We start from the raw sequence: 57,671 nt of genomic DNA on the forward strand, positions 1-57,671 counted from the left end.
GCGAGGACGGCCTTCTGGCGGGAGTTGATGTCACCGTCCGCGGTGGCCACGCGCTCCGCCGCGTCGAAGACGTCGCCCGGCGCGGGCATCCACGCGCTTCGACACCTCGGCCCGCATCCTCTGCCGGGCGCGGGGTCCGGGGCTCAGGCTCATCCCGTGAGTGCTCCAGCGTCTCGCGGGTGACTTCAGGACTGTCGTTCTCCGCGCCGGCATGGTGCGGGCGCCGGTGTCTGGTCAAGCCCTCTGGCTGCCCCGGCCCTGATGCTGACTAGGGTGATGATCGTATGACTGAACCGATGTAACGGCTCTGGCGCCACGGAGGGTAACGGGGGATGGGCTACGTACTGCCCAACTGGCTGGACGAAATACTCGACTTCATTGGGATCAATTTCCCCAATGTGGACGAGGACGACTACCGGGAAATGGCGGACTCCATGAGGGAGTTCGCGGAGAAGTTCGAGGATCACGGCGTCGAGGCGCACAAGGCGTTCTCCCGGGTTCTGTCCTCCTCCGAGGGGTGGGCCGTCGACGCCATGGAGAAGCACTGGCACCGGGTCAAGGCAGGCCACCTGGAAAAACTCCCCGAGCTCGCCCGCCTGTTCGCGGATGCCTGCGACGTGCTCGCGGAAGTCATCTTCTGGATGAAGACCAAGGCCGAGGCTGAATTGGCCGTCATGGCTGGATCGGTGGGCCTGTCCATCGGGCTCGCCTGGGTGACTGGTGGCTTGTCGGCGGTTCTTGGCGCGGCCGAGATCGCGGCGATGCGCCAGGCGGTCAAGCGCATCCTCGACGAGGCCGTGGACCGGATCGTCGACGAGGTGATCGCCAAGGTCACCGAGCCGGTCAACGCCAAATTGGAGGCAATGGTCGAGGACATGGTCCTCGACCTGGCCGAGGGCGCGTTCTCCATGCCACCCGGGAACGGGGGCGGTGGCGGCAGGCCCGGGGAAGGCCGCCACGGAGGGATGCAGCTCGCCTCGGCCAGTGGTTCCGGTTCGTCTGTTGACGGAAAAATAACCAAGATCGACCACGACGAGTTCGAGGACGGCGCCGGCAAGGTCTCCCGGCACGGCGGCGACATGCACACCGCGGCATCGTCGCCGCTGGGGCGGGCCAGGGGAGCGTTCGGCCGGAGCAAGGGCCGTGACCCCTTCACCCAGGTCTTCGACAGTGTGCTGCACGGCGCGATCGAGGGCTCGGAAAAGGCCCTCAAGAAGATCGCCAAGCACGTCACGGAGACCGTCCCGGACCGCGTCAGGGCGACCTCACGCCTGCACAAGGCCACGGACCTCGACATCCGCAGCAGGCTCGACGCCATCGACGGTGGCAGGAAAGGCGGCGGTGACGGTGGCGGGCGCACTCGCCTGGACGGCACGGGCAAGCGCCGTCCAGAATCCCTCAAGGACGCACTGGCCGACGCGCGCGCGAAATCCGTCGCCCTGACCCGGCGACGCTGCAAGACCGATCCGGTCGATGTCGCGAGCGGCGAGATGGTGATGTCCCAGACGGACATCGTCCTGCCGGGAGTCCTGCCCCTGATCCTGCGGCGCACCCATGTATCCGGCTACGGCTACGGTCACTGCTTCGGGCCGAGCTGGGCATCGACGCTCGACGAACGGCTGGAACTGACAGGCAGCGGCGCGGTCTGGGCACGGGAGGACGGCTCACTGCTCATCTACCCGCGTGTGCCCGTGTCCGCGGACGACTCCGTCGAGCCGGTCGAAGGCGAGCGCGTTCCGCTCACTCACGTCGACCGGAACGCGCTGGGCGAGGTCACCTACGCCACCACGGACCCGTACTCCGGCCACGTCCGCCGGTTCGTCGGCAGCCCCTACACCTCCGGTGGCCTGTACTGGCTCAGTGAGATCGAAGACCGCAACGGAAACACCGTACAGATCGTCCGCGACGACGAGGGCCTGCCCGGCGCCGTCCTCCACCACGGCGGCTACGACGTGCGCGTCACCTGTGACGGGGCGGCAGGCCGGGTCTCGGCCCTGGAGTTGCGCACCGCGGACGGCCCCATCAGGATCGCGTCGTTCGGCTATGACGACGGCGACCTGAGCGAGGTCACGTCCTTCTCCGACACCGTCCCGCTGCGCCTCACCTACGACGGCGAGCACCGGGTGACGTCGTGGACCGACCGCAATGACCACACCTACGCCTACCGGTACGACGCGGAAGGCCGGGTCGTGGAGACGATCGGTCCCGACGGCGCGCTGTCCTCGCGCTTCCTGTACGACACCGCCGAGCGCGTCACCCGGTTCACCGACTCGACCGGCGCTGTCACCATCACCCGGTTCAACGCACTGGGGCAGACCGTCTCCGAGACCGACCCCCTCGGCCATACCGTCCACTTCCTTTGGGACCGCTACGACAACCTGCTCGAGCGCACCGACCAGTTGGGCAACACCGCCCGCTTCACCTGGGACGAGCGGGGGAACCTGACCGGGATCGCGTTCCCGGACGGCACCGAGTCGACGACCCGCTACAACGCACTCAACCTCCCGGAAGAGATCAACGAGGCCGACGGAGCGACCTGGCGCCAGATCTATGACGAGCGCGGCAACCGCACGAGGGTCACGGCACCGGACGGCACCGAGACCCACTTCACCTACGACACACGGGGCGCGCTGCTCACACTGACCGATCCGACCGGCGCGACGGAGCACCTCACCCACGACGCGGCAGGTCTCGTACTGTCCCGCACCGACGCCCTCGGCCACACCGCGTCGGTGGAGCGCGACGCCTTCGGCAGGCCCGTCCGCGCCACCGCCCCCGGTGGCGCCACCACTGTGCTGCAGTGGCTTCCCCAGGGGTGGCTGGCCCGGCGTGTGGCACCGGACGACACCGAGGAGTGCTGGACCTGGGACGCGGAGGGCAACTGCACGTCGCACACCGGCCCCACCGGCGCCGTCACCCGTTTCGAATACACCCACTTCGACCGGCTCGCCGCCCGCACCGGCGCGGACGGTGCCCGGTACCGCTTCGTGTACGACACCGAACTCCGTCTGACGGAAGTCCTCAATCCGCAGGGGCTGAGCTGGAACTACACCTACGACGCGAACGGCAACCTGACATCCGAGTCCGACTTCGACGGACGCACGGTCACCTACGACCATGACCCGATGGGTCGGCCCGTCGCGCGCACGACGCCCCTCGGTGCACGGGTCACGAATGAGTACGACGCCATGAGCCGTGTCATCGCCAAGGACGTGGCGGGCCGGCGCACCGTCTACACGTATGACGTCGCCGGTCGCGTCAGTTCGGTGACCTCGCCGACCTCCACGGTGACCCTGGAGCGAGACGCGGTCGGCAGGGTCGTCGCCGAGGCCGTCGATGGACGCACCACCCGGTTCGCCTACGACGCCGCCGGACGGCGCACCATGCGCGCCACACCCACCGGCGCCGTGACACGGTCCGCGTACGACGTGGTGGGCAACCGTACGGCGCTCCTCAGCGACGGCCATGCCCTGACCTTCACCCACGACGCCTGGGGCAAGGAGCTGGCCCGTGTCTTCGGACCCGTCGAGGCACCTGTCACCCTCACGTCTGGGTGGGACGACATGGGCCGGCTCACCTCGCAACGGCTGTCCGCGGGCGGTCGGACCCTGCGCGCCCGCGGCTATGGCTACCGGTCCGACGGCTTCCTGGAGCGGATCACCGACGAACTGCGCGGCACGAGCAGGTATGTCGACCTCGACCCGGTCGGACGCCCCGTGCGCGTCACGGCCGAGAACTGGTCGGAGTCCTATGCGTACGACAGCGCCGGGAACGAGACCAGCGCCGAGTGGCCCGACCAGGCCGGGCGAGCGGCGGGCCGGGGGGAGCGCACCTACGAGGGCACCCGGGTCCTGACCGCCGGACGGATCCGCTATGAGTACGACGCGGCGGGCCGCACCATCCTCCGCCAGAAGAGGCGACTGTCGAAGAAGCCGGACACCTGGCGCTACACCTGGGACGAGGAGAACCGCCTCGTCGCTTGCGTCACCCCCGACGGCACCCGGTGGACGTACTCCTACGACCCATTGGGACGGCGGACGGGCAAGCACCGCCTCGCGGACGACGGTACCGTCGTGCAGTCCGTCCACTTCACCTGGGACGGCACCCGCCTGGCGGAGCAGACGGACACCGCCCATCGTGTCACCACCACCTGGGACTACGAAGGCCACCGACCCCTGAACCAGCTCGAACGCCGCCTCGACCGCGCGCGAGAACCGCAGGCCGATGTCGACGCGCGCTTCTTCGCGATCGTCACCGACCTGGTCGGAGCGCCCAGCGAACTCGTCGACGAGCGGGGCGAGATCGCCTGGCGCGGCCGATCCACCGCCTGGGGCGTCATGGGCTGGGCACGGGACGCCGAGGCGTACACCCCCTTGCGTCTGCCTGGGCAGTACGACGACCCCGAGACCGGCTTCTACTACAACTACCAGCGTCACTACGACCCGGACACGGCGCGCTACACCAGTCCCGACCCACTCGGCCTGGGGCCGGCGCCCAACCCGGTCGCGTACGTCACCAACCCGCACACCCGGATGGACCCCGAGGGCCTGATCGCCAAGGGGTGCACCGAGAACGGCGGCTGGTACAGCGGCCTGAAGCCCGCGAACCTCCTGAACGACAAGAAAGAGCGGGTCAATCCCGTCGACCAGGAAATCAACCACATCCCGGCCAAGGCGTCCTACTCCCACCTGGACATGCCTGGCTTCCGTACGAACCAGAACGGCGGCGGCGCCGGCATGGGACCCGCGATCCGAATGGACGCGGCGGACCACAGAGAGCTGTCCAGCACGGGTTCCAGCAAGGAGAGCGACGAATGGCGGGCGAAGCAGCGGGAGCTGATCGACGCCGGGCACTGGGACCAGGCCATGAAGATGGACATCGACGAGATCCGCGAGCTGTACGGCGACAAGTACGACACTCACATCAAGGACATGATCGACAGCCTGAAGAACAATAGGAAGTTCCAGGCCATGCTGGAGGAGAAGAGCTGGACGATAAACTACGACATCCTGAAATGACGCCGTCGTGAGGGAGTGAGAGTAGGCAATGGATCTGGTACTCGATCCGCCGCGCGGAGTCGCGCCGATCCTGCTGGGCATGACCCTCGACGAGGCCCTCGCCGCGGCGTCCGACTGGGGCGAGCCGCGCGTGCTGCGCCGCCCGAGCCGGAACTCGGCGAAGGCGTCCTGGACCCTCGACCACGTCGGTGTGCAGGCCCTGGCTGAGGGCGGAGACCAGGTCACCGCGATCGAGTTGTGGTGGCCCGGCGAAGGACGTACGTCCAGCACCCGCGTCCTGCTCGACGGGGACGAGGTGTTCACCACCCCCGCCGAGGAACTCTTCCGGCGCGCGACCGAGCGGGGCTGGACGGTCGATACGTCGCAGCCCGAGTACCCGGTGATCCCCGGCGTGTCCCTGGGCTTCACCCGGCAGACCTCCCAGGAGATCGAGCGGGACGCCGACGGCCTTCCGAGGTACGTCACGTCGGTGCTGGTGGGCGGTAAGGACTATTACAACTACCGGTACGAAGGACGCGGCTGACCGCGGCTCGACCTTCGGGAGGTGAGGGCCGTTCGACGTGGTCACCCGGCAGTGGCCCGAGGTGCGCTCACGGACGCCCACACGGTCTTGCCGGGGCCGGCGCGGCGGTCGGTGACGCCCCAGTCGTGGGCCAGGGCGGTGACGAGGAGCAGCCCGCGGCCCGATTCGGCGTAGGGGTCCGCGGGCTGGAAGACGGCGGGCCGGCGCTCGCCGCGGGTGTCCGAGACCTCCAGTAGGACTACATCTCCTGCCTCGGTGGTCAGCCGCACGTGGAAGTCCCGCCCCGGTACCCGCCCGTGCCGTACGGCGTTGGCGCACAGTTCGGCGGTGATCAGCGTCAGCGTCTCGTTGACGTCGCTGTCGTACGGGTGACCCCAGGAGTCCAGGCAGTGCGAGACGAACAGCCGGGCCAGGCGGGCCCCTCGCGGGGTCGAGGTGAAGGACATCGCGAACTCGCTGGTCCCCGTGGGGTCGGGGAGAGGGAAGAGCGTCGTGTGCATGCGGCCAGCGTTGCGGCCGTATCGGGCGTGTCACCAGGAGCGACGCCTGTACGGCCGCGGGCTGTACAGGCGTCGGGCCGCGCGGCGGGGGAGTGGCGTACGGGCGCCGCCGTACGGCGGCGTCAGCCCCGGCGGCACCGCTCCCGAAGCTCTTTGAGGACCGCCTTCTCGCGGGAGTTGACGTCACCGTCCACGGTGGCCACGCGTTCCGCCGCGTCGAGGACATCGCCGAGATCGCCCGGCTCGGCGTCCACGCGCTTCCACACCTCGACGGGGTCGATGTCGACGACGCTCGCGAGCCCCTCGTCGACCACGTCGTGCCGTTCCCGGACCAGCCGCACCAGATGCCGCATCAGCAGCGCCTCGTCGTCCGCGATCTTGGCCTTCGCGTTCGCCCTGAGCACGAGCCACGCGACCCACAGCATCAACTGAGGGTGCCGACTGCGCTCGCTGATTCCCCTGGCGATCTCGATCACCCGCGCCTCGTTCCGGAACACGGCCCGCGCGTGCCGGCCGGCGAGGAGCGTGGTGTAGCGGTTCAGCAGGACGGCGAGGGGGACGCCGACCAGGGGGATGCCGATCTTGATGACGTTGCGCTGCAGGAGGTGCTTCCCGACGACGGGGAGCGCCTTCCCAGCGGTGATCGCCGATCCTGAGTAGAAGCGCTTGACCAACGGCCGCACCAGGGCCGGGACCGCCTTGGCGACACCTTCGCGGGCAGCTTCCCCGCTCTTGATCGTGAAGGCCACGCGGATGAGCTTCCACAGGTCCTCGGGGTCGTGCACGTCGAGCGGGATCCGGTAGAGGACGGAGATGTCGTAGGCCAGGCGGAGCTGGAGCTGGGTGGTGAACGCGACGTCGACCATCATGGTCGCCACGGCGGCGGGGACGGTCGCCGGTGAGGCACCGCCGAGGCTCCCGATGGTGGCGGCGACGGTCGCCGTGTAGGCCCCGGCGGAGAGCCCGCCTTCGAGCGCGGCGTACCGGGCCGCCATCTTGATCCGCTGATCCACGATGGCGTCCGCGGGCACGCCCGCGTACCGGTCCTGGAAATACTGCCAGTCGACCTTCTGCGTGTACGAGTTCATGGCGTGGGCGGCGAGCTTGGTGAACCAGTTGCCCGACTTGATGTCGTCAGCGCTCAGACCCTTGACGAAGCCCCTGATCTCGGCCTGTTCCTGTTCGACGGCCTTCCGGTCGGCAGCGTCGTCGGCTTCGTCCGTGTCGGTGTCGGCAGCGTGCGTCGGAGCGTCTGTCATGGCGCGTTCCCCCCCAGGCTGTTTCGCGGTCGGCCGGCCTACGGGGTGCGGGCACCCGGCTGCCGTCTCCGCGCGTTGATGCGGCGAGCGGTACAACATCGCCGCTTCGTCCTCCCCTTGAGGCGGAACCTTAGCGTGTCGGCGGGCGACCGGTGCCGTGCCGCGTCACGGGGGTGAGGGTGTACAGGGGGGCCGCTGTACATGGGGGACGGGCGCTCGTACGCGGTACGGGGGGACTTGGCTGCGGGCGGCGGGACAGGCGTGCGGCGTATCCCTACAGTGAGCGACAGGTGACGGTGGGTGTGGTGCTTGCGGCGGGATGCGATGCGGGCGCCTGTGTACGGGGTGAGGTGAGAGGTCTCCGGTGACTGCTCATGGTGGTGAGAGCGAGGCGGGCATCCTCCGGTGCTTCGGGCAGCAGTTGCGGTTGCTGAGAACGAGCCGGGGGCTGACGCGGGCGGAGTTGGGTGCCAAGCTCGGGTACGGCGAGGACATGGTCACGTCGGTGGAACTCGGACGGCGCATCCCGAGACCGGAGTTCATCGACCGGGCGGATGCTGTGCTGGAGGCCGGCGGGCTGCTGACGGTGATGAAGGAGGAGGTGGCGAGGGCTCGGTACCCGGCGTTCTTCCGGGATGCGGCGAAGTTGGAGGCGGAGGCGGTTGAGCTGCACGTGTATGCCAACCAAGCCGTGCCGGGGTTGTTGCAGACGGAGGAGTATGCGCGGGCGGTGTTCAACGCGCGGCGCCCCCTGCTGGACGAGGCGATCATCTCCGAGCGTGTGGCGGCCCGCCTTACACGACAGGAGATCTTCGACCGCAGGCCGTTGCCGACGATCAGCTTCGTGATCGAGGAGACGGTGCTGCGGCGACCAATCGGTGGATGGAACGTCTGGCGCGGGCAGTTGGAACAGATCTACCTTCGTGGGCAGAGCCGGAACGTCGAAGTCCAGGTCATGCCGACAGAGGTTCTTGAGCATGCCGCACTGGCCGGACCGTTCACCTTGATCGAAACGGTCAAAGGCCAGAGGATCGCCTACGTGGAGGTGCAGAAGGAAAGTCGTCTCCTCCACGAGCGAGGTTCGGTGCGTGAGCACGAGGAGCAGTACGGCATCCTCCGGGCGCAGGCGCTGACGCCCCGCGAGTCGTTGCAACTCGTCGAGAAGCTACTGGGAGAGCAATGAACGCCGCAGACGAAGCGCAGACGAACGGTGAACTGGCCTGGCACAAGAGCACCTACAGCAGCGGCGAGGGCGGCGAGTGCGTGGAGGTTGCTGTGGCCGGTGGTGCGGTTCACGTCCGGGATTCGAAGCAGGCGGCGGATGGCGGACCGGTATTGACGGTCTGCTCGGCGGCGTGGTCGGCGATGCTTGAAGTGATGTGAGCTTGTTGCCGTCGTGAGTCAGCCGTCCCGTGGCTGATCGAGCGGAGGCGTACGAAGGCTCGCGAGGTGGGCGCTTCCCTCAAGGAAGCGCCCACCTCCACTACGGGAAGCGGTACTCAGGCATCCCGGTTCGCGGGCGGAGTCCAGCGGCCAGAAGCAATTTCCTTGTCCAAGCGAGTTTGGAAATGAGCGTGCGCGGCACGCATTTCGGCCTCGCGGTCTGCTTTGTAGAAGGGAGCGATGTAGCCGGCAGGGGGCGGGGTGGTTTGTGGCTTCTCCAGGTGTGTCTGCAGGTCGATGTAGTCCTGCTTGGTCTGGCCGTGGCCGTAAGCGTAGGGGTCGGCGGAAATTCGACGCCCCATCGCATCAAAATACATTGCCGCTTCACGGTCGGCGAGTACTGCATAGCGGGATTTATAGATAGCCACTAGTTGGTCGGCGGTGATGCCTAGCCATACGGACACCAGAGCATCAATTTCCACAAGGGCAGCCCGGCGTTCGTGCTCTGTTCGTAGAGGAGTGTCATATTCCCAGGTCGGTCGCAGGTGGGCGGCGAGCGGCGCGAGGCTTGACCAACCCGGATTGGCCCAGTCTTCATAGCCTGGCCATGTGGGGTGGTACAGCTCTTCCCAGAGTGCGGCGTAGGAATACGTCAAACTATTGAGGCGTAGAATTCTGAGTAGAAGTCCGGAGGCCAGAGGATGATCGGGGGTGGCGGCGGGCATCTTGTAAGCCTCGGCGACGCGGAGATGAGACCTGCCGGTGATGCGAAGGATGTAGTCCAAGGGGATCGAGGACCAGAAACCCGCATTGAGGGCGGTGAGCTTGTTGTTTGCGAGTGCTAGGGAATTCACGGCATCTACGTGTGCCGGGCCTGGAGGGATGACGGCTGCGAAAAGACTCCGTTCTGTATTCTTGGGGTCAATCATTGTTCGCCAAGCAAGACGGTAGTACTCCGTGTACCGGCGTCCTGACCACTCATCCTGCTCCGCTTCATAGATGGCGGAACTCGTTGCTCGTGTGTATGTGGTCCGAGGGATAGGATCGGAAGGGATTTCCTTAAGACTCCAAGGAGTCCAATCTTTTCCATTCCGCATGGGAAGGTTCGGCTGTTTAGCGAAGGGTGTGCCGATGGAAAAGTGGGAGCCCTGAAGGATGACTTCCTTCCAGGAGGATGGAAGGCCGACTTCGTATCGAATGATTCCAGCCTTCTTCGCCGTAGATTCGTCGTAGCCGCGGCTAATTCGCGGGGAATGATTGGCCAGCCGATGAGAAGCCATGGCGAGAGCGGAGATAGCTCCCTGTTCTGCTGATGTGATTGGGTGGAGCAACTGTGCCTGCTCTGGGGGTGCAGCACTCTCGCCGCCAAGTCGGTTCCACTCGGTCAACAAAGGAAGTTGCACGCGGATAATGCGGGCCTGGTGTGGTCTTACGTCCCAGTCTCCGTTGTGCTTTTGAGTGGGAGACTCGCCGCTGCCATCATGGTTAAGAGACTGCGGTAGAACCTGTGCATTATGCAGCTGACTGAGGGAGAGAAAATCGACCTCCTTTTGTTCGCCATAGATATGCAAACCAAAGGAAACGGTTCGACCGATTTCGAAGGCCCAGTTCCCAGAATTGACGAACGTTGCGTGCAGTCTCAGATGGCGATAGGTGGCGGCGCGAAGGGTTCCCTCCTTAACTCCTTCGAGATGTGTGTCTGGATGGATGAGTCCCGCTGTCCCCCGTGGCGCTGTATGGGACCACACCTGACTCATGAATGACCGATAGAGGTTAGGCTGCGTTCCTACCAGTAGAGGGTAAGTCGCAAGGCTCGCCAGCATGGAAACTGTGCTGGCAGTCTTAGAAAGCTCGTTCAGGAAATAGGTACGGGAGTCCCTGTCGGAGATCAAAAGCTCGCTCTTTCGGAGTCGCCACTCCTCCATGCTCGGCTTCTCCGCGAGCATGAACCAAGGCTCCGACTCCGCTAGAACTCCATCTTCCTGCCATCGTGGCCGAACCCAAGGCGGATTCCCTACCTGTAGATCAAACCCGTTCTGCGTGCCAAAGATGTGCCCGAACTCCAACTCCCAGTGGAAGAAACCCTGCTGCTCAGCCACATCCCGAGCAACCGCCGCCCACGGATAACGCGACTCCAGCGAGTAGAACCGCTCCATTCCCATCCACTCGGGCAACTCGTCCTCGTACCCCTCCAGTTCAGCGAGCGTGTCGAAGTGGGCCACCAGGGAGTCCGCCGGCACGTCATCCGTCCCCAACAACGACTCGGCGAAGTCCAGCCAGTCGTCCAGCGACGCCAGCGCGATCACCGGGCGTCGCTCACCACGGATCTGCCCCTTGCGGCTGCCGCCCCGCGCGCCCTTGGACTTGACCTCGACGACCTTGACCTCGCCGAACAGGTCCTCCGACTCGTACGTCTCCCGCGCGGGCGCGCCCGACTGGGCCGGAACCGGAGCGGCAGCCGGAGCCGACGACACGACCCACTCGCCCGACTGCGAAGCAACCTCCGCCGCCCGCGTATACGCCTCGTGTGAACCGTCCAGCAGCGCAGCCTCCTGCACAGGCCAGAACCACAGCGCGCACCACGCGTCCATCAGCGTCTTCAGGCGCCAGTAGGGAGTGTCGACCGCTTCCAGGTCGGCCTTGACCTTCTCCCTAGGTACCGCGACCTCGGGCGACCGCAGCCACCCGTCCTCCGCCCCCCACACATCGATCCGCCGCGAGATCTCCCGCTCGGAGATCTCCAGCCGGCGCACGACCAGCCCCCACAGGTACTCCGCCCGCCGAGCCAGCCCCTGAAGCCGCTTGGTCTGCGTGGCACTCGGAGACTTGGTGATCGCCTTGCGCCAGGCGGCCAGCGCCTTCGACTCCGCCGGAGCCAGGGCCTTGGCCTCCTTCTCGGCCGCGACCGCGCCCCACTCCTTCGCCGGAAGCAGGAAGTGGTGCACCGCGCCCTCAGGCAGCGACGCGCCCGCCAGCGCCTCCGACAGCGGGAACCGCTCCGGAGTCGTACCCAGCCAGCCGCCCTTCTTCAGGCGCTCCGCGGAGTACACCTCCCGGCGCCCACCGATCAGCGAGTTGCCGCGCCGCAGGTGCAGGCCGAACCAGGGCGCCTCCATCCCCGGATGCATCGTGTTCAGCCACAGCGACACCTCCGCCAGCTCCACCGCCGTGTCGTTCAAGTCGACGCCGTAGGAGTTGTGCAGCGCGATGTACGCCTTGGCCTTCTGCAGCTCGACCGCGTACTTCTCCGTGTCGATCGCGACGCCCAGCTCGTCCTGGCGGCGCCGCAGGTACTCCGCCGCGACCTGGTTGATCGCCTCGTTGAGGAACGCGCCCGAGCCGAGCGCCGGCTCGCAGATCTTCCAGTCCAGCAGCTCCCGCGCCTCGGTCACCGTGTCGTCCTGGTCCAGGCGATGCTGCAACGCGAGCTGGACCGTCACGCGGGTCAGCGATTCCGGCGTGTAGTACGACGCCGACGTCTGGCGGTCGCGCCCCGACAGGCGGTACACGAACGCGCCCGGCGCGTACCGGACGCGCTCCTCTACGCCCGTGTCCTCGTCCTTCTGCCGGACGAACACCTCGTCGGGGTACTCGTCGGCCTTGGTCGCAGGGATCAGCCAGGAGCCGTCCTTCGGGTCGCCGTTCTTCGCGACCTCGTACAGCTCCTCGCCCGCCACGAAGCCCGAGTAGGACATCAGACCCTCGTACACCGCGCCGAGCTGGTTGATGCCGAGCTGGGCGTAGGAGATGAAGCCGCCGCGCTCGCGCCTCTTGCCGCGCGTCAGCATCAGCAGGCGCAGCACCCGGTACAGCGTCTCGTTGCGCAGGCGGGTGTCGACGAAGCGCTCCCCGCTGTCGGTACCGGCCTCGGCCTCGGTGTCGACACGGGGGTCGGGGACGGCGTCCCGCCCGATCAGCCGGATCGCGTCCGGCTCGAACAGCTTGGAGTGCAGGGGCTCGAACCGCAGGCCCAGGTCCTCGGACGTCTTCGCGGTCACGGCCTCCGCCGACTCCGCGTCGACGCCGTGGGTGCGGCGCGGGCGGTAACCCTCCTGGACCTTCCGGAAGAGCAGGTCCAGCGACTCGTACAGGTAGAAGCCCTTGCGGGACTTCTCGTCCACGAGGTCCCGCTCGGCGATCAGCTCGCCGAGGCGGCCCAGGCCGTAGCCCATCTGGTACTCGGGGTAGTCCGAGGGCAGGATGCCCAGCTCGGGGCGGGCCTCCGCGTACAGCAGGAACAGGATGCGGTACAGGTAGCGCAGCGACTCGCGGGTCAACTGGCGTCCCAGCTCCGGAAGTTCCATCACCTGCTCCGGGCGGACGCCGGCCTCGCGCAGCCGGTCCAGGACCTCGTTCGCGATCAGTTCGACGCTCAGCCGCAGGCCGTCCCGCAGCTCACTCGAGACGCCCACCGCGTGCTTCGTCGACTTGTCGAGCAGAGCGGCGAGCGGGTTCTCGCCGCCCTCCTCCGGCGTGCGCAGCGAGTCCGCGCCGAACAGCGCGGCCACCGTGTCGAGTTCGCCGCCCACCTTGGTGTCGTTGCGCTCCAGCGCCATGTCCAGTGACACCGCCAGGTAGCGCCCCTCGCCCCACGCGGCCCGGTCGGCGAGCACCACGACGCCGCCGACCAGCAGCAGGACGTAGCGCGGGGCGTCCTCGCAGGCGAACAGGAAGGACGCCAGCTTGGAGCCCGTGCTGATCGTGTGCTGGCCGTCGAGGCGCAGCTCCGCCAGGAGGCGTCCCGCGCCGTCCGGGTCCAGCGCGTCGTCCGGCTCGGCCGACCAGCCGCAGTCCAGCGCGACGAGGTCCTTCTCCGCGTGCGCGACCGTCACCTCGTACGACTGCTCGGCGCGGACGACGGTGATCGTGCCCGGCTTGGCGTCGAAGCCGAGGGCGTGCAGCACCTCCGCGTTCAGCGCGTGCACGCGGTCGCACCAGTCGGGGGCGTCGTAGGTCACGGCGTCGTCGCCGGTCGCCGCGCGCTCCTCGTCCATCGTGAAGTAGGAGCGGGCCGCGAAGTAGGGGCGGCGCAGCGCCCGCAGGCCCGCGCGCGGGGTGACCGGCAGCGCGCCCTCGGGGCGCTCGGCGCCGGCCGCGTCCTCCTCGCGCTGCTTCCACTCGGCGAGCAGGCCGGACTTGAGATCCTTGGGGAGGACCTCGGCGAGGTAGTGCGCGGAGAAGTAGTCGCCGCGGTTGACCAGGCTGTCGTACGTCATCTTCGAAGAACCTCTGCGAGATCGGTCAGGCGGCGTGGGCCGGGGCGAGGACGGCGAGCAGGCGCAGCATCGGGCGGCCGGTGGTGAGGAGGGAGTCCGCGAGGGAGGCGAGGCGTTCGCGGGTGCCCGTCACCGTCCCCGTGGGCGTGGAGCCGCCGCTCGTCAGTGTCGGCTGCTCCCACGTGCCCAGGCGGGTCTTGTACTCCTCGATGGGGGCCCGCAGCGGTTCGTCCCATGCCTCGCGGTGCTGCTCCAGGAACGCCTCCGCGGTGTCCAGGACGCCGGGGATCGCCTCGGCCAGGTCGGTCGTGTCGTGGGCGAGGCCCGGGTTCGCCATCGTCGGGCCGACCTTCGCGCCGCGCAGGACCGCCACCATGTCGTCGTCGACCTCGCCGTCCGCGGTGACCGCCATCCACTTGACGACGGTCGGGCGGCCGAGCGCGTTGGAGTAGATGCCCTGGACGAGGTACGTGGGCCACGGCACGTCGGCCGTGAGCACCGGGGCCTCCTGGCGGTCCAGGCGGACCAGCACCTTGTCCGTGAGCCACTCCATGACCGGGTGCAGGTCGGTCAGCAGGGAGATGTCCGGCCAGCTCGACGTCGCCGAGGCGCGGGCGCGGGTGAGGCTGCTGTCGGCGAGCCGCCGGTTGAAGGTGACCTTCAGACGGTCGCGCAGGCCCTGCTCGCGCACGTAGTCCGGGGGCAGCGCCTTCAGGCGGTGGACCAGGTCGGAGGGCGGGACGAAGGAGAGCAGGCCGGTCTCCGGGTCGACGGACAGGTCCAGCCGGTCGTGGGCGTCCGGGTAGACCTCGCGCAGCGCCTCGTCCAGGAACTCGCGGGCGGAGGCGAACAGCCGGGGCACGTCCGCCCTGGGCACCGAACCGGTGCCGTCGCCCCCGTCGCTCGCGGTGTCCTCCTCCGGCTCCTCGTTGACGGGGCCGAAGAAGTCGGCGAGGAAGTCGTCCACGGCGTCGTCGTCGCTGCTGTCGGCGGCGCGGTCGGTGTCCAGGGACTCGTCCACGGTGCGGCCCCGCAGCAGGTCCTGGATGAGGGACTTCTCCTCGGCCTCCGCCCGGTAGAGGCCGGAGACCGCCTCCGCCGTGCCCAGCGACTGGTGGGCCTGCGCCTCGCGCTCCAGCAGGCGCTCGGCGACGAGGGTGTCGTCCTTGGCGCCGTCCACGGAGCTGGTGAGGATGAGCGCCCGGAACTGCGGCTGGTGCGCCTGCCCGTAGCGGTCGATGCGGCCGTTGCGCTGCTCGATGCGGATGAGCGACCAGGGCACGTCGTAGTGGATGAGCTGGTGGCACTGGCGGTGCAGGTTGACGCCCTCGGAGGCGACGTCGCCGGTGAACAGGATCCGTACGGGCGTGTCCGCGAGGCCGAAGTCCTCCACGCACTGCATCTGCTGCTCGTCCGACAGGCCGCCGTGCATCACGCGGGCCGCCTCCTGGGCGGCCTTGCCCTTGAAGCCGAGGGCCTGCGGCACGGTCCGGGCCAGCCACTCCAGGGTCTGCACGCGCTCGGAGAAGACGACGACCCGGGCGTCCGACTTCGGGCCGACCCCGATCTCGCGGAGCTGCTCCAGCAGCGCCCGGAACTTGCCCGAGTCCGCCTCCGTCATGTCCGACGCCAGTTCCTGGAGCCGGTGCAGGGCCGCGCGTTCGGCGGCCGTCGACGCCGGGGCGTTCTTCTTCTCCAGCGTCTTGATGCGCGTGCCGACCGTGGCCTTCAGCGCCGCGTGGGAGGAGAGGAAGGACTTCAGCAGCGTGTACGGGAACAGGGGCACGTCGCTGACCGAGTTCGAGCCGTCGGACGGCAGCCACACCGCGGCCAGCTCCTCGAAGATCCGCTCCTCGGCGGGGGTGGCCGTGATCCGGATCGAGCGGGAGGGGCCGCGGTCCGCCCACTGGCCCTTCATCTGCTCGCGCACCTCGGGGCTGACCTTGGTGCGGCGGATGAACAGGTGCTTGATGTCCTCGGCGCGGTAGTGCTCGGGGTCGCGGATCGCCGCCGGGTCGAGCAGGGAGATCAGCTCGGCGAAGGAGCGGGCGTCACCGTTGTGCGGGGTGGCGGAGGCCAGCAGCAGGGCGTCCGTGTGCGGGGCCAGCGTGCGGGCCAGCTGATTGCGCAGGGAGCCCTTGTTGATGAGGTTGTGCGACTCGTCGATGACGACCGCGTCCCAGGTGATCCGCTCCAGGTGGTGCTTGTACTGGTCGGTGTTCTTCAGGGTGTCGATGGAGACGATGACCCGCTTGAAGTACGTGAACGGGTTGCGGCCCGCCGGGATCTCCCGCTGGATCCGCTCGATGCCCACCGAGTCCAGGCGCACCAGCGGGATCGCGAACCGCGTCCACAGCTCGTGCTGGAACTGCTCCAGGACGTGCTGCGGAGTGACGACGAGGATGCGCTCGCCCCGGCCGCGGCGGATCAGCTCGGCGAGCGTGAGGCCGATCTCCAGAGTCTTGCCGAGGCCGACGACGTCTGCGATGAGCAGGCGGGGGCGCAGGTTGCGGCCCGAGAGGGCGAGTTGCGCGGGACGCTGCTGGTAGGGGAGCGAGTCCAGGAGGAAGGAGTCCGCGAGCGCCAGGCCGCGCTCGGCCTGCGGCAGCGGCGTCTTACGCAGGACCGCTTCCAGGAAGAGACGGGAGCGGCGGAAGTTCGGCGAGTCGTCCCGCACCAGGCGGGTCCGCCTCGGGTCGAGCAGCTCGATCCGGTCGAGGCCGGTGAAGAACACCGCCTCCTGGTCGCGTACGAAGTCCGACGCGCCGACGGCCTCGACACGGGCACCGTCGTGCTCGGTCCGCGTCGCGTTGCGGACCAGCCACACCTCGTCCCGTACGAGGATCTGGGCGCCGGGGGGGAACAGGGCGTCCTCGGCGCTCGTCGCAGGGGTGGTGCTCACGTCGGCGGTCACGCGGGTGCCTCCTGGGCGTTTGTGGTCATGCGGTGGACGTGTCCCGCCGCGGTGGCCGGGCGGCGGGCACGCTCGAACCGGTGGGACGTGGGGTCGGGGGCGGGGGACCGGCGCGGGTCTCAGAACGGGGCTTTCGCCGCGTACGCCGCCCGGAGACGTTCTGCCGTCTTACGGGCCTGCGCGGAGTGACGCAGCGTGGGCACTCCCTCCTTGGGCCGCCTGGCCGGCGTGGATGGGCGGCCGGGCGAGGGCTGTTCACGGCGGGGATCGTCGGCGTGCTCGCGCGAGGCGGGCGGCACCGTGCCGGGGGAGTCATGGGCCGGAGCGCCAGGGGGCTCGACCAGGGTGGGGGCGGGCGCCGGGGCGTCGGCCGGGATGATCTCCGTGCCCGGGGTGTCGCTTGCGGGGGCGGGCCAGGAAAGGGTGGGAGCGTTGCCGTCGGGCGTCGCCTTGTGCCGTTGCTCCGCCGTGTGCGCGGTGAGCCTGCGCCGCGCCTGGGCGATCTTCATGCCCTGGGCCTCGATCACCGAGCGGCACTGCTGTACCACATCGGTCAGTGACGGCCGGTTCTCGGCGCTCTTGGCGAGCATGCCGGTGAGGAGCGGCAGCAGTTCGTCCGGCGCACCGGACAGATCCGGAGCCGTACCGGGGTCTGTGACGAGGTGGAACACCATGTAGGGGGTGGCCGCCTCATGCGGATAGTGCCCCGTCACCGCAAAGAGCAGCAGCGCGCCCAGTGCGTACACGTCCACGGCTGCCGTCAGCGGCTTGACGCCCGCGGCCTGCTCCGGAGCCATGCAGATCGGGGTGCCGACGACCTGATGGGGAGCGGTGAGGGAGATCGTCGACTCGGTGAACGCGGCCAGGCCGAAGTCGATGATCTTCGGGCCGTTCGGGCCGAGCAGGACATTGGCCGGCTTGAGGTCACGGTGGAGCAGGCCCTGGGTGTGCACGGCCGACAGCGCCTCGGCGAGGATCGCACCGAGCGCCGCGGTGAGGGCGGACGGCAGCGGTCCGTGCGTACGGACGTGCCGCGCGAGGTCCGGGCCGTCCACATATTCCGTGGCCAGCCATGGTTGTTCCGCCTCCGCGTCGGCCCCCAGGAACGCCGCGATGCGGGGACCCCAGATGGTCTTGAGCACCTCGATCTCCTGCGCGAACCGCTGCCGGGACTCGGAGTCCACGACCGACGGTTTGATCACCTTCACCGCGGCGGGCTCGCCGCCGGGCGACTCACCCAGGAAGACCTGGCCCATGCCGCCTTGGCCGATCCGGCCGAGGAGCTCGAAGTCGCCCAGTGAGAGCGGGTCCTCGGGGTTCAGGGGCGTGATCTGCACGTGTGTCCTCGACATTCGGTCATGGGCGGGCGTGTGACCAGCCGCGACGCGCGCCTGGAGACACGGTAGTGGATCTGGCCAAGGTCAGAAACGGGGATGGCGTGATGGAGATGTCAACCACTAAGCGTGAAGAACTCGTGGAAGGCCCCGGTTCGGCGGTGGTGTGCTGCCTACGGGGTCGCGTCTCGGGGCGGGAGCAACGCCCCCCCGGTCAGGCCGCCCACCAGTAGCTGTGCCGTCTCCTCCGCCAGCAGCGTCGCCCGCCGGGCCTTGGCTCGGAGGTCGTACACCTGCCGGAATGCCTCCCCGTACTGCCGCTGCTCCTCCAGGGGCAGTAGCGGCACGCGCAGCCGGCCGGGGCTGACCGTCAGGGCCGTACTGCCCGTCGACGCGGCTGCGATGTTCTCCTCCGCGCCCAGGAAACCGGCGAGGAACCATGCGTCCAGGCGTGCCGGATCCGGCCGGAAGAGGTGGACGTGAAGGCCGAGCAGGGCACCCGCTTCCTCCTCGCCCGCGACTCGGATCGTCGAACCGTCGCCGCCCACGACTGCCCGGACGAGGACGTCCCCGACGGCGACCACAGGCGCCGTTTCGCTGCGCAACTCCGCTGGATCGCCTGTGGGCCCCGACCCGCGCGCGATGTCCGATGCCGTGAGCACCGTGCGGGCGCTCGTCCGTTCCCCGCTATCGCTTTCCGCGCGCCCACGCGCGCTCTCGGGTACCGTCCGCAGCAGCGTGAGCGCCCCACCGCGAGCGAGGTCTGACGCGGTCGCCGTACGCCACTCACGTGCCGCCGTGCCCGCGGCGCTCCACCCTTCCCGCCCGGCCATCCGCGCGAGCGACGTCGCGGCCTCGACGAGATCCCGGCGCGTGGCGTCGGCCTCGGCCGACAGCTCCGCCGGATCGACGTCGGCGCGTGACGCCCGCACGAGCCGTGCGGGGGTCAGGTCGACCACGTCGTCCAGCAGGTCGACCACGCCGGCGGCGTGTGCGACACCGGGTTGGTCTTCGAACGCGTCGGGATTATCGGTGAAGGCCCGCCATGCGCCCAAGGCACGCGCCGTGACCGCCTCCCAGTCCACGGACGCGGACCGGCTCCCGCCTCTCGTCCGCGCGGTCGCCGCCGCCCCACCGTGTCCGGCCTGCGCCGACGTGTCTGTGGCCGTGTCCACGAACAGCACCGACTTGCGCTCGGGGCCACCCGGCTCGGGCCGTTGCAGCACCCACACCTGAAGTCCGACGTGCAGGGGCACCGACGCGCCCGCCGGTAGTGCGATCACCGCGCGCAGTGCCCCGCCGCGGACCAGCTCCGCCCGTACTCGGCGTCCCGACGCGCGGCTTGCTGTGGCCGGAGGCAGGAGCAGGGCCGCGTAGCCGCCCGGCCTCAGGTGGGCGAGGGCGTGCTGCACCCACGCCAGCTCCGATTCGGCGCGTGCCGGTACGCCGTAGGCCCAGCGGGGGTCGTACGCCAGCTCGTCGTGGCCCCAGTCGCGGACGCCGTACGGCGGGTTGCACAGCACCGCGTCGACGAGCAGGTCCGGGAACGCGTCCGCGCGGAGGCTGTCGGCGGCGCGCACGGTGACCTCTGCCTCCGGGGCCGTCAGCATCAGGCTCACGGCGCTGCGCCGGGCCTGAACCGGGAGCGTGTCCTGGCCGTACAGCTCACGCGCGCCCCGGCGGGCGGCGGCCGCCAGGAGGGTGCCACTGCCGCAGGCCGGGTCGAGTACGCGGTCCGGCGAGCCGGGGATCAGGCCGACGATGAGGCCGGCGAGCGGCGCGGGAGTGCGGTAGGCGCCGGACGCCGCACTCTCCTCCAACTCCCGCTCGGCGAGCACGCCCAGCGCGGCCTGGCCGCCGTCGTCGCGTACGCACGCGTACAGCGCGCGCAGCACCGCCGCGTCGCCCGCCTCGAAACGGACTGTCTCCGCGCCCGGCACCGCGTCGGTCACGGAGGCGGCGTCGCGCTGTGCGCGGGCGGCGAGGTCCGCCTCGGGCAGCTCGGTGGCGGCCGTCAGTTCCACCGGCGAGCGGCCTGCCGTCGCGAGCACGAGGAGCAGCAGGTCCTCCGCCTCCCCGCCCGCGCTCTGTGCGCGCAGACGGAGTGTGGTGCGCAGTTCCTCCGACGGGTTCGCCGCCGAAGCATGACCGCGCGAAGCGAGCCAGGAGCGCACCCGGTCCAGGTCGTACAGCGGACTGCTGTCGGTGCCACCCGACGGCGCGGGAAAGTCCTCGTGCCGACGGCGCCAGTTGCTGACCGTGGCACGGGTGACCCCCGCGATGCGGGAGATCTCTGCGGCGGTGACCTGGGCGGATGGCTGCGGCATGGGGGAGTCCTGTGCTTCTCGGCAGTGAACAGCTAACAACTTACAACACTCGTCAATTCAGCCTGACTGTTTGACAGTGCTTTCAGTGTCATGCTTCTCTGGTGTTGCTTCCGGCTGGAAGCGCCTGATCTCCGGGGGGAATTCCATGCGCCTGACCATGCCGACCGCTGTCGTCGAGGGCACCCAGCTCACCGTCATGCCCTTCCGTGACGACGCCGTCGTCGGGACGATGTCCGTGCCCGCGCTCGTCCAGCTCGTGCCGTCTCCGCGCGCAGAGGAGGACCCGCGCAGGCTGAAGGCCGCCTCGGGCCTGGTCCGTCGGCACGCCGAACTGCGGGCCACCGTGCAGCGAACGCTCAAGTCCTCGCAGAAGGGCAAGAACGTCGGCCCGTACGCCGAGTACATCGCCGCGGGCCTCAAGGGCGAACTCGGTGCCGCCTGGTCCACGCCGCCGGTCACTCTGTGGCACGCCGGACCGCTCGCCGCGCTCAGCGACGAACTCGTTCCCGGCAGTGGGCTGCGCACCATCACCATCGCCCCGGGCACCATGGTCGTCGCCATCGACGGCGAGACCCAGACCACTGCCTGGCACGATCTTTACGACAACCCCGAGGAGTACGGCCTGACGTACCCGGAACTCGCCCAGGTGCGCCTTCCGTTCGAGCTGTACGTCGACCTGTCCCCGGCCGACGCGCGGCAGATCTTCTACGACCGAAATGTCGAAGGCGTGGCCGTCGCCAAGAACCTCGCCATGTCCATGGATCAGCGCGACTTCGGCACGCGCCTCGCGCACATGGTCGCCGACTCGGTGCGGGTGGAGGTCGACGGGCAGCGGGTTCCCTTCGCACGGCTGGTGAACACCAGCAAGCGGCAGGTGTCCGCGAGCGACCGCGAGGTCGTCACCCTCTCCGCGCTGCGCGCCCTCGTCGTCACCGCGATCTATGGCCGGAACGGCCTCCAGCGGTCCGCGGAGTCGTTGCACGAGGACGAGCTGCCCACGGGGTACGGGTCTGAGCAGGTCGAATCCGCCGTCGTACCGGTCCTCGGGCAGGTGATCGCCCGCCACGCCCGCGACTTCACCGGGCGCAGCGCCATCACCGCGCCCGCCGTCCTCGCCGGCATCGGCATCGCCGTCCACTGCACCATGCCGTGGAGCGATCCGGCGTCAGCCTTCCGCACGGACGACCTGGTGCGCCTCCTCGACGGTGTCCACTGGGAGCGGGAGCCGAAGTACTGGGACGGGGTCGCCGCGAAGACCGGCACCTCCGGGCGGCTCAACTTCAGCGGAGGCGTCAAGGACTCCGGCGGCCGGGTCGCCGAGGCGATCCTCTACCCGGCGACGGAGGCGGGCCGCAGGATTCGCGGCCTCTGAACTTCGCTGAGATCAAGGCTGGTTCGGCCACAGGTGAGCGCGCTGTCCTGAGGCGGCCGTCACGGTCGCCGGAGCCATCACAGTCACGAAGTACTGAGCGGCCGTCCCGACGGGCGGGGACGCGATGTTGCCCCGGGACGCTACCCGGCCGGACCCCGGGCGCGGCGGCACTCCGCTTCCGTCAGCGCGCGCCCTCCGCACCCCACCACCACTCTCCGCATCCACACAAGGAATGGCCTCATGAGCTACCTGCAGATCCCCGGCACGCCGTCCGCTTCCTCCCGCCGTGCCGCCGTGTCCCACCCGCGCCGGATCGCCCTCGCCCTGGCCGCGACGGCCATGGGCTGCTCCCTGTGCGCCTGCTCCTCAATCGGTGGCACCCAGACCGACACCACGCCGCCGGCGGCCACTGTCAGCGCCTCGCAGGACACCCACGGCGCCGAGGACACCCAGGACGACTCCGACAGCGACACCTTCACCGTCGCACTGGACAAGACCGCCACGTGGAAGAACGGAGTCAAGGCGCACCTGAGCGGCTTCAGCCGCGGCACCTCCGGCGAGTACGCCAGCCCGTCCGGCAAGCCCTACCTGGCCTTCTCCGTCACCATGCAGAACGGTTCGAAGTCCTCGCTCGACCTGAGCATGGTCAGCCTGTCCTGCCCGGACGGAGCCGACGAGATTTTCGACTCGGAGGCCGGCCTCGACGGCACGCCGGACACGCATCTGCTGCCGGGCAAGTCGCAGACCTGGAAGGAGGCCTGCGCGTTCCCCAGGACGGCCAAGAGTGTCCAGATCGAGATCATGCCGACCGACACCTCCGACTCCGGCTGGTACCGCACGGCCATCTTCACCGGCCAGGTGAAGTAGCCCGCACCGTCGCCCGCATGCATCCCCTGTGCGGCCCGTTCACCACCACCCGCGACCTGGAAGGCCAACGTGACGATCACCAAGCGCACGGAGCTGGTCCGTCGCTTCACGGACGACTTCACCGCACTGCAGGAGGCCGTCCTCGCGCACATGAACGGGGTCTGCGCTCCGGAGACCGCTGCGGCTCTGGAGCACCCATCACTCGCCGGTCCCATCACCGTCGCTCTCGCTCATGCCGACGTCCTCGCCCGCGGGGCGGTCCGGCGCGCGGAACTCTCGGCTCAGCCCGCCGAGCGGCTGCGCCGGCTGCGAGGCCACGCACACAGGGTGCGGCGGGCACGGTCGCAGGCGGAAGCCCAGGACAAGGAGCAGCGCGCCAGCCGCACCACCGGCCACTCCCGGCCGGTGGACGCGCTGGAGCTGCGGGTGGCGCGCAGGGCGTTCCCGGCGGCCTTCGCAGATGTCCTACGCCAGGAGCTTCGCGACAGGGGGCTGCCGGACGGCACACCGCGGGCCCCGGAGAGGGATCTCGCCCGATGGGCCTGGGACCGGAAGACGGCAGGCGGCGAACTGCCCGCACCGGTGCGTGAACTGCTGAACTGCGACGACGACGCCTTCATCCAGGCCCTCCTGCGTGATGCCCAGGAGGAAGAGAACCCATACCTCCCGCACGATGCGGTGGTCGAACGGTGGAACCGCCACGCCCGTACTGCGCTGGCCTGGGGCCGCTACGCGATCGGCCGAGCCGAACGGGACGTACTGGCTTGCTCTCCCTCCGCACGGTGCGCGCGACTCGAGGCCCTGGACGACGCCTACCAGGACACCGCGGTTCTTGCTGCCCGCTCCCGTGAAGCCTTGCTCCGGGCTACGGACCTCCACGGCCGGATGCGAGCCGGCGTTACCAGGGGGTACTTCGCGGAGCTCATCGCGCAGTGTCGCGCCGCGGCTCTGGCACGTTTCGCCGACGCAGAGCCCGAGTTCTGGCACAGCGTGCGCGAACTGACGGTGAGCCACCAGGCGCGCTGTCCCGAACAGGAAGACAACTGCCCCCACTGCCACCGCGCTCTCGTCTCCATCCTCGCCGACACCTACCCTGTCGGCACGGGCGACGGCGGGGACAACGAACGTCCGACGCCAACGGTCCCGGCCGACGGGGACCGTTACGCTCTGCTCGCAGACCTTTGCGACACTGCCGTCGTGGCAGTCGCCGACGCCGCCATCGGCGACGAGTCGGCACTGTGCGGCTACGGCTGGGCTGCCGAAGACGGGACCATCGGATGCGGTGACTCGCTGGCCTCGAGCAGCGGTGAAGCCGAAGTCATCGGCATCTGTGCGGCTGCCCTCAGCCTGCTAGAGCGCCACGAGGACGCGCCGGTGGTTGTTCTGTGCGACAGCGCCCAGGCGGTCGAGGCAGTCGATATGGCCCTGCGTTCCGCCGATCCGGCGACCGCCCATCGCAGCCTCCTCTTCCCGGAGAGCAGGCAACTGATGGGCCGTCTGGTACGCCACCACCATCGCGTACAGGTCCGCTGGCTGAAAGGCCATATCGGACACGACCTCAACGAAACCGCCGACGCCTTCGCCGGCCTGGCCCTGCGCCGCGCCACCGGCCGAATCACCTCCTCTGTCGCGCGCAAGGAGGAAATGCGAATCCTGCGCTCGCTCGGCTCCGTGGCCGGCCCACTGTCGGTCGCTGCCTGACCGCACGGCTCGGTGCGTCTCAGCGCGGAGTCCTTTCCGTCATCCGGGCGTCCTGCCGATGCCTCGCACGGGGCCGCAGGTCCTTGTCGCGCTGCGCAGATGGCGGTCAGGCGTCACTGCTCTCCCTGGTGCATCCAGGCGATGACGTCGAACACACGCAGGACGCCGATGTCCTCGCCGATTCCCGCCTTCTGCCGGAGATGGACCAGCCGGTCGTAGAAGGCGCCGTTGTCCGCGCGGAGAGCCGTCGCCAGCGCGGCCCAGAAGGTGTGGTCGGTCCTGGGGCGCCGGAAGAGCCGCTTGATGCGCTTGTCGTAGACCGGGATCAGGTGGGGGCGCTTGCGGGCCAGTAGTTTGCCCGCGATGACCGGGCCGCTGCCGTCGGGCTTCTTCGCGTACTTCTCCGTCCGGTGGCTCAGGCGCTCCCACAACTCCCACGCGGGACCGTCCCTCGCCATGAGCCGTTCGCTGGCGGGATCCTCCAGGCGGGCGTCGCGAGGGATCAGCGACAGCAGGCGCGTCCAGTGACCCTCGCAATCGGTCAGCAGGTCGATCGCCCCGTGCGGCTTGAGCGAGACGCTGAGCATCGTGATGGCGACGAGGTCGTCGCTGTCGAAGCGGTTCGCCACGGCCGGCGCGTCCCCGCCGCCACCCAGGCGCTCGAAGTGTGCGCCGGAGTAGAAGAGATCGTCGCGGTCGCAGCGTTTCCTGGTGAAGTACGTGGACAGCAGCCGTACGGCGTTCTCGTCGTCCCCGTAGACGTCCGGGATCTTCAGCGCGGTCACCGTCCGCCATCCCAGCGCACCGGCAGGCTACGCGGTCCCCTGATCAGCATTCCCTCGCGCCAGGTGAGGGCGGCGGGGTGGGTGTCGAGGGTGAGGGTGGGGAAGCGGTCGAGGAGGGAGGTGAGGGCGAGGCGGGCTTCGAGGCGGGCGAGGGGGGCGCCGAGGCAGTAGTGGATGCCGTGGCCGAAGGCGACGTGGCCGCCGGTCGGGCGGCGGATGTCGAAGTCGTCGGGGGCGGGGAAGCGGGCGGGGTCATGGTTGGCGTCGGCCATGGCCACGAGGACCAGTTGGCCGTCGCCGGGGATGACCGTGCCGCCGATCTCGATCGGTTCGGTGGTGAACCGGAAGGTCGGGGTCTCCACCGGGCCGTCGTAACGGAGCATCTCCTCCACCGCGTTGGGCATGAGCGTCATGTCCTTGCGGAGGGCGGCCAGTTGGTCGGGGTGGGTGAGCAGGGCAAGGGCGCCGTTGGAGATCAGGTTGACCGTGGTCTCGTGGCCGGCGACCAGCAACAGCCAGGCGGTGCCGAGCAGTTCCTCGTGGGAGAGCCGGTCGCCGTCCTCGTCGGTGGTGCGGACCAGGTCGCTCATCAGGTCCTGGCCGGGTTCGCGACGCTTGCGTTCCATCAACTCGGCCAGGTACGCGGCCGTTTCGCGCGTCGCCGCCTGTCGTATCGCGGGGTCGGCGGCGGACAGGACCGTGTTCGTCCAGTCCCGGAAGGCGGCCCGGTCCAGGGCCGGTACGCCGAGCAGCTCGCAGATCACCGAGATCGGCAGCGGGAACGAGAGCGCCTCGACCAGATCGGCCCGGCCTTCCGGCGCCGCGATCATCGCGTCGAGCAGCTCGTCGGTGATCTCCTGGACGCGCGGGGCGAGTTGCTCGATACGGCGCGGGGTGAACTCGCGGACCACCAGCTTGCGCAGCCGCCCGTGGTCCGGCGGGTCCTGGTTGAGCATGTGGGGTCCGGCGGCCGGGCTGGAGATCGGGAACGTGGCCGCGGCGTTCTCCCACCGCTTCGACAGCCGCGGGTCCGCGAGCGCCGCCCGCCCGGCCTCGTAGCCCACTACGAGCCACGCCTCCGCTCCCTCCGGAATCCGCACCCGGTGCACGGGGCCGCGCTCGCGCAGCGCCGCGTACACCGGATAGGGATCGCGGACGAAGTCCTCACCCATCGCCACCAGGTCGATCACGTCGGTCGTGGTCATCGTCCGCCCCCGTCGCTCGGTCTCGATTCGACGCTAGCAGCGAGTGGCAGCGGGGCGAAGGCCGAAATCGGCGCGATCACCTGGCTGAAAACCATGGGGAGAAGAGGGGGATTGTAGAGCGGACACCCACTTGTTATCGTCACTTCGACATTAACGGGAGGGGTGGGACTGCATGACTGTTCCGGACATGCTCAGCGGCCTGATCGCGCCGCTGAACCAGCAGGTGTTCCAGTTGGGCCAGGACGCGGTCACCTGGTCCGAACTGCTCGGCTTCGCCACCGGCGCGGTGTGCGTGTGGCTGTGCGTACGGGCCAGCGTGTGGAACTTCCCCGTGGGCATCGCGAACAACCTCTTCTTCCTCGCCCTGTTCTGGAGCGCCCGCCTGTACGCGGACGCCTCGCTCCAGGTCGTCTACCTGCTCCTCGCGGCCCACGGCTGGCTGCTCTGGCTGCGCGGCGGCGAACGGCGCTCCCGGCGCCGCGTGGGCCACGCGCCCCGGTCCACCCTGCTCGTCCTGCTCGCGCTGCTCGTCCCCGCCACCTGGGGGCTGACCGTCCTGCTGACCCGCGCCCACGACGTCGCGCCCTTCTGGGACGCGCTGACCACGGCGCTCTCCCTGGCCGCACAGTGGCTGCTCAACGCCAAGCAGATCGAGAACTGGTACTTCTGGATCGCCGCCGACCTCGTCTACATCCCGCTGTACTTCACCAAGGGTCTCGATCTCACCGGCATCGTCTATGTGCTGTTCCTGGCCATGTGCCTGACGGGATTGCGGTCCTGGCGCGGCGAGTTGGCGGCCGCCGGGTCCGCAACCGGGGCAGGTGACGGGACCGGCGCCGGCGGCCCCGGCGGCACCGGCGGCACCGGCGACAGCGGCGGTCCGGGCGACACCGGCGCCACCGACCGGACGGTGACCGCATGAGCACGCCCTTCGCGCACGGCCTGGTCATCGGCAAGTTCTACCCGCCCCACTCCGGCCACCACTTCCTCATCCGCTCCGCCGCCGACTCCTGCGCGCGCGTCACGGTCGTCGTGATGGCGGCCCGGCACGAGTCGATCCCGCTCGCGGAACGCGTCGCCTGGATACGCGAACACTGGGCCGACCGGCCCCAGGTGGCGGTCGTCGGCATCGTCGACGACCTGCCGGTCGACTACGACAGCCCCGAACTCTGGGACGGTCACGTCATGTTGATGCGCCAGGCCCTCGCCACCGGCCCGCACGCGGCGGCCGTGGACGCGGTCTTCAGCTCCGAGCCCTACGGCACGGAACTCGCCCACCGCTTCGGCGCCGCACCCGTGTTGCTGGACCTCGGCCGTACGACCTTCGCCGTCTCCGGCACCAAGGTACGCGCCGACCCCGTCGCCCACTGGGACGAGATCGAACCGCCGGTACGCGCCTGGCTCGCCCGCCGGGTCGTCGTCCTCGGCGCGGAGTCCACCGGAACCACCACACTCTCCCGCGACCTCGCCACCGCCCTGCGCGCCCGGGGCGGCGCCCACGCGCTCACCCGCTGGGTTCCCGAGTACGGCCGCGAACTGACCGTCCTCAAACTCGCCCGCGCCCGAGCCCTCGCCGCCCCGGGGCGCCCGGCGCCCGGCGTGGCCGAACTGGACTGGGACGACGGCGACTTCGAGACGGTCGTGCACCGCCAGAACCGCCTCGAACAGGACGCCGCCCGCGCCGGCGGCCCCGTGCTCGTCTGCGACACCGACGCCCTGGCCACCACCGTCTGGCAGGAACGCTACCGAGGCCGCACCACCGCCCCGGTCCACGACCTCGCCGCCGCCATGCCACCCCGCGCGCTCTACCTCCTCACCACCCACCACGACGTCCCCTTCGACGACGACGGCCTCCGCGACGGCGAACACCTGCGCCCCTGGATGACCGACCGCTTCCGTGAAGTCCTCGCCGGGTCCGGTGTGGAGTGGCTGGAGGTCTCGGGCGACCGGGAGACGCGACTTGGGCGCGCTCTCGCCGCGGTGGACCGGGTGTTGGGGGAGGGGTGGGGGCTGGCGGATCCGTTGGGGTGAGGTGGAGCCGGACCGGAGCCGGAGCCGGAGCCGAACCGAGCGGGCCGGGCCGGACATGTCGTAAACCGGTCGTTGAGGCGACCGACGAACGCAGGGCCGTCGCCTTCCCAGGGTGGCCGTGGCCGTCGGGACGTGCTCCCGCCGCCGAGCGGGACGCCGGGCCCTGATCGACTTGTTCCGCCCGGCCCGGTGGGATCAGAACGATCCACCGCTGGTCTGCCCGCACCCATGCGCCGGGGGCATGACAGCGTCAAGCGGGGAAGTGAAAGTGGAGCAGTTCGCTCCGGGCAAAATTCTGCGCGGCCGGTTCCGGCTGGAAGGCATCCTGGGCGCGAGTGGCGCTCGCTCCTGGACGAGCTCGGCGAGGACGGCTGGGACGCGGGCGGGCCGTACCCGCCAGCCGGCCGCCGCGAACGCCCGGTCCCGGTCGGCGGCCTCGGGGTCGTCGTCCGTGCCGTCGGCCCGACGCGGCGCGAGGACGACGCCGGTACGCGCGTCGGGCCATGCCAGTTCGGCCATCCAGCCCCGGTCGTCGAGTTCGTGACCCGTCATCGGGAACGGGCACACCGAGCGCGAGCAGCCCCGGTTCGTCCGGGTCCAGGTACTCGATCACCCGTCCCCGCGCGGCGTCTCGGCGGTCGGGCCCGCCGGAGACAGGCGCCTCGACCTCCGCAGTGGACGTGGGTTCCGGGACAGCGGACGTCGCCGGTTCGGAGCCGGCCGGCGCGGCGTGGCCGAACGCCGTCCGGACTGGTCGGCGGTCCTCTTCTCGACAATGGCCCGCGCGAACCAGGCGTCCTGGAGTTCCTCCGCGTCCTGTGCGACCGGCAGCCGGTAGGTGCCTTGCGCCCCGTCCAGCACCACCACGGACTGGGGGTCCGCCCCGGCCGCCCGCTTCGGCGCCGACCCCGTCAGCGCGGCCAGCGCGTCCCGCACCTCCGCGGGGGTCGCCGCGATGAAGTACCGCAGCCGCCGCTTGTCACGCCCGACACCTGCCTGCCAGATCCTGAGCGGGCTCGTCTCCAGCTTCTGGGGATCGGTCTCGGGGGAGAGTGCGGCCCACCCCGAACGACCGCAGGTACGGCAGTAGACCGCGGGAAGGTGGCCTGGGCCGGACGCTGGACGGTGTCGGAACCGGGGAGCGCCAGGGGCTGTCGGGAATCCGAGGCCGGCCACTCCTCGTCGTCCGAAGCGTCTTCGGACGACGGCGCCGCGAGGAGCGCCGACTTGCGCGCGGCCGCGCGCTCGTCCTCGTACCACTGGAACTCCGGCCGCGCGCCGACCCCGCTGAGCGCCCGGCCCACCGGCCGCACCCACAGATGCGCCTCGATATGCAGCAACGGACGGCGCTCGTCCGACTCCGGGTCCCGCGCCGACGACAGCAGCGCCACGAACCGCGAGAGCGCTTCCAGGGCGAGCCGCGGGTTCTCCCGCGCGGTACGCGCCCACGCGTACCCGAAGCGGGCCGTGCGGTCGCGCAGCCTCCACTCGTCGAGCGGCTCGCCGTTCAGCAGGGTGAGCACGCCATGGGTGAAGTCGTGGGTGGAAGGGGGTCCTGATCCGCAGACAAGGTCCGCGGAAGATGCCAGTCTCCGGATCCCCGAGGAACCGCTCCAGCGCGCGCCGCGTGTCCTCGTCTGTCAGCGCGTACGTCGTCGTGAGGTACTGCGTCAGACTGCCTCGGAGCTGCGCGGCGGCCAGGGTGGGCTTCAACTACGGTGCGCTTCGGGCGAGTCGAACCGGTCGGACCGCCGTGCCGGTGACGGCGGCGGTGGCCACCGTCAAAATGTCGGATGCCACCGACAGCCGACAGCGGTCGGGCATTGCCTTCGCCGCTCAAGGCCGGTTCCGAGGTTCGTCTTCTGCCTTGCGCTTGCGCCATCACCGGCCAACTGGGTTTGCCCTCAGTATAGGTTCAGTATGAAACTATGTGAAGAAGCGATGATGGTTGCGCTTTGAGGGGTCCTCACTGGTCGCGACGGGCCGGATGGTACTCCTGGCGCCTACGGTTGCGCCTCTGGTGAAGAATGTGTGAAGGTCTTCACGCTTTACTCTGTGTGGCGACCCTGCATACGGCTGAGGCACTCGTCGCCCGCACTTGGATCTACAGAGAAGTCCCGGTTCACCGGGCAGGGGTGGGAGATGCTCACGGGGGAACTGTTGGACCGGCACGTGACGGCACGTCATCTCGAAGAGATGGCGGACGACCCGGTGCTGGAGCCGCGTGCCGGCATGCTGCGCGCTCTGGCACAGGTACTGGGCTCCACGGACACGACGGCTCTCGACGCCTGGGCTGAACTCGATCTCCTGGCGCACTTCGGGCGACCCGAGAGCGTCGCCCAGCCTGCCGAAGACGCCCGGGGTAAACGATTGGACGCTGCCCTGGACTGGGTTCTGGGAGCCCTTGTCTTCCTGCCTCTGCTCTTCACCTGGCTCGGCCTGTGGCAGGCGTCCAGCGCCTACGAAGCGCTCACGGGTCACGACCCGAAGGCCGCAGGGCGCCCCTTCCTGCAACTGTGGCAGTCAGGCTTCGACGGGAACCTGGGCGGAGCGTTCCGCTTTGGACATGTCGCGGTGACGGGTTGCCTGACCCTGGCGATGCTGTTCGTGCTCACCGCAGTGCACGGTTACCGGCGCACCGAGGCGGATCGACGTGCGGAGCGCGCGAGTCGGCGCAGCCGGACCGCGTTGGCCAGGCTCATACCGATCCTCACGCGTGCCCAGCTCGCGCTCAACGAGCATCGTGTGGCCTCGCCGCAGCGCTTCGCCGAGGAGCTCAACTCGTCCGCGACCAAGTTGAAGCGCATGCATGCCAAGGCACTGAGCACACACGAGGAGCTCACTCGTGCCGCCGAACTGGTTGGCGAGGCTGTGGGCAACGCCGAGCAGCGCCTTGTCCAGGCGGAGACGTACGTACGGCCGATCGAGGCGGTCGTGCTGCGGATCGAGGAGACCGTACGGGACAGTGGAACGGCCATCCAGGCAGCAGTGCGCGCTCTTGACGCCCCACTGACCCAGGCTGGACGGCAACTGGCCGACGCTGTGGGGGCGCAGACCGGCGTGCTCGACAAGTCGCGCGAGGAGCTGCGGACCGCGGGGGAGGAGATGCGCGACATCCTCACATGGGCGGCTGGCCGACTGGAGAGCGCGGTCGGAGACAACGGCGTCCACGTGCGTGACGCGCTGTCTGACGCCGCACGCCACGTTGAGGACTGCCTGAATGTGCTCGCTGCCTCGCAGCGAGGCTTCACCACCGGGATCGAGATCGTCACTGATGTGAACGGTCGGCTGCTCAACGACCTCGGGACAGTGGCCGACCGTACCGGCGAGGCGGCGGAGACAACCCGTCAGGCGCTGCTCGGCATCGAGGCGCGGAGCCACGCACTGCACCAGGCCGCGGAACGCTTCACCAGCGCCACCGACGCCTTGGTGCGGGCGCTCCACGAGACCGAGACGGCGCGCGCGGAGACTCGAGCGGCACGTGTCGAGACCGAGGCCGCACGCGCCGAGGCCGAGACCGCACGCGCCGAGGCGCGGGCAGCCTGGGCTGCCGCGGAGTCGGCGCGCGCCGGAGCCGAGGAGGCCCGCAGGCGCGCGGAGGACGAGCTGCGCGAGGCGAAGGAACTCCGCGCCGCCGCCGGACTGACGTGATGAGCGCCACGAGAAGGGGGTTCCACTTCACACCCCTTCACCTGGCCGGTTGGCTCTTCGCCGACATGCTGCTCGTGCTCGCGCTCGTGTCCATGGGGGACCGAGGGGACCCGGATGCCGCCCAGGCGACTGTCCACCCCGCGCCATCGGCCTCCGTGGAGCCGAGCTCGACACCGGCGGGTCCGCGGTCGGTGGAACGCAAGCCGGTCAAGGTTCATGTGACCGCGGCGGCTGGCGACACGTCTCGGATGACGCGACAGCTCCAGGCCGCCACGGCCCGCTACAAGGGGCGTACGGCCGCCTTCGTGCTGACCTTCGGGCAGGCGCCCGAACCCGGCGCCGGGCAGGCGTACGCAGGTGAGATCAACACCTCGCTTCGGAGGGCGCGACCGGGCATGTTCGCCGACGCAACGACGCGGAACTTCTGGAACGGCGGCCCCGCGGGGACGGCCGACCTGGAGATCTACTTCTACACCCGCTGACGGCTGCGCCGTCCTCAACTCCCAGGAGCGCACATGCAGATCCTTCCGTTCTACTTGGTCTGTGACGAGTCCACCTCGATGTCCGGACCCGGCGTCGACGCCATCAACTCCGCCCTCCCCGACCTGCACCAGGAGATCAGCACCAACCCGAGTGTCGCGGACAAGACCCGCTTCGCGCTGATCGGCTTCGCGACGCAGGCCACCGTGCTGCAGCCGCTCGCCGACCTGAGCGAACTGACGCAGCTGCCGTCCCTGTCGGCCGGCGGCTGGACCGCGTTCGGTGCCGCCTTCCGCCTGCTGCGCAGCACCATCGAGGCGGACGTCGACGCGCTGAAGGCGGAGGGCCACGACGTCTACCGCCCGGTGGTCTTCTTCCTCTCGGACGGCAACCCGACCGACGACGACTGGCATGCCGCGCTCGACGATCTCAACGCGTCCCGATATGCGCCGAAGATCATTGCCTTCGGAATCAGCGACGCCGATCCGGCGATCATCAGCGAGGTCGCCAACTTCAAGGCGTTCATCCAGCAGGACGAGAGCGTCTCCCCTGCGGCCGCGCTCCGGGAGTTCGCCTCGAGTTTCACCCGTTCCATCGTCAACTCGGCCACCAGTATGGCCGCGCAGGGCGGCGACGGCTTCCAGCTGCAGGTCGAGGACCACGTGCCCAACTTCACTCCCCTCTCCCTGGACAAGATGTGAGCGGGCCAGCGAACTTCGAGAGGTCCCATGAGGTGGGCGGCGAGTCGGAACACACAGGTTCGCGGCGCGATGATGCCGAGCTGGACCGGCACGTCGCAGGCATACCGCACGGCATGATGCACGACACGCGAGTGCCACAGGACGCCGCCCCCGTCGTCGCACAGCCGATGTCGCATGCTGCCGAGAGTCCTCCAGGGCCCATGCCCGTAATACCCATGCCCATGGCGCCCAGGGTCGAAGGGCCCGAGTACCTTTCCCCGCCGTCTGCGGTGGAGAAGCGCGAGTACTTGTCCCCGGCACCCACGGTGGAGGGGAGTGACTACCTGCTTCAGCCGTCCCTGGGCCTCGACGGCGAACCCTTGCGCAGGGATCCGGCCCACATTGGTCAGCGACCCCCCAGTTACCCGCCCCGCCCGCTGCGGTGCCCGTCTCTGGCGGACGGCGACGAGTTCGCCGCGTTCACCCCCGCAGTCCTGTTGGACGGCGCGGAGGCAGGACGGCTGACGGTTCGTGCAGTCTCCGTGCGGGGCGACAGCCACAACTGGGAGGGTTCCTGTCGGCAGGACGCCATGACGGTGACGCGCATCGGACCACCACAAGCGGAGTTCCTGCTGCTGGCGGTCGCCGACGGACTCGGCTCGGCCCGAAGCTCGCACAGCGGCTCGTACCAGGTCACCCAGCAGGCCGCTCTCCACCTGCACCGGGAGGCGGAGATCATCCACACCGCGCTGAGGACCGGGGACACAGGTGAGCTCCGCGCGATCGCCAACAAGGCGATCGCCAACGCCGTCAGCGCCCTACGTATCGACCGGGACTACGCCACTACCCTGCACGTCCTGCTCGTCCCGACCGATCCGGCCGTGCGTGAGCGTGTCCTGTTCAGTGTGGGCGACGGCGGCCTGCTCGTCCTGCGGGATGGCCACTGGACTCCAGGCGACCCGGCACGCGCCGGTGATCTGCTGGACACGCGCACCGAGGCACTCCCGCACGCTTATCGCAGCGTCAAGGCCACCCTGCTCCCTGCCGTGCCTGGCGAGGTCCTGCTGTTGGGCACCGACGGCATCACGAACCCGCTCACTCAGCGGAACCCCGAGTTCGCCCAATACCTGGCGGGTGCCTGGGGAGGACCCGAGATCCCCTCCCTCTCCGATTTCCTGTGGCAGGCGCAGACTCGGGCCAAGTCCTACGACGACGACCGCACCGTGATCTGTGTGTGGGAGGCGGGAGCATGAGCGTGGAGGACGGCGCAGACATCCTACGGTCGTCGCTGGCGTTGGGCGACGTCGTGGGCAGTGGCGGCCAGGGCGAGGTGCACGCGGTGGCAGGCGGCTCGCTGCTTTTCAAGCAGTACAGGATCCCCGCCGCCGTCGACGGGAACGCCCTCGCCGACCTGGTTGCCTTCCGGCAGGCTCTCGCTCGCGACGACCGGAGCCGTCTGGACGCCCTCGCCGCGTGGCCGCTGTGCCGGGTGGTCGAGGGCGGCCGGGCGGTCGGTTTTCTCATGCGCCGGGCGCCCGCCACCATGACGTGGCGCACGGCGGCCGGAGCGACGAAGCTTCTCGAACTTCAGTACCTCATCCGGCCCCCCAAAGTCGCCTGGAAGGAGGTCTCGCAACCGACTCCGGAGCAGCGCAAGGCTCTGGCCGTGGCCTGCGCGGAGGCCATCGGCTGGTTCCACGATGCGGGGCTCGTCATCGGTGACATCTCGCAGGCCAACGTCCTGTGGACACTCACGCAGGACACGTCGGTCTATTTCCTGGACTGCGACGGCTTCCGGCGAGTGGGACGCGCACCCGTTCAGGCCCAGGCCGCCACCCCGGAATGGAACGACCCGCTCGTCCCCTCCACCGAGGCGAGCGTGGACACGGATTCCTACAAGACGGGGCTCACGGTGGCGCGCGTCCTCTCCCAGGAGCCGTACCTCACCCCGGCACAGGAGCTGCGGGCCGTCTCCGGCTGCCTGAACGAACGGCAGGAAGCGGCGGCGCGACGGCTCTTCGCCCAGGCGGCTGGGCCGCGGGGCACACGCCCCCGGCCCAGCGAGTGGCTCACCGCGCTGGGCGACCGCGGCACCATTGCCCTCACCGCGGTCACGCCCCGGCCCAGGCCGTCCATCGATCACTCGGTCTTGGACGGCCCACGCACCCGCACACCGATCAACCTGCGCACTCCCGGGCCGTCGAGCCACGGGTGACGAGCCGGCGCCGAGAGCCTTGAACTCCGACGGTCAGGCGCGCAGAAGTGCGGCGTTCAGATCGCTGAGGAAGGCCTGCCAAGACGGAAGTTGGGAGACTGGTCCGTAGGGATCGAGGCTCTCAAGCAGCTTATGGCGGTGGCGCGGGAAGCGGTTGCGGAACGTTGTGAGACGGCGTCCGGCCACGCCACTCGCATGGGCCAGGGTTTCCTGGAGGAGTCTCTTCGGATCGGCGATCCGTTCCACGGCGCCTGCTTTGGGCAGGTCGAGATGCATCCGCCCGTTGGGATTCTCGGCGATCCGCCGGATGGCCGACTCGTCCAGCAGCAGCCATGCTTCGATGGCCCGCACTGGAACCACTGCGACATGGGGGTGCTCCGGCCATTCCCTCGTCACGGCTTCAGCGACCTCCTTCCGGCGGTCATCGGGGGAAACACGGTCCGCGTCCCGGTGCACGATCACCAGGTCGTAGGTGTCGCCGAGGCTTCGCACGGCGCGGAGCTTATCCGTCACGGCGTGGCAGTGCTCTGGTCCGAGGCGCCCGAAGTCGGGAGCTGTGACCACGGCTTGTACGCCGCGTTCCGCCGCCACCATCTCGATGTGCGGTACAAGGCCGTTGTCGCTCGTCCCCTCGCCCGTGAAGAGGATGCGCAGCGTCATGCCGCCCCCAGGTCGAGGGTGATCTGGGCCCCGGGGGGCGTGGTGAGGTAAGGGAGGATGTCCGCCTTGGTGACGTAGTCACGTCTTTCACCAGCCAGCCTCCACGTACTGGTGAGCGGACGCAGGCGCAGACTGCGCGCCATGCTCCCGTCCTCGGTCCGGCGTACGGCTGTGTCGGCGAACAGGAGGTCGTCGGGGGAAACCAGTTGAACAACACCGGGCGAGTGCGTGTTGATGAGGACCTGGCGGAACGGGTTGTCCGTCCCCGGCGGCTGGGTGGGATCGACAGCGAGATCCTGGACGAGTTCCACCATGGGATTGAGGTTGGCCGGATGAATGCCGTTCTCAGGCTCCTCCATGCAGATCATGCCGCGCACAGTGGGATCTTCCAGCAGGACGCAGAGCGCGAGGAAGCGCAGCGTCCCCTCGGACAGACTGCGTGCGGGCAACAGCATCCCGTCGGCTTCACGCACCTGGACGGTGAGAAGCTGGCGCACCTCGTCCTGGTCCACGCCCAGTTCCCGGATCTGCACCCCGGTGAGGTCCGAGAGACGTCCGGCGACGCGGGCGTACACCTGTTCAGGGTCGGCCTTCGCTGCGGTGTGTGCGACACGGTAGAGCGCAGCGGGCAGATGGGAGCCGTCCACGTCCATGGTCTGTGGGTCCATGTACCGGTCGGCACTGCGCAGCGCCGAGGGTTCGAGGGCGAGTCTGCGCCAGGACTCCATTTCGCGACGTGCGGCGAGAATGGTCGGGTCGTCACTGGACGTGATGGTAGAGACGACCGTGCCGGGGGCCCGTGAGGCCGCTGCCGGCTTCGGTTGACCCCGACTGCCGCCGTCCTGGTGAATCTTGACGATGGGCTCTCCGGACGAGGCGTCTGTGTCCGTCGAGATGTACGGGGCGCCACTGCGATGACCCGTGATGACCGCGTTGCGGAAGTGGGCCGCGCTATGCGGGAAGAGGAGGTGATTCTTGGCGGCGCCCTTGGTGATGTGACGGAGGTCCTCTCGGAGCAGGGTGAGCCGTCCGAAGCGGTCAAGTCCCGACGGTTCCTGGTAGCCGATCTCCAACTCGTAGCGCAGGAACGTCATGGTCGGTTTCGCCACACGACCGAAGTCGTCCTCGATTTCCGGCGGCACGATCATCTCGGCGGCGAAGCGCATACGGTGTTGCCCGGGCCGGTAACCCTTCCAGAAGAGGTCGCGTGGATCGCCGTGGCGCTCGCCGTGCACACCGCGGACATCCTGCGCTGCCTCCACCATCGGCCCGTCGGCGAGGAGCGACAGGAACTGGATCGCGTCGAAGACGTTCGACTTGCCTGTACCGTTCTCGCCCGCGATGCAGGTGAACGGCCCGAAGTCGATGGACAGGTCCAGCAGGTTCTTGAACCCGTGGACCTCCAACCGCGTCAGCATCAGCCCTCCGTCATGTCTGGCTTTCACGCGTGCTTGGTTGTCTCTCACGGGTGAAACGTCGTGGCTCAGCGTATCCGGGACGGCTGGCATCGGGTCACGTACCCGGTGCGGTCACTCCGCCGAGGTGTGCCACATGGCCCCAGCGACGCCCGGATGGTCGTGCTCGGTTCCCCCACGGCGGTCGGTGAGGCCCCATTCGTCGGCCGGGACGGTGGCGACGAGCAGGCCGCGGCCGGATTCGGCGTCAGAACCTCTCGGCCGCGCGGGCCAGCCGTACATGGAAGTCCCGTCCGGGAAACCGGACGTTCTGTACGACGTTCGCGCTCAGCATGGCGATGACTGTCCTCAGCGTCTCGTTGACGTTGCTGTCGTGCGGGTGGCCCCAGGATTGCACGTAGTGCGCGACGAACAGCCGGGCCAGGCGGACGCCTCGCGGGGTCTACGTGAACGACATCGCGAACTCGTCGGCCTCCGTGGGGCGGTGCCGTACGACGGTCTCAGCCGCGACGGCACCGCTCCCGAAGCTCCGCCAGGTCCGCCTTCTCACGGGAGTTGACGTCGCCGTCCACGGTGGCCACGCGCTCTGCTGCGTCGATGATGTCGCCGAGATCGCCCGGCTCGGCGTCCACGCGCCGCCACACTTCCACGTGATCGATGCCACGAGGTTCGCGAGCTGTTCGTCGACCACCTCGTGCCGCTCCCGGACCAGTATCACCAGATGGCGCATCAACAGCGCCTCTTTGTCCGCCATCTTGGCGTCGGTGTTCGCCCTTATGACGAGCCACGCGACCCACAGCATCAACTGCGGGTGCCGACTGCGATCACCCATTCCCTCGCGAGTTCGATGACCCGCGTCTCGTTCCGGAAGACGGCGCGCGCGTGCTGGTCGGCGTGGAGCGTGGTGGACTGACGGTCGGCTCGACGGCGCGGGCGGTGCTCCTTCAGACGATGTGAGGTGTACGGCTGCCTGCGATGGTCGGCGCTTCCTTGAAGGTGGCGCCGACCATCGCGGTGAGGAATGGTGTTCAGGCTCAGCCTCGTAGGCGGAGTCCATCGGCCGAGGGTGATCTCCTTGTCGAGACGGGCTTGGAAGCGCGCGCGGCGGCCCGCCTCTCGGCCTGGGCAGACGCTGGCAGGTCGACGACCGCGCCCTTGCCCGAACGCACGGCGTGCTCTCTCAATGCCGAAGTCCTGCCGCCCGGCGCCCAGTAATGGTCCAGCATGCCACGCCGAGAGGCGCGATCAGCCGTATCCGCAGTCCGGTGCAGTGCCGTAGTAAAGGCGACTACGGCTACTCCCCGTAATCGCGCAGGAGCCTGTTGAGATTACGGATCTTGTCCACGTCCGCCTTTGGCAGCGGGTCGCTGCTGTTGAAGTGCATGACGTTGTTGCGGATCTTCCGGACCTCCTCCAGCCAGTCGATGAACGTCTTCCGATGGAGACGCCAGCCCAACTGCTCCCAGCGCTCCGGGTTTTCGAGTACGCGCTGGTAGTCGCCCACCGTGAGATCGCCGAAGGAGGTGACACGCTCTCCGTCCGGGTCGCAGAGGGCGCTGACCTCCTCCAGTGTGAAGGTTCCCGCGATGATCTGCCGCAGCCTGCGGTCCATCTCGCCGATCATCAGGAAGTGGCTAGCGAGGTCTCCGTAGGCCTGGGCGACATCGGCCGCTGTGACGATACCGGCGATCTTGTTGTGCTGGTCCTTCACGAGTACGAAGTCCGACTCGGCCAGCATGGGAAGAACATCTATCAGGTCGTGGTCGTAGCGGACGACCTGGGGCTCCACGACGGCGTGGGAGAACGGTGCGTCTGGGTCGGCGTGCCAGGCCCTCGCAATGGACTTCCAGGAGACCGCACCACGCAGGTTATGAGGGCTGGTGAGTACGGGAAGCTGCGAGAAGTCGTAGAGGGTCATCAGCGTGATCGCCTCCTCGAAGGTGGCGGTCGGCTTCACGCTCACCACGGCGTCCCCGAGCGCCGAGGGAAGCGTGCCCACGGTCAGCCCTGTCTCCGGCGACGCGGCATCCGCGGGCATGCCGGTCAGCATCCTGAAGGAGGAATCCGGGGCTGAGTCGACGTCCTTCTCCTCTTCAGCTGCCTCTTTCACCAGTCGCACGGTCGTGGTGAGCGGCACCTTGTCGAAGCCCGGTGAGGTGACCAGGCCGTGGTTGGAGAGTTCCGCCTCGATGTGGTCGTTGACCGCGCCGCGTCCTGTTGCCCCCCACCAGCTCAGCAGTTCCTGCACGGACATCGACTGCGGTTGGCCCGCCTCCGCCCGTACTGCGGCCGCCTTGAGCCGGTCGTGCCGCTCGGCGGGCGACAAGGACAATCTGGGCGTCGAGTGCTCCCTGCCGCGGGAGTTGACCTCAACGGCCGACATGTCCAACAGTTGCTGCCTTAGCCGGGAGAGAGAACGGCCGTCACTCAGCACCCAGGCGTGCCAGCCGGCGAAGGCGCCCCCGCCGGCGGCCATGTAGGCGGCCCGGGAGGGGGAGCGCGCTTCTTCGCCGTTCTCGAGGCGGAGCCAGCCCTTGGCGGTGACCGTGGCCTTGTAGCTGTCGCCGATCTGCGGCCGATTGAAGGTGAGGGTCTCCCCCTCCTTGAGCAGCCCATGCCGCATCAGGTCGGATATCTGGACCCGGCGGCCGTCGAGCAGGTAGCTGGCCCGGGACGGCTCCTCGCCGCCCAGGCTGTGGTGCGGTTCGGTCATGTTCCCTCGTCTCTTCACCGGCGAGCTTGGTGAACCAGTTGCCCGCTTGATGTCGTCAGCGCTCAGATCCTTGACGAAGCCCTTGATCTCGGCCTGCTCCTGCTCGACGGCCTTCCGGTCGGCCGCCTCGTCGCCTTCGTCCGTGTCGGTGTCGGCGGCGTGTGTCGGCGCGTGCCATGGCGCGTTCCCCCAGGCTGTTTCGCGGGCGGCTGGCCTGCGGGGGTGCGGGCGCCCCGGCTGCCGCCTCCGCGCGTTGATTCGGTGAGCGGCACAACGACCGCTCTGTCCTCCTCTTGAGCCGCAACCTTAACTTGCCGTCAGACGATGGGCCCATGGCGAGTTACGGAGGAGCGGGTGTACGGCCTGGCGCTGCACACGGGGGCAGACGGCCCCGCACGTCCCTGAGAGGGCGAGGTGGGTACGGGTGCTTCCCAGTGGGTGAGTGAGGTGAAGCCACCTTGACGGCACACGGTGAGACCAAGGCAGGAATTCTGCGGTGCTTCGGTCAGCAGTTGCGGTTGCTGAGGATGCGTCGGAGGCTGACGCGCGCGGACCTGGGCGCGTTGCTCGGGTACGGCGAGGACATGATCGCGTCGGTGGTGCTGGGGCGGCGCATCCCGAGGGCGGAGTTCACCGACCGGGCGGACGAGGTACTGGACACCGGGGTCCTGTTGGTGGTGATGAAGGAGGAGGTCGCCAGGGCGCGGTATCCGGCGTTCTTCAGGGATGCGGCGAAGCTGGAGGGGGAGGCGGTTGAGGTGTACGCCAGCAAGGCCGTGCCTGGTCTGTTGCAGACGGAGGAGTACGCCCGCGCGGTCTGTGAGATGTGGCTGCCCTTGCTCGAACCGGAGACTGTGAACCAGCGTGTGAGTTCCCGCTTTGCCCGGCGAGAAGTCTTCGAACGTAAGCCGCTCCCCACGATCAGCTTTGTCGTCGAGGAGCATGCCCTGCGCAGGCCACTCGGCGGCCGGGAGTTCATGCGTGGACAGCTGGAAGAGATCCTGCTGTGCGGTCGGCGGCGGAACGTGGCGATTCAGGTCATGCCGATCGAGTGCCCTGAACATGCGGCGCTTGACGGCCCGTTCACCTTCTTCGAGACGCAGATGGGGCAGCGGCTGGCGTACGTTGAGGCTCGCAATGACATCGAAGCTGCGCAGGTGGACGTCCACGGCGATCTGTGATCGGCCGACGAGGTCGCCGATGTAGTCCACGCTCTTCGGTCCCACCCCCTTCACTGTGCGGAGGGCGGCACGGTTGTCCCGTTCGATGAGCCATGCGTGGAGGTCATCGCGGGTGTCGACACCGGCCGAAGCCAGCAGGTTCGTGATGGCGTGGGCTGTCGCGACCCGGCGGGGGCTGTTGAAGTCCATGGCGACGGACAGGTCTTCTGTAGCGAGTCGCGTCTGAAAGCCGCGGACTGTTTCGGCGTCGGGCCATGCTGTTTGCAGTCGGAGAAGGCGCGGTCGGACGGTCGACTTGTACTTACGGCGTGCGTGGAAGCTGGCGTCGCAGATGACGGCACCCATGTTGGTCCAGCCGCGGGGCAGGGGGAAGGGGCCGTCGCCGAGGGTGGCTCGGAAGTGGGCGGCGAGCTGCTGGGCGGGGTTGAGTGCGGTCATGGATTGATGACGGCGTGCTGGTGGGGTAATCCAAGTGGGAAGAGCGCAGAACGCATCAACGGGATTGTGCCCCGGTTCGGTTGACCGCCAAGTCGATCCGACCGGGGTGTACTACTGCTGTTGTCGTCCACACGGCAGCCGACTCGCATGTGCGCGAACCGACCGCCGTGTTGTTGAGGTCAGGCCGAGTCCCCTCCCGGCGGGGTCCAGCGGCCGGCGGCGATCTCGTCGTCCAGACGCTTCTGGAAGTGAGCGTGCGCGGCGCGCACCTCGGCTGGGCGATCGGCCTTGTAGAGGGGGCGGTGTAGCCCGCCGGGGGGCGGGATGGTCGCCGGGTTCTCCAGATGGGCGAGGAGGCCGAGGTAAGTCCTGCTTGGTCTGGCCGTGGCAACCACCAGCAGTCGTTCAGACTGCTCTGGCGCCACCTGGACCGCTCCGGGTACCTGCCCCGGGCCGAACGAGCGACCCGCTCCGCGCTCGCATCGGGGACCGTGTCCCCCGAAGAGGCGTGGAGGTCGGTGGCGTAGTCGCCGCGAAGCCCTGATCCGAGGCGTCCTCGTCCGAACGATCGACGCAACCGCCGTTCCTGGCGCACCGTGACCCTCGCGGACCTCGTCCGTGGTGTGGCGCTCTCTCTGTTCCGTTCGGCACCCACGGCGCGAGGCGGTGAGGGGCGAGGAGTTCCAGAGGAGTACGCCGACGGGCCGTGCACACGGCCCGGGACATCGCCACCGGCTCCCGCGCGTCGGGTGACGAGGCGGAGTTCCAGCTCGCGAACGCGATCGTGATCGAGGCCGGTGATGTTCTGATGCCGCGCGTCGTCAGTGTGCACGGTGGCCGCGTCCGGGTCGCGGACGACGCAGACGCCGGGTGTTTGCTGGGCGTCAACGTCCACCTCTTCCGGCTTGATCCCGAGCGGCTCGTTCCCTGGTTCCTAGCGGGCTTCCTCTCCGCGGAAGACAATGTCAGCAGCGCGTCGAGCGGCAGTACGTCCGTCCACCTGGAGCCGGGACGGCTGCGCGTGCCGCTGCTGCCGCTTGCCGGGCAACGGCGCTACGGTGCGGTGTTCCGGCGTCTGCACGACCTCCGCGTCGCCGCGCGACAGGCCGCGGACGCCGCGGAGGAGAACGCGGCCTGGCTGGCCGCCGGTCCTATCGGTGGCGCGCTGCTGCCGCCGGAGGAGGAGTCCGGCTGAGCCCCCTTGGGACTACCGCACCCCGTCCCACAGCAACCGCTCCTCCGTCCGCAGATCCTTCCCCGGCGCCGACTCCTCCGCGAAGACCATCGTCGTGCGGGTGATCTCGTCGTACGCGGGCCAGCCGGGGTCCCCGGTCCGGGCGAACGACACCCAGGCCGCGTGCATCGTGTCGGCGAGGGGCTGGGGAGGGGTGGGCCCGAGGAGGGAGGCGTAGGAGGACTCGTGGAGGCGGTCGAAGACGAAGGGGAGTTCCAGGGCGTGGCAAGCGCCGAGGCGGTTGTCGAACTGGGGTGAGCGCCAGGCGAATTCGTAGAGGTGGGAGCCAGGGACGGATTCGGCGAGGCGGATGGCGGGGAGGCGGTAGAACCAGTCCGTGGCCACCGCGTCGAAGAGTTCGCCGGGGGTCGCGGTGGGGCGGGTGGCGCGGTAGACGGGGAGGGCCCTGTCGGGGTCGAGGCCGTAGGCCGCCGTCATCGTGCGCAGCCGGGACTCGGGGAAGGCGTCGAGGCGGTCGATGGGGGCCAGGAAGAGGCGGTATTCCTCGCGGTTGGTGCCGACGAGGAGGTCGATGCCGCAGTCCGGGCCGGGGAGGGCGAGGTCGGGGAGGACGGGCTCGAAGGGCATCATGTTGAGTGCCGCCTCGCCCCAAAGGGTGGGATCAGGGCGGGCGTTGAGTTCGGCGCGCAGGTCTGCCTGGGCGGTGAGCAGGGTGTCCGGGGGAACGGCGGCGAGTGCCTCGGGGGTCGGTTCGGCGCCCAGCTTCGCCGCCAGGTGCGCCGCGATCCGGTCGGCGGAGCCGGGACGCAGGAAGTAGTGGCACGAGCCGCTCTGGAGGATGGCGCGGCGCACCAGGCCGCGCAGTTCGCCCGTGCCCAGCAGCGCGCCGATGCTCATGGCGCCGGCCGACTCGCCGAACACGGTCACCTGGTCCGGATCGCCGCCGAAGGAGGCGATGTTGGCCCGCACCCAGCGCAGCGCGGCCAGTTGGTCCAGCAGGCCGCGGTTGTCGGGGGCGCCCGGCAGACGGAGAAAGCCGTCGACGCCAAGGCGGTAGTTGAGGGTCACGCACACCACGCCGTCGCGGGCGAAGGCGCTGCCGTCGTAACCCGGCGCCGACCCCGAGCCGTTGGAGAACGCGCCGCCGTGCAGCCACACCATCACCGGCAGCCGGGCTCCCGGATCGGGCGCGGGCGTCCAGATGTTGAGGTTCAGGCACTCCTCGCCCGGGATGCTGTCCTCGGGGATCAGGGTGTCGAAGGGCGGGGCGTACGGGGCGTGGGGTGCGGTCGGGCCGTAGACGGTGGCGTCGCGTACGCCGGACCAAGGTCGCGGTGGGGAAGGGGCTTTGAAGCGGAGGGGGCCGAACGGCGGTGCCGCGTACGGGATTCCCAGGAAGGACACCGCGCCGTCCGCGCCGGTACGGCCCCGGACATCGCCTTGCTCGGTCGTGCACACCGTCATGCCCACAGGACCTCCAGCAGCGCCGTCGTGAACTCCTCGGGCTTCTCCAGGTGCCGCGTGCCCGGCTTCGGGTACGGCGACCTCCCGTACCGTACCCCCGTGCGCCGCGTAACGGGCCAGAGCGTGGCGGGTCTGGGCCACCACCGGCTGGGCGGTGGTGCCGTCCCAGCCCGGCACCACGTCGAGCGCGCGGGCCCCTGGCCCTGGTCCTGCGCCACGCCATGTGGCAGCATTCCGCCCGTTCACGAAAACGATCACGCCGAGCCCGTGCGGGGCTGGGCGCGGATCTCCCTGCCGGGTGCGTAAGGGGGTCCTCTCTTTCCGGAGGAGGGCTCATGCGGGATCGCTGGGCGGCTTACCGACAGGCTGTGGTGGACATTCGATTCGCCGGGCGCGGCGTCGTGCGGATGGTGCCGTGTTCCGTCGGGGTGACCGAGGGGGCGTTCCCGGAGCCGTCCGGGCGGACCCTGCACGTCGTCACGGCCTTCAATCCCCGTGGGCGGGTCGTCGCCGCCGAGGACAACGCGCGGGCCCACGCCCTGCTGCTGGCCTGGCTCGGCCGTGGCGGTCACACATGGTGGCCCGCCACAGGCGGCAGCCCCTGCGGCACCCACGCCGAGGAGAGTGTGGCCGTCACCGGGCTGTCCGACGTCGAGGCTCGCGCCCTGGGGCGCCGGTTCGGTCAGGACGCGGTGTTCGCGTGGAGCCGGGCGGAGCGGCGCCTGCTGGCGTGCTTCGAGGAGTGGAGCGAGGCGGCGGGGTGGCGGGCGACCTCCGCGCCCGAGCAGCGTTGCACGTCCACCACGGTGTCCGCGCTCACCGGGGACTCCTTTCAGCGATAGTCCTCCGGGTGGGACTGCATCCACTTGTCGATCCTGTCCCGGGTGCCGATCAGCAGCTTCTGGTGCTTCTTGAGGTCGGGAAAGGAGGTGTCCTTCCCCAACGCCCCGCGCAGCGCGTCCATCCACGCGAGGGGCGCTGTGAAGTGCCCCTCGCCCTTCCGGTCGGCCTTCATCGCGGCGGCGAGCTCGTCGAGGTTGTCGTGCACCCGGGTGAGGAAGTACTCGCAGTTCGCGGGGTCCGTACAGCCGTCCTCGTACGTCGCCTGGAGCACGGCGAACGCGTCCCGGACCCGGGAGGCGGCAACTGTCCGCCACGTGGGCGCGGACGCGGTGAGGGAGGGTGAAGGGGCGGAGGAAGACGGCGCTGACGCGGTGTCGTGTCCGGTCGAGCAGCCGCTCAGCAGGACGCCGGCCAGCAGTACGGGCAGTGCGCGGCGGGAGGCGGTGGTCGAAAGCATGGGCGTCCCCCCGTTGAGCGGCCCTCCGGGCCGACCGGGCGCCGATCATCGCAGAGCCCGGCCCCGGGATGAGCACCGCACGGTGCCCCGTCTTCGGCGCACCTCGTCCCCCCGCTGCAAAACCCGCCCGATCCCTTGACTCCGCCCCCTACGGAGGTTTAACTCACGTCCTAAATTAAGCCATGAGGAGCCTTCGGGGGTCGAACGGGTGTCGGCTGTCGTGAGCGGTCCTCGGGGTCTCGACTCCCGGAAAGGGACTTCTGGAGCCATGCGCAGCATCCGAGCCGCGGCCACCGGCGCCGTCGTCATGTCTCTCGCCCTCGCGGCCACCGCATGTGGAGGAGGTACGTCGGGCGGGGACGAGGCCAACGGGTCGTCCAAGACGCTGACTTACTGGGCCTCCAACCAGGGCGCGAGCATCGCCGTGGACAAGAAGGTCCTCCAGCCGGAGCTCGACAAGTTCGAGAAGCGGACCGGCATCAAGGTGAAGGTCGAGGTCGTGCCCTGGTCCGACCTGCTGAACCGCATTCTCACGGCGGCCACTTCGGGCCAGGGACCGGACGTGCTCAACATCGGCAACACCTGGAGCGCCTCCCTCCAGGCGACGGGCGCGCTGCTGCCCTGGGACGCGAAGAACTTCGCGAAGATCGGCGGGCGGGACCGGTTCGTGGACTCCGCGCTCGGCTCGACCGGCGCCACCGGCAAGGTCCCGGCGGCCGTACCGCTGTACTCGATGGCGTACGCGCTCTACTACAACAAGCAGATCTTCGCCGACGCCGGCATCGCCAAGCCCCCGGCCACCTGGGACGAGCTGATCGCCGACGGCAAGAAGATCCGGGCGAAGGGCAAGTCCCCGCTGGGTGCCGAGGGTTCGAACGTCTCCGAGAACATCCACCACGTCTTCGTCTTCGCCAAGCAGCACGGCGCCGACTTCTTCGGCACCGACGGCAAGCCCGACTTCACCAACCCCAAGGTGGTCGACGCGGTCAAGCAGTACGTCGACCTGATGGCCAAGGACAAGGTCATCCCGGCGGGCAACGCCGAGTACGCGCAGAACCAGTCGGTCAGCGACTTCGCCAAGGGCAAGCAGGCGATGCTGCTGTGGCAGTCCGCCGCCGCCAACCTCAAGTCGCAGGGCATGAGCGACGACGCCTACGGAATCGCCCCGGTGCCCGTCCAGTCCGGCAAGCCCGGCACCGGCACCCAGGTCAACTCCATGGTCGCGGGCATCAACCTCGCCGTCTTCAAGGACAGCCACAACCTCGACGGCGCCACGCGCTTCGTGAAGTTCATGACCAGCGACGGCGAGCAGAAGATCCTCAACAAGGCCTACAGCTCCATCCCGCCGGTCAAGGCCGCCCAGCAGGACCCCGCGTTCAGCGCGCCCGCGACGGTCGTCCTCAAGGACACGCTCGCCACCAGCGCGACCGCGCTGCCCCAGGTCGCCAACGAGTCGCAGTTCGAGACCGCCGTCGGCACGGCGGTCAAGGACCTGTTCGCCGACGCGGCGGCGGGACGCGCCGTCACCACCGCCTCCGTCAAGGCCAAGCTGGAGAAGGCCCAGCAGCAGATGCCGGCGGCCTGACGACCATGACCACCACCGTTCTCAAGGAACCGGTGCGCGACGACGCGCCCGGTGCCGCGCGGAGCCCGCGCCGCACCGGGCGCGTCCGGCGCGTGACCCTGCCGTATCTGCTCCTCCTGCCCGCGCTCGTCCTCGAACTCCTCGTCCATCTGGTGCCGATGGTGATGGGCGCCCTGATGAGCTTCCGGGAACTCACCCGGTTCCACATCCGCGACTGGTCCACCGCCCCGTGGACCGGGCTGCGCAACTACCGCGTGTCCGTGGACTTCGACGCCCCCATCGGCAAGGCGCTGCTCCACTCGTTCGCCGTCACCGTCGGCTTCACCCTGCTGTCCGTCGCCCTGTGCTGGCTGATCGGCACGGCCGCCGCCGTCTTCATGCAGGACACCTTCCGGGGCCGGGGCCTGCTGCGCGCCCTCTTCCTGGTGCCGTACGCGCTGCCCGTCTACGCGGCCGTCATCACCTGGGTGTTCATGTTCCAGCACGACAACGGCCTGGTGAACCACGTCCTGCACGACCAGCTCCACCTCACCGACAAGCGCTCCTTCTGGCTCCTGGGCGACAACAGCTTCTACGCCCTGCTCACCGTCTCGGTGTGGAAGGGCTGGCCGTTCGCCTTCCTCATCGTGATGGCCGGGCTCCAGAACATCCCGAACGAGCAGTACGAGGCCGCCGCGCTGGACGGCGCCGGGATGTGGCGGCAGCTCCGCCACATCACGCTGCCCGCGCTGCGCCCCGTCAACCAGGTACTCGTCCTGGTGCTGTTCCTGTGGACGTTCAACGACTTCAACACGCCGTTCGTGCTGTTCGGCCGGAGCGCCCCGGAGGCGGCGGACCTCATCTCGGTGCACATCTACCAGACCACCTTCCTCACCTGGGACTTCGGCACCGGCTCCGCCATGTCCGTCCTGCTGCTGCTCTTCCTGCTGGTCGTCACGGGCGGCTATCTGCTGTTCACCTCGCGCGGACGAAGGGGCGCCGATGTCTGAGCCGCTGACCGTGTCCAAGGCGAAGACGATCGCCAGATCCCCCCTGGCCCGGCCCCGTTCGTTCCAGTGGTCCCGGCGGATCTTCCTCACCCTGCTCACCGTCTTCGTCCTGCTGCCCGTCTACGTGATGGTCTCCAGCTCGCTGAAGCCGCTCGCCGACGTGACGGGTGAATTCCGCTGGCTGCCCAGCGAGTTGACCATCCGGCCGTACATCGACATCTGGTCCACGATCCCGCTCGCCCGCTACTTCGTGAACTCGCTGATCGTGGCGGGCGCCGCCACCGTCTGCTCGGTCGTCATCGCCGTGTTCGCCGCCTACGCGGTCAGCCGCTACGACTTCCGCGGCAAGCGCGTCTTCACGGTGACCGTGCTGTCCACGCAGATGTTCCCCGGCATCCTCTTCCTGCTGCCGCTGTTCCTGCTCTACGTCAACATCGGGAACGCCACCGGCATCGCCCTGTTCGGCTCGCGCGGCGGACTGATCCTCACGTATCTGACCTTCTCGCTGCCGTTCTCCATCTGGATGCTCATCGGGTACTTCGACTCCGTGCCCCGCGACCTCGACGAGGCCGCGCTGGTCGACGGCTGCGGGCCGCTCGGCGCGCTGCTGCGGATCGTCGTGCCCGCCGCCGTACCCGGCATCGTCGCGGTCGCGGTCTACGCCTTCATGACCGCCTGGGGCGAGGTCCTCTTCGCCTCCGTCATGACCAACGACACCACCCGCACGCTCGCCGTCGGCCTCCAGGGCTACTCGACCCTCTACAACGTCTACTGGAACCAGATCATGGCAGCCTCCCTGGTGGTGAGCGTGCCCGTGGTCGCAGGCTTCCTGCTGCTCCAGCGCTACCTCGTCGCCGGACTGACCGCGGGCGCCGTCAAGTAATCAACGCCCCCCACCGTGAAGGGACTTCCGTGTCCGAACCCATCGACCTCGCCGCCCTCCCCAACGACTTCCTGTGGGGAACCGCCACGGCGGCGTACCAGATCGAGGGCGCCGTCGCCGAGGACGGCCGCTCACCGTCGATCTGGGACACCTTCTCCCACACACCCGGCAGGACGGCGGGCGGCGACACCGGCGACGTCGCCTGCGACCACTACCACCGCTGGCCCGAGGACCTCGCGCTGATGCGCCAGCTCGGCGTCAACTCCTACCGGCTGTCCGTCGCCTGGCCGCGCGTCCTGCCCGGCGGCGACGGCCCGGTCAACGCCAAGGGGCTCGCCTTCTACGACCGTCTGGTCGACGCCCTTCTGGAAGCGGGCATCACGCCCTCGGTCACCCTCTACCACTGGGACCTGCCGCAGGTCCTCCAGGACCGGGGCGGCTGGCCCGAACGCGACACCGCCCACGCCCTTGCCGAGTACGCCTCCGTCGTCGCCGGACGACTCGGCGACCGCGTGAAGCTCTGGACCACCCTCAACGAGCCCCTGTGCTCCGCCTGGATCGGCCATCTGGAGGGCACGATGGCCCCCGGCTGGACCGACCTCACCGCCGCCGTCCGCGCCTCCTACCACCTGCTCCTCGGCCACGGCCTCGCCGCCCAGGCCGTACGCGCCGCCGCGCCCGGCGCCGAGGTCGGCATCGTCAACAACCTCTCCACCGTTCACCCCGCCACCGACAGCCCCGAAGACGCGGCCGCCGCCCGCCGCCAGGACGGCCACGTCAACCGCTGGTGGCTCGACCCCGTGCACGGCCGCGGCTTCCCCGCCGACATGCGTGAGCTGTACGGCGTCGAACTGCCTGAGAAGCCGGGCGACTTGGAGACCATCGCCGCGCCCCTCGACTGGATCGGCCTCAACTACTACTTCCCCGCCTACGTCATCGACGACCCCGAGGGTCCCGTCCCGCACGCCCGCGCCGTACGCCGCGAGGGCGTCGCCCGCACCGGCATGGACTGGGAGATCGAACCCCAGGGCATCGAGGCCCTGTTGCTGCGCCTCACCGAGGACTACGGGGCACGCAGGATCTACGTCACCGAAAACGGCTCCTCCTTCCCCGACACGGTCGGTCCCGACGGCACGGTCCACGACCCCGAGCGCCGGGCGTACCTGGAGTCCCACCTCGCCGCCTGCGCCTCCGCCGCCCGCAAAGGCGCCCCGCTCGCCGGCTACTTCGCCTGGTCCCTCCTCGACAACTTCGAGTGGGCCTACGGCTACGCCAAGCGGTTCGGACTGATCCACGTGGACTACGAGACACAGCGGCGGACGGTGAAGAGCAGCGGGCGGCGGTACGCGGAGATCGTGGACGCCCACCGGAAGCTCGCCACCGGCTGAGACGTGTCCGGTGGCCGGGTCCGAGGTGCGCCGGACCCGGCCACCGGGCCGTCGTGCGGGGGCGTTCAGGCCGTCAGGTGTGCGCGAGCAGGGACTCCCAGGCCGCCGCCGTGGCCGGATGGCGTTCGGCCAGTGCCGAGGCCGGGGGAGCGGTACCCGCCGGCTCGGCCCAGCCCTCGCCGCAGCCCAGCAACCCCGCCACGGCATCGCAGGCCGCCGGATGCACGGCCAGCAGCGCCGCACCCCGCACGACCGGGGCATCGGGCGCCGCCCACCCCTCCGCGCAGCCCAGCAGTTCCGCGAGCGCGTCGCAGCTCGCGGGGTGCGCCGGGAGCAGGGCCACGCCACGCGGAGCCCGCGATGCGGGGTGGCGCACCACGGGCCGCGCCTCGGTCCGCCACGGGGGCGTCCACGCGTCCAGCGCCGCCAGCCGGGCCGGGAAGATCCGGGCGGCCTCCCGGATCAGCAGCGGTGCCAGGTCGCCCGCCTGGGAGCGCAGGGTGGTGATCAGCAGCGGCAACCAGGGCAGCAGCACCGTGTCCGGCAGCCGGCCGAAGGCGTTGGAGACCGCCTCCACCACCACGTCCGCGAGTCCCGGCACCGGCTCCAGGGCGTGCACGAACCCGCTCAGATAGCGCGGGTAGGCGGGCACCACCAGCGGGTTGTCCAGCAACCCTGCGCACCGCGCCCGCAGTTCCGCGCGGGACAGCGTGCCGAGCTGCACCCGGGCCGCCCACAGCAGCGCCGTCTTCGCCGGATCCTCGGGGTGCGACTGGGCCACCGCCAGCTCGAGTTGGGCGCGGTCGCAGCCGAGCGACAGCGCCAGGCTCTCCATGCCGAAGAGGAACCCGAGCATCGCCGCGACCTGCCCGACCGTCGCGTCCTCGTCGACGAACGCCGTCGGCAGCAGGGTGCAGTAGTGCGCGTACCCCGTCTTCGCGAAGGACTCGATCCACGGCGGGAGCACCGGCTCGTGGGTGCGGTAGTACGCCAGCAGCCTGCGCACCCGGCGCAGCACCTCCGGGGCGCCGTCCACCGTGCGCTCGGTGGCCAGCACCTTCAGCGCGTGGGTGCCGAGCTCGTCGGCGAGGCGCTTGCCGCCCAGGTGGAGCGTGGCGTCCTCGACCGCCGCCAGCACGGTCGCGGCCGTCGCCTGCGGGGCGTACGCCTCGCGCCGTAGCCGCTGCTCCAGGACCTGTTCGAGGCTGACGCCCTCGTATCCCAGCTCGATCAGGGCTCGTTGGTGGGTGCCGATCGCCAGGTCCCAGGACTCCTGGAGGGAGCGTTCACCGAGCCTGCGCTCCCCCATGATCGGGCGGGCCGCGCCGTGCGGGAGCAGGCGGCGCAGCATCCACAGCACGTCCGAGCAGGCGGCCAGTTCGGGACGCGAGACGATGTCGAGCAACGCGCGCTGTACACCACGTTGTTGCAGCTTGAGCCCGAGCGGGGCCAGCCGGTCGTACACGTCCCTCGCCAGCGGCGGCAGCGCGTCGTAACCGACCTGGCCGATCCGGTCGCCGCCCATCATGATCTCGACCAGACGCCGTACGTCCCGCCGGCCGGGCACGGCGTCCTTCTCGATGCAGGTGACCGCCGCGTCCTGGAAGTCGTACGGCGTAGGCTTCGCACGGTCGCGCATCCCGGCCAGCAGGATCGACGTCTCGAAGACGGCGATGGCGTCGGCCGTGGAGGCCAGATAGCCGTTGCGACGGGCGGCGTGGACGATGTCCACGGACCAGCCGAGCAGCTCCGCCTCGTCCAGCGTGTCCAGCGCGGGCGCCTGCTGGAGGAAGCCGGTGAGACGGTCCGGGGCGGCGCCCGGCGGCGGTGCGACCGTCTTCGTCGAAGCCGTCTTCCTCGCCGCGCCCTTCTGTCCCGCCAGCCGGTACGGCCGGGTCCGCGAGCGCTTGAGGCCCTTGGTCCATTCCGCCGCGGCGATGGACACCGAGCCCGCGGCGAGGCCGAACTGCGCCTCGATGGCCGCGTGGCTGGAGGGGATCAGGCCGTACTGCCACGTCGTCGCCGTACGCGGCGAGATGGTGAACGTGTCGGTACCCCCGAGACCGAACTCGGTCACCCGGCTGGCCGCGTGGAACGCCCCGCACACGTACAGGCAGTCGGCCGGGTCGGCGCCGGACTCCCTCAGGTGCTCGCGCATCCGCGTCCACATGTACCGCTCGCGGTCCTCGTCCACCCGCACCCGGTCCTCGTCACCGGGGGCGAGCCGTCGGAAGAGGCTGCCGATGAGGAACATGGCCTGGCGGTAGGTGTCGTGGTCACTGCCCGCGAGCGGGACCTCGACGTACTGGTGCCACCACTCCGACCAGTGCCGCACCCGGCCGTGCCGCAGCAGATGCTCCTCCAGCTCCGCGAAGCGCGGGCGCAGGTCGCCGATCTCCACGCCGACCGCCTCGCCGTGGAGCTGGGCCTCCTCGGGCGCCTCCTCGTCGGTGCCGGGCTCCTGCGGTGTACGGCTCGTGTCCCACTGGTAGACGTGGTCGGCCGAGCGGTCCACCAGGACCAGCTCCACGCCGGGAGTGTCCAGGGCGTACGCGATGGCCTGGTACTCGGCGGACGCCTCGGTGATCGGCGCGACCACCGACAGCGGCGCCCAGTCGGCAGGGAAGCCCTCGACCTTGCCCGCGAACGCCTGCACCGCGACCGGCAGTCGGCAGTTGCGCAGCTCGGTCAGGAGCGGCGCCATGTCCTCGCACAGCTCCAGATACACGACCTTGGGCTGCTTCTCGCGCAGTCTGCGGGCCATGGCGAGCGCGGAGGCGGGGGAGTGGTGGCAGACCGGGAAGATCTCCAGCGGTTCACGCACCGCCCGGTCCACGTCGTCCACCATGCCGAGGAGGATGCCCTCGAGTGCGTCGGATCCGCCCGCGAACTCGGTCGCCGCTCGTTGGAGTTGACCGCGCAGCGCGCCGAACGCGCCCTCTGGGGTGCCGCTCGTGGCGGCGTGGTCCACGCTCACGACAGGGTGGCGATCGCGTCGCGGCCGCCCTCGAGGAACTCCGGCCAGGAGCCGCCCTCTTCCTTGCTGCGCGGCTCGACCACGCCGTGCAGGTACTTGTTCAGGATGGCCAGGTCCTCCGGCTCGCGCCGGGTGAGGGAGCCGACCAGCGAGGAGGCGAGCGTACGGGCGGTGAGCGTGTGCTCCCCGAAGAAGTTGCCGTGCAGCACGGCGTCCTCCAGCACCCCGATCTGCTCGGCCGTCGACAGCGCCGACTCCAGCTTCTCGTCGTCGCTGCCGGCGGAGGCGGCCGAGGCGCGCAGGTCGGCGAAGCTCTGGAGCAGCACGTCGAGCAGGGTCGGCGGCACGTCCAGGTCGATGGAGTGCCGTCGCAGCAGTTCCTCGGTGCGGAAGCGGACGATCTCCGCCTCGCTCTTCTTGTTGGTCACCACCGGAATCCGCACGAAGTTGAAGCGGCGCTTCAGCGCGGACGACAGGTCGTTGACGCCCCGGTCGCGGCTGTTGGCCGTGGCGATGATCGAGAAGCCGGGCTTGGCGAAGACGATGTTGTCGCTCTCCAGCTCGGGCACCGATATGTACTTCTCCGACAGGATCGAGATCAGGGCGTCCTGCACGTCACTGGTCGAGCGGGTCAGCTCCTCGAAGCGGCCGATCGCGCCGCCCTCCATCGCCGTCATGATCGGGGAGGGGATCATCGACTCCCGGGACTGGCCCTTGGCGATGACCATGGACACGTTCCACGAGTACTTGATGTGGTCCTCGGTGGTGCCGGCCGTGCCCTGCACCACCAGCGTGGAGTTGCGGCAGATCGCGGCGGACAGCAGCTCCGCCAGCCAGCTCTTGCCGGTGCCCGGGTCGCCGATCAGCAGCAGACCCCGGTCGGAGGCGAGGGTGACGATGGACCGCTCCACGAAACTGCGGTCGCCGAACCACTTCTGCGAGATCTCCCGGTCGAGCCCGTCGGCCCGCTCGGAGCCGAGGACGAACAGCCGGACCATCTTGGGCGACAGCCGCCACGAGAACGGCTTGGGGTTGTCGTCGATGGACTCGAGCCAGTCGAGCTCCTCGGCGTACTTGATCTCGGCGGGGGCGCGCAGCAGGTCGGACATGGTGAAGTGCCTTTCGGTACGGGGGAGACCACAGCGGAACGGGCGTGGGCCGCCGCCGAGGGAGGGGGTGCCGCGCCGCGTGGGCGGGCGTGAGGCGCCGCGTGGGCGGGTGCCGTCCCGGGATCAGGTCAGGAACGTCTTGAGTTCGTGCACGAGCTTCTTGATGTGGCCGGAGATCACCGGCGTGCCCAGGTCCTTGAACCGCTCCCGGAACCACGGGTTGACGCTGCCGCGTCCGGAGCTGGTCACCGAGCCGACCGGGATGAACTTCGCGCCCGAGCGGTGCACGGCGGCGAAGCTGTCGTACAGCTCCTGCCCGCGCCACTCGTAGAAGTCGGATATCCAGACCACGACCGTGTTGCGCGGTGCCGCGATCTTCGGCTGGGCCAGCGCCATGGCCACGGTGCCGTCCGTGCCGCCCCCGAGTTTGGTGCGCAGCAGCGTCTCGAACGGGTCGTGCGCCCACGGCGTGAGGTCCAGCGCCTGTGTGTCGTAGGCGATCAGATGGACGTCGACCTTCGGCAGCCCGGCGAAGATGGATGCCAGGATGGTGCAGTTGACCATCGAGTCGACCATGGAGCCCGACTGGTCCACCACGACGATCAGCCGCTGCGGCGTCGTCTTGCGGCTGGTGTGCCGGTAATAGAGGCGGTCGACGTAGAGCCGCTCCTCCTCCGGGCTCCAGTTGGTGAGGTTCTTCCAGATGGTGCGGTCGAGGTCGAGGTTGCGGAAGACCCGCTTGGGCGGCACCGAGCGGTCGAGCTCCCCGACCGTGGCCTTCTCCACCTGGGTGCGCAGCACCTGTGCGACCTCGTCGACGTACCGCTTGATCAGCGACTTCGCGTTCGCCAGGGCCACGCCGGAGAGGTTGTCCTTGTCGCGCAGCAACTGCTCGACCAGCGACATGCTCGGGGTCAGCCGGGCCGCCAGTCGCGGGTCGGCCAGCACCTCGCGCAGCCGCATCCGCCGGACGAGACCGGCCTCGATCGCGCCGAGGTCGGGGCCGATCCCGGGGACGAGCCGGCTGAGGTCGGGGGTGGGCGCGCCGTAGCCGGTGCCGTTGCCCGCCGCCGCGCGGCCTCCGGTCCTGCCGCCGCGCAGCTCGCCCGGCTCGCAGCCGAGCGCGCGCTCCAGCCAGTCGGCGTCGGCCTGCCAGCGGGCGAGCTGTCCGGCGGTGATCTCGCCGGGGCGGGAGGCGAACACGTTCAGCAGCACTTTGGAGGCGAGCGCGGCGCGCCGTACCTCGGCGGTGCGGTCACGGGTGCCGTCCGGGTCCGGCTCGGGCGTCATCAGCCCGTCCAGCTCGGCGGCCAGCTCCGGGTGGCGCTGGACGACGGAGTCCACGGAGGTGTCCGGGTCGAGCAGTGCGGGCGGCAGGCCGATGTCCTCGACCACGGCGAGGGACGCGGACTCGAGACCGGCCTGCTCCTCGGGGTCGAAGAGGCGGGCGAGGAGACGCCAGTAGAGGACCTGACGACGGTTCTCCTGGGCATCGGGGACGGCGGGACCGGCGCCGACGGGGGCATCCTGGCCGCTGCCCTGGGTGCTGTCCTGGGTCATTTCCGCAGCAGCCTTCCCGCCCGCTCGCGCAGTATGGTCACCGCGTCCGTGGCCGCCTTCTCCGCGCGCACCCCCGCCTTGTCGGTCGTGCCCCCCGCCCACGCGCCCGCGTGTACCGCGACCGCCTTCTTGCGTACGGTCCGCTCCACCGCGAGCGGCTGGAGCAGAAACTCCCCGGCGTCCCAGCGCAGCAGCCCCAGGCACGCGGACGAGGCGGCGACGGCCTCCGGGGTGAGCGGCCCGGCGGCCGGGACGCGGTCGGCGTCGACCCGCAGCCGGCACCCGGCGACATCGAGGACGAGGCCGTCGGTGTCGTCCACCGCGTACCCCTCCACCAGGACCGGCACCGCGATCCGCGTCGGATGCCGGTCGAGCGCGGCGGTCGGGAAGGCGACCGCGGTCGGCAGCGCCACCCGGGCGGTGGTGAACGGCTCGGCGACCTCCCCGGTGCGGGCCCGCGCGTCGTCCCACAGCAGGTCGCCCTCGGCGGTGACCGGCATGGCGGCGAGGTCCATGGCGCGACCCTCGCCCAGCGCCGCGAGCAACGACATGTGCGGGCGCAGCAACTGCCACAGGCCCGCGCCGACGACCGAGTCGGGCTTCGGCGCGGACACCGAGGCCCGTACCAACCTGGGCGTAGCGCCGTCGGCGGGCTCGAACACCGCGTGCACCTGCGCCTGTACGGCGGTGGCGTGCTCCTGCACGTCCACACCGAGCGGCAGCAGGCGACCGCTCACCTCGGTCACGGCCGGGATGCCGAGGGCGCCCGGCACGGTCAGCAGCAGCGCCCGCGCCCACAGGTCGGCCCAGCGGCGGACGGGTATCCGCTCCAGGGTCGCGCCGGGGCAGCAGGCGGCGAGTTCGGCGGCGAAACCGTCGAGGAGTGCGGCCAGGCGGCGCAGCGCCGGGTCGGGCAGCATGGCGGAGACCACGGGGGCTGCGCCGCCGACGAGTTCGTGGTCGATGCCCCGCCAGCCGGCCCTGGCCAGGTCGCTGAGCCAACCGCGGGCGGCGAGTAGCAGGTTGACCGGCTGCTCCGCCCCTGCAGGGGCGCGGTCGTCGTCGCCGCACGCGCCCCCGACCGCCTCCCGCACCCGCGCGGTCAGCGCGTCGTGCGCCGAGCCGAGCAGGGCGGTGCGGGCGGCGGCGAGGGCGACGAAGTGGTCCTCGCCCGCGGCTCCGGCGGCCGCCTTCCCGGCCGCCTCCGCGACTCGCGTGGCCAGCGGCGATCCGGCGACGGCCGCGGCGAGCCCGTTCAGTCCCTCGGCCTGGCCGGGCTGCGGGCGCAGCAGACCGCCGACGAGGGCCCGGTCGAATCCGTCCACGGCGTCGAGGACCTCCGCCAGCCCCTCG

40 protein-coding genes (1 of these 40 running past the window's edge) are annotated in these 57,671 nt (G+C 69.7%); 22 read left to right on the top strand and 18 right to left on the bottom strand.

What is annotated here, in order from left to right:
* Positions 1-332 precede the first annotated feature (332 nt).
* Both ACWEEU_RS05880 and ACWEEU_RS05885 read left to right on the top strand, forming a co-directional pair.
* Positions 333-5,018 (top strand): DUF6531 domain-containing protein, encoded by a 4,686-nt coding sequence (locus ACWEEU_RS05880; RefSeq protein WP_451728913.1) that lies wholly within the window; start codon positions 333-335, stop codon positions 5,016-5,018.
* Between the two features lie 28 nt (positions 5,019-5,046).
* Positions 5,047-5,541 (top strand): hypothetical protein, encoded by a 495-nt coding sequence (locus tag ACWEEU_RS05885; protein WP_385742051.1) that lies wholly within the window; start codon positions 5,047-5,049, stop codon positions 5,539-5,541.
* Between the two features lie 41 nt (positions 5,542-5,582).
* Here ACWEEU_RS05885 and ACWEEU_RS05890 read toward each other — a convergent pair whose 3' ends face one another.
* Positions 5,583-6,041: an ATP-binding protein gene (locus ACWEEU_RS05890; RefSeq protein ID WP_451728916.1), complete on the bottom strand. Its 459-nt coding sequence runs from the start codon at positions 6,039-6,041 to the stop codon at positions 5,583-5,585.
* A gap of 122 nt (positions 6,042-6,163) precedes the next feature.
* A complete protein-coding gene (locus tag ACWEEU_RS05895) occupies positions 6,164-7,300 on the bottom strand; it encodes a hypothetical protein (protein WP_451728919.1) in 1,137 nt (378 codons plus the stop codon).
* Positions 7,301-7,664: 364 nt separating this feature from the next.
* Between ACWEEU_RS05895 and ACWEEU_RS05900 the strand changes: the two genes are divergently transcribed.
* Both ACWEEU_RS05900 and ACWEEU_RS05905 read left to right on the top strand, forming a co-directional pair.
* Positions 7,665-8,483, top strand: a complete 819-nt coding sequence (locus ACWEEU_RS05900) for a helix-turn-helix domain-containing protein (protein WP_451728922.1) — start codon at positions 7,665-7,667, stop codon at positions 8,481-8,483.
* Positions 8,480-8,683: a DUF397 domain-containing protein gene (locus tag ACWEEU_RS05905; protein ID WP_451728925.1), complete on the top strand. Its 204-nt coding sequence runs from the start codon at positions 8,480-8,482 to the stop codon at positions 8,681-8,683. Before ACWEEU_RS05900 ends, ACWEEU_RS05905 begins: the two co-directional genes overlap by 4 nt.
* 116 nt (positions 8,684-8,799) lie before the next feature.
* On the opposite strand, the gene ACWEEU_RS05910 is transcribed toward ACWEEU_RS05905, so the two are convergent.
* The 4 genes from ACWEEU_RS05910 to ACWEEU_RS05925 all read right to left on the bottom strand — a co-directional run bounded on the left by ACWEEU_RS05910 (position 8,800) and on the right by ACWEEU_RS05925 (position 20,474).
* Positions 8,800-13,899: a class I SAM-dependent DNA methyltransferase gene (locus tag ACWEEU_RS05910; protein ID WP_451728928.1), complete on the bottom strand. Its 5,100-nt coding sequence runs from the start codon at positions 13,897-13,899 to the stop codon at positions 8,800-8,802.
* A 25-nt stretch (positions 13,900-13,924) separates the two neighbouring features.
* On the bottom strand, positions 13,925-16,813 hold the full coding sequence (locus ACWEEU_RS05915; RefSeq protein ID WP_451728931.1) for an SNF2-related protein: 2,889 nt from the start codon (positions 16,811-16,813) through the stop codon (positions 13,925-13,927).
* A 119-nt stretch (positions 16,814-16,932) separates the two neighbouring features.
* Complete coding sequence (locus tag ACWEEU_RS05920) at positions 16,933-18,150, bottom strand: serine/threonine-protein kinase (protein ID WP_451728934.1); 1,218 nt, start codon at positions 18,148-18,150, stop codon at positions 16,933-16,935.
* Between the two features lie 170 nt (positions 18,151-18,320).
* Positions 18,321-20,474: an N-6 DNA methylase gene (locus ACWEEU_RS05925; RefSeq protein ID WP_451728937.1), complete on the bottom strand. Its 2,154-nt coding sequence runs from the start codon at positions 20,472-20,474 to the stop codon at positions 18,321-18,323.
* A 157-nt stretch (positions 20,475-20,631) separates the two neighbouring features.
* Between ACWEEU_RS05925 and ACWEEU_RS05930 the strand changes: the two genes are divergently transcribed.
* From ACWEEU_RS05930 to ACWEEU_RS05940, 3 genes are all read left to right on the top strand, one after another.
* Positions 20,632-21,846 carry a DNA sulfur modification protein DndB gene (locus ACWEEU_RS05930; protein WP_451728939.1) on the top strand — a complete coding sequence of 405 codons (1,215 nt, stop codon included), beginning with the start codon at positions 20,632-20,634 and terminating at the stop codon, positions 21,844-21,846.
* A gap of 240 nt (positions 21,847-22,086) precedes the next feature.
* Positions 22,087-22,713: a hypothetical protein gene (locus ACWEEU_RS05935; protein WP_451728942.1), complete on the top strand. Its 627-nt coding sequence runs from the start codon at positions 22,087-22,089 to the stop codon at positions 22,711-22,713.
* Between the two features lie 69 nt (positions 22,714-22,782).
* The gene (locus ACWEEU_RS05940; RefSeq protein WP_385742027.1) at positions 22,783-24,414 is read left to right on the top strand and encodes an RNase H family protein; all 1,632 of its coding nucleotides are present in this window, start codon (positions 22,783-22,785) and stop codon (positions 24,412-24,414) included.
* A 113-nt stretch (positions 24,415-24,527) separates the two neighbouring features.
* Here the strand turns inward: ACWEEU_RS05940 and ACWEEU_RS05945 are convergent, their stop codons facing one another.
* Positions 24,528-25,199 (bottom strand): DUF6308 family protein, encoded by a 672-nt coding sequence (locus ACWEEU_RS05945; protein WP_451728946.1) that lies wholly within the window; start codon positions 25,197-25,199, stop codon positions 24,528-24,530.
* Positions 25,196-26,404 carry a cytochrome P450 family protein gene (locus ACWEEU_RS05950; protein WP_451728949.1) on the bottom strand — a complete coding sequence of 403 codons (1,209 nt, stop codon included), beginning with the start codon at positions 26,402-26,404 and terminating at the stop codon, positions 25,196-25,198. Before ACWEEU_RS05950 ends, ACWEEU_RS05945 begins: the two co-directional genes overlap by 4 nt.
* Before the next feature lie 172 nt (positions 26,405-26,576).
* On the opposite strand from ACWEEU_RS05950, the gene pnuC reads away from it, so the two are divergent.
* The 8 genes from pnuC to ACWEEU_RS05990 all read left to right on the top strand — a co-directional run bounded on the left by pnuC (position 26,577) and on the right by ACWEEU_RS05990 (position 35,461).
* Positions 26,577-27,326 (top strand): nicotinamide riboside transporter PnuC, encoded by a 750-nt coding sequence (pnuC, locus tag ACWEEU_RS05955; RefSeq protein ID WP_451728952.1) that lies wholly within the window; start codon positions 26,577-26,579, stop codon positions 27,324-27,326.
* Positions 27,323-28,435, top strand: a complete 1,113-nt coding sequence (locus ACWEEU_RS05960) for an AAA family ATPase (RefSeq protein WP_451728955.1) — start codon at positions 27,323-27,325, stop codon at positions 28,433-28,435. Before pnuC ends, ACWEEU_RS05960 begins: the two co-directional genes overlap by 4 nt.
* A gap of 838 nt (positions 28,436-29,273) precedes the next feature.
* A complete protein-coding gene (locus ACWEEU_RS05965) occupies positions 29,274-29,525 on the top strand; it encodes a hypothetical protein (RefSeq protein WP_451728958.1) in 252 nt (83 codons plus the stop codon).
* A gap of 1,052 nt (positions 29,526-30,577) precedes the next feature.
* Positions 30,578-32,086, top strand: a complete 1,509-nt coding sequence (locus ACWEEU_RS05970) for a hypothetical protein (RefSeq protein WP_451728961.1) — start codon at positions 30,578-30,580, stop codon at positions 32,084-32,086.
* Positions 32,087-32,334: 248 nt separating this feature from the next.
* Entirely contained in the window at positions 32,335-32,568 is a 234-nt protein-coding gene (locus ACWEEU_RS05975) for a hypothetical protein (RefSeq protein WP_451728964.1), read from the top strand.
* 33 nt (positions 32,569-32,601) lie between these two features.
* A complete protein-coding gene (locus tag ACWEEU_RS05980) occupies positions 32,602-33,267 on the top strand; it encodes a vWA domain-containing protein (protein ID WP_451728967.1) in 666 nt (221 codons plus the stop codon).
* A gap of 221 nt (positions 33,268-33,488) precedes the next feature.
* The gene (locus ACWEEU_RS05985) at positions 33,489-34,499 is read left to right on the top strand and encodes a protein phosphatase 2C domain-containing protein (RefSeq protein ID WP_451728970.1); all 1,011 of its coding nucleotides are present in this window, start codon (positions 33,489-33,491) and stop codon (positions 34,497-34,499) included.
* Positions 34,496-35,461, top strand: coding sequence for a hypothetical protein (locus tag ACWEEU_RS05990; RefSeq protein ID WP_451728973.1), 966 nt, complete (start codon positions 34,496-34,498; stop codon positions 35,459-35,461). The genes ACWEEU_RS05985 and ACWEEU_RS05990 overlap by 4 nt, the downstream gene beginning before the upstream one ends.
* Positions 35,462-35,494: 33 nt before the next feature.
* Here ACWEEU_RS05990 and ACWEEU_RS05995 read toward each other — a convergent pair whose 3' ends face one another.
* The 4 genes from ACWEEU_RS05995 to ACWEEU_RS06010 form a co-directional block, all read right to left on the bottom strand.
* Complete coding sequence (locus tag ACWEEU_RS05995; RefSeq protein ID WP_451728976.1) at positions 35,495-36,121, bottom strand: hypothetical protein; 627 nt, start codon at positions 36,119-36,121, stop codon at positions 35,495-35,497.
* Positions 36,118-37,539, bottom strand: coding sequence for an AAA family ATPase (locus ACWEEU_RS06000; RefSeq protein WP_451728979.1), 1,422 nt, complete (start codon positions 37,537-37,539; stop codon positions 36,118-36,120). The genes ACWEEU_RS05995 and ACWEEU_RS06000 overlap by 4 nt, the downstream gene beginning before the upstream one ends.
* Before the next feature lie 439 nt (positions 37,540-37,978).
* Entirely contained in the window at positions 37,979-38,338 is a 360-nt protein-coding gene (locus tag ACWEEU_RS06005; protein WP_451728982.1) for a hypothetical protein, read from the bottom strand.
* Positions 38,339-38,830: 492 nt separating this feature from the next.
* Positions 38,831-40,249: a restriction system modified-DNA reader domain-containing protein gene (locus ACWEEU_RS06010; RefSeq protein WP_451728985.1), complete on the bottom strand. Its 1,419-nt coding sequence runs from the start codon at positions 40,247-40,249 to the stop codon at positions 38,831-38,833.
* A 458-nt stretch (positions 40,250-40,707) separates the two neighbouring features.
* Here ACWEEU_RS06010 and ACWEEU_RS06015 point away from each other — a divergent pair, with 458 nt between their 5' ends.
* Together ACWEEU_RS06015 and ACWEEU_RS06020 are read left to right on the top strand one after the other, a co-directional pair.
* Positions 40,708-41,430, top strand: a complete 723-nt coding sequence (locus tag ACWEEU_RS06015; RefSeq protein WP_451728988.1) for a DUF5753 domain-containing protein — start codon at positions 40,708-40,710, stop codon at positions 41,428-41,430.
* A gap of 1,144 nt (positions 41,431-42,574) precedes the next feature.
* The gene (locus ACWEEU_RS06020; RefSeq protein ID WP_451728991.1) at positions 42,575-43,063 is read left to right on the top strand and encodes a hypothetical protein; all 489 of its coding nucleotides are present in this window, start codon (positions 42,575-42,577) and stop codon (positions 43,061-43,063) included.
* A gap of 12 nt (positions 43,064-43,075) precedes the next feature.
* Here ACWEEU_RS06020 and ACWEEU_RS06025 read toward each other — a convergent pair whose 3' ends face one another.
* Complete coding sequence (locus ACWEEU_RS06025; RefSeq protein ID WP_451728994.1) at positions 43,076-44,527, bottom strand: carboxylesterase/lipase family protein; 1,452 nt, start codon at positions 44,525-44,527, stop codon at positions 43,076-43,078.
* A gap of 368 nt (positions 44,528-44,895) precedes the next feature.
* Here ACWEEU_RS06025 and ACWEEU_RS06030 point away from each other — a divergent pair, with 368 nt between their 5' ends.
* Positions 44,896-45,369: a DUF3293 domain-containing protein gene (locus ACWEEU_RS06030; RefSeq protein WP_451728997.1), complete on the top strand. Its 474-nt coding sequence runs from the start codon at positions 44,896-44,898 to the stop codon at positions 45,367-45,369.
* Here the strand turns inward: ACWEEU_RS06030 and ACWEEU_RS06035 are convergent.
* Positions 45,360-45,827 carry a hypothetical protein gene (locus ACWEEU_RS06035; protein WP_451729000.1) on the bottom strand — a complete coding sequence of 156 codons (468 nt, stop codon included), beginning with the start codon at positions 45,825-45,827 and terminating at the stop codon, positions 45,360-45,362. The two genes, ACWEEU_RS06030 and ACWEEU_RS06035, sit on opposite strands and share 10 nt — an antisense overlap.
* Positions 45,828-46,095: 268 nt before the next feature.
* On the opposite strand from ACWEEU_RS06035, the gene ACWEEU_RS06040 reads away from it, so the two are divergent.
* From ACWEEU_RS06040 to ACWEEU_RS06055, 4 genes are read left to right on the top strand one after another with little or no spacing between them, the layout of a single operon-like run.
* Positions 46,096-47,412, top strand: a complete 1,317-nt coding sequence (locus ACWEEU_RS06040; protein ID WP_451729003.1) for an ABC transporter substrate-binding protein — start codon at positions 46,096-46,098, stop codon at positions 47,410-47,412.
* Positions 47,413-47,417: 5 nt separating this feature from the next.
* On the top strand, positions 47,418-48,401 hold the full coding sequence (locus tag ACWEEU_RS06045; RefSeq protein ID WP_451729006.1) for a carbohydrate ABC transporter permease: 984 nt from the start codon (positions 47,418-47,420) through the stop codon (positions 48,399-48,401).
* 43 nt (positions 48,402-48,444) lie between these two features.
* Entirely contained in the window at positions 48,445-49,284 is an 840-nt protein-coding gene (locus ACWEEU_RS06050; protein ID WP_385742088.1) for a carbohydrate ABC transporter permease, read from the top strand.
* Positions 49,285-49,313: 29 nt separating this feature from the next.
* Entirely contained in the window at positions 49,314-50,672 is a 1,359-nt protein-coding gene (locus ACWEEU_RS06055) for a GH1 family beta-glucosidase (protein WP_385742005.1), read from the top strand.
* A gap of 73 nt (positions 50,673-50,745) precedes the next feature.
* Here ACWEEU_RS06055 and ACWEEU_RS06060 read toward each other — a convergent pair whose 3' ends face one another.
* The 4 genes from ACWEEU_RS06060 to ACWEEU_RS06075 form a co-directional block, all read right to left on the bottom strand.
* Positions 50,746-53,649, bottom strand: coding sequence for a hypothetical protein (locus ACWEEU_RS06060; RefSeq protein ID WP_451729009.1), 2,904 nt, complete (start codon positions 53,647-53,649; stop codon positions 50,746-50,748).
* Positions 53,646-54,758: an ATP-binding protein gene (locus ACWEEU_RS06065; protein ID WP_385742002.1), complete on the bottom strand. Its 1,113-nt coding sequence runs from the start codon at positions 54,756-54,758 to the stop codon at positions 53,646-53,648. Before ACWEEU_RS06065 ends, ACWEEU_RS06060 begins: the two co-directional genes overlap by 4 nt.
* Positions 54,759-54,881: 123 nt before the next feature.
* Complete coding sequence (locus ACWEEU_RS06070) at positions 54,882-56,318, bottom strand: vWA domain-containing protein (RefSeq protein ID WP_451729013.1); 1,437 nt, start codon at positions 56,316-56,318, stop codon at positions 54,882-54,884.
* Positions 56,315-57,671, bottom strand: the 3' portion of a protein-coding gene (locus ACWEEU_RS06075) for a hypothetical protein (RefSeq protein ID WP_451729016.1). It continues 59 nt past the right edge of the window; only the last 1,357 of its 1,416 coding nucleotides appear in the window; the start codon falls outside the window, past its right edge; the stop codon is at positions 56,315-56,317. Before ACWEEU_RS06075 ends, ACWEEU_RS06070 begins: the two co-directional genes overlap by 4 nt.

The organism is Streptomyces sp. NPDC005004 (genome assembly GCF_053600675.1).

Excerpts from the sequence above, each read along its gene's own strand:
- ACWEEU_RS06025 (WP_451728994.1), bottom strand. The coding sequence starts at position 44,527 with ATGACGGTGTGCACGACCGAGCAAGGCGATGTCCGGGGCCGTACCGGC.
- ACWEEU_RS06065 (WP_385742002.1), bottom strand. The coding sequence starts at position 54,758 with ATGTCCGACCTGCTGCGCGCCCCCGCCGAGATCAAGTACGCCGAGGAG.
- ACWEEU_RS05935 (WP_451728942.1), top strand. The coding sequence starts at position 22,087 with ATGAGCTACCTGCAGATCCCCGGCACGCCGTCCGCTTCCTCCCGCCGT.
- ACWEEU_RS05880 (WP_451728913.1), top strand. The coding sequence starts at position 333 with ATGGGCTACGTACTGCCCAACTGGCTGGACGAAATACTCGACTTCATT.
- ACWEEU_RS05925 (WP_451728937.1), bottom strand. The coding sequence starts at position 20,474 with ATGCCGCAGCCATCCGCCCAGGTCACCGCCGCAGAGATCTCCCGCATC.
- ACWEEU_RS05995 (WP_451728976.1), bottom strand. The coding sequence starts at position 36,121 with ATGACGCTGCGCATCCTCTTCACGGGCGAGGGGACGAGCGACAACGGC.
- ACWEEU_RS06005 (WP_451728982.1), bottom strand. The coding sequence starts at position 38,338 with ATGCTGTGGGTCGCGTGGCTCGTCATAAGGGCGAACACCGACGCCAAG.
- ACWEEU_RS05960 (WP_451728955.1), top strand. The coding sequence starts at position 27,323 with ATGAGCACGCCCTTCGCGCACGGCCTGGTCATCGGCAAGTTCTACCCG.
- ACWEEU_RS06000 (WP_451728979.1), bottom strand. The coding sequence starts at position 37,539 with ATGCTGACGCGGTTGGAGGTCCACGGGTTCAAGAACCTGCTGGACCTG.
- ACWEEU_RS05970 (WP_451728961.1), top strand. The coding sequence starts at position 30,578 with ATGCTCACGGGGGAACTGTTGGACCGGCACGTGACGGCACGTCATCTC.
- ACWEEU_RS05950 (WP_451728949.1), bottom strand. The coding sequence starts at position 26,404 with ATGACCACGACCGACGTGATCGACCTGGTGGCGATGGGTGAGGACTTC.
- ACWEEU_RS06010 (WP_451728985.1), bottom strand. The coding sequence starts at position 40,249 with ATGACCGAACCGCACCACAGCCTGGGCGGCGAGGAGCCGTCCCGGGCC.
- ACWEEU_RS05980 (WP_451728967.1), top strand. The coding sequence starts at position 32,602 with ATGCAGATCCTTCCGTTCTACTTGGTCTGTGACGAGTCCACCTCGATG.
- ACWEEU_RS06045 (WP_451729006.1), top strand. The coding sequence starts at position 47,418 with ATGACCACCACCGTTCTCAAGGAACCGGTGCGCGACGACGCGCCCGGT.
- pnuC (WP_451728952.1), top strand. The coding sequence starts at position 26,577 with ATGACTGTTCCGGACATGCTCAGCGGCCTGATCGCGCCGCTGAACCAG.
- ACWEEU_RS05885 (WP_385742051.1), top strand. The coding sequence starts at position 5,047 with ATGGATCTGGTACTCGATCCGCCGCGCGGAGTCGCGCCGATCCTGCTG.
- ACWEEU_RS05990 (WP_451728973.1), top strand. The coding sequence starts at position 34,496 with ATGAGCGTGGAGGACGGCGCAGACATCCTACGGTCGTCGCTGGCGTTG.
- ACWEEU_RS06035 (WP_451729000.1), bottom strand. The coding sequence starts at position 45,827 with ATGCTTTCGACCACCGCCTCCCGCCGCGCACTGCCCGTACTGCTGGCC.
- ACWEEU_RS05910 (WP_451728928.1), bottom strand. The coding sequence starts at position 13,899 with ATGACGTACGACAGCCTGGTCAACCGCGGCGACTACTTCTCCGCGCAC.
- ACWEEU_RS05890 (WP_451728916.1), bottom strand. The coding sequence starts at position 6,041 with ATGCACACGACGCTCTTCCCTCTCCCCGACCCCACGGGGACCAGCGAG.
- ACWEEU_RS05895 (WP_451728919.1), bottom strand. The coding sequence starts at position 7,300 with ATGACAGACGCTCCGACGCACGCTGCCGACACCGACACGGACGAAGCC.
- ACWEEU_RS05930 (WP_451728939.1), top strand. The coding sequence starts at position 20,632 with ATGCCGACCGCTGTCGTCGAGGGCACCCAGCTCACCGTCATGCCCTTC.
- ACWEEU_RS06070 (WP_451729013.1), bottom strand. The coding sequence starts at position 56,318 with ATGACCCAGGACAGCACCCAGGGCAGCGGCCAGGATGCCCCCGTCGGC.
- ACWEEU_RS05975 (WP_451728964.1), top strand. The coding sequence starts at position 32,335 with ATGACGCGACAGCTCCAGGCCGCCACGGCCCGCTACAAGGGGCGTACG.
- ACWEEU_RS05905 (WP_451728925.1), top strand. The coding sequence starts at position 8,480 with ATGAACGCCGCAGACGAAGCGCAGACGAACGGTGAACTGGCCTGGCAC.
- ACWEEU_RS05985 (WP_451728970.1), top strand. The coding sequence starts at position 33,489 with ATGGCGCCCAGGGTCGAAGGGCCCGAGTACCTTTCCCCGCCGTCTGCG.
- ACWEEU_RS06040 (WP_451729003.1), top strand. The coding sequence starts at position 46,096 with ATGCGCAGCATCCGAGCCGCGGCCACCGGCGCCGTCGTCATGTCTCTC.